This is a genomic window from Pyxidicoccus sp. MSG2 (assembly GCF_026626705.1).
In the GTDB taxonomy this organism is placed as follows: domain Bacteria; phylum Myxococcota; class Myxococcia; order Myxococcales; family Myxococcaceae; genus Myxococcus.
Genome location: NZ_JAPNKC010000001.1, coordinates 6,918,072 through 6,974,858 on the forward strand (window position 1 = coordinate 6,918,072; position 56,787 = coordinate 6,974,858).

49 protein-coding genes (2 of these 49 running past the window's edge) are annotated in these 56,787 nt (G+C 70.8%); 27 read left to right on the plus strand and 22 right to left on the minus strand.

Annotated features, from left to right (window positions below; genetic code table 11):
* The 11 genes from OV427_RS27285 to OV427_RS27335 form a co-directional block, all read right to left on the minus strand.
* Nucleotides 1-784, minus strand: the 5' portion of a protein-coding gene (locus OV427_RS27285; RefSeq protein ID WP_267859109.1) for an ATP-binding protein. 605 nt of this gene lie to the left of the window's left edge; the window shows 784 of its 1,389 coding nt (coding positions 1-784); the start codon lies at nt 782-784; its stop codon lies beyond the left edge, outside the window.
* A 93-nt stretch (nt 785-877) separates the two neighbouring features.
* Nucleotides 878-2,599 carry a DUF6311 domain-containing protein gene (locus OV427_RS27290; protein ID WP_267859110.1) on the minus strand — a complete coding sequence of 574 codons (1,722 nt, stop codon included), beginning with the start codon at nt 2,597-2,599 and terminating at the stop codon, nt 878-880.
* A gap of 73 nt (nt 2,600-2,672) precedes the next feature.
* A complete protein-coding gene (locus OV427_RS27295) occupies nt 2,673-4,703 on the minus strand; it encodes a DUF7151 family protein (RefSeq protein ID WP_267859111.1) in 2,031 nt (676 codons plus the stop codon).
* A 40-nt stretch (nt 4,704-4,743) separates the two neighbouring features.
* Nucleotides 4,744-6,771 (minus strand): DUF7151 family protein, encoded by a 2,028-nt coding sequence (locus OV427_RS27300; protein ID WP_267859112.1) that lies wholly within the window; start codon nt 6,769-6,771, stop codon nt 4,744-4,746.
* Nucleotides 6,772-6,810: 39 nt separating this feature from the next.
* Nucleotides 6,811-8,838 (minus strand): DUF7151 family protein, encoded by a 2,028-nt coding sequence (locus OV427_RS27305; RefSeq protein WP_267859113.1) that lies wholly within the window; start codon nt 8,836-8,838, stop codon nt 6,811-6,813.
* A gap of 57 nt (nt 8,839-8,895) precedes the next feature.
* On the minus strand, nt 8,896-10,923 hold the full coding sequence (locus OV427_RS27310) for a DUF7151 family protein (RefSeq protein WP_267859114.1): 2,028 nt from the start codon (nt 10,921-10,923) through the stop codon (nt 8,896-8,898).
* Nucleotides 10,924-10,957: 34 nt separating this feature from the next.
* A complete protein-coding gene (locus OV427_RS27315) occupies nt 10,958-12,676 on the minus strand; it encodes a caspase family protein (protein WP_267859115.1) in 1,719 nt (572 codons plus the stop codon).
* The gene (locus tag OV427_RS27320; RefSeq protein WP_267859116.1) at nt 12,673-13,425 is read right to left on the minus strand and encodes a hypothetical protein; all 753 of its coding nucleotides are present in this window, start codon (nt 13,423-13,425) and stop codon (nt 12,673-12,675) included. The genes OV427_RS27315 and OV427_RS27320 overlap by 4 nt, the downstream gene beginning before the upstream one ends.
* Nucleotides 13,422-14,087: an RNA polymerase sigma factor gene (locus tag OV427_RS27325; RefSeq protein ID WP_267859117.1), complete on the minus strand. Its 666-nt coding sequence runs from the start codon at nt 14,085-14,087 to the stop codon at nt 13,422-13,424. Before OV427_RS27325 ends, OV427_RS27320 begins: the two co-directional genes overlap by 4 nt.
* A 438-nt stretch (nt 14,088-14,525) precedes the next feature.
* Entirely contained in the window at nt 14,526-15,143 is a 618-nt protein-coding gene (locus tag OV427_RS27330) for a hypothetical protein (RefSeq protein WP_267859118.1), read from the minus strand.
* Between the two features lie 114 nt (nt 15,144-15,257).
* Nucleotides 15,258-17,552, minus strand: coding sequence for a lamin tail domain-containing protein (locus tag OV427_RS27335; RefSeq protein WP_267859119.1), 2,295 nt, complete (start codon nt 17,550-17,552; stop codon nt 15,258-15,260).
* A gap of 242 nt (nt 17,553-17,794) precedes the next feature.
* Between OV427_RS27335 and OV427_RS27340 the strand changes: the two genes are divergently transcribed.
* From OV427_RS27340 to OV427_RS27360, 5 genes are all read left to right on the plus strand, one after another.
* Nucleotides 17,795-18,295 (plus strand): transcriptional regulator, encoded by a 501-nt coding sequence (locus OV427_RS27340; protein ID WP_267859120.1) that lies wholly within the window; start codon nt 17,795-17,797, stop codon nt 18,293-18,295.
* A 95-nt stretch (nt 18,296-18,390) separates the two neighbouring features.
* Nucleotides 18,391-19,257 carry a nucleotide exchange factor GrpE gene (gene grpE / locus OV427_RS27345; RefSeq protein ID WP_267859121.1) on the plus strand — a complete coding sequence of 289 codons (867 nt, stop codon included), beginning with the start codon at nt 18,391-18,393 and terminating at the stop codon, nt 19,255-19,257.
* A gap of 5 nt (nt 19,258-19,262) precedes the next feature.
* Nucleotides 19,263-21,086, plus strand: a complete 1,824-nt coding sequence (dnaK, locus tag OV427_RS27350; protein ID WP_267859122.1) for a molecular chaperone DnaK — start codon at nt 19,263-19,265, stop codon at nt 21,084-21,086.
* 86 nt (nt 21,087-21,172) lie between these two features.
* Nucleotides 21,173-21,469 (plus strand): hypothetical protein, encoded by a 297-nt coding sequence (locus OV427_RS27355; RefSeq protein WP_267859123.1) that lies wholly within the window; start codon nt 21,173-21,175, stop codon nt 21,467-21,469.
* A gap of 115 nt (nt 21,470-21,584) precedes the next feature.
* Nucleotides 21,585-23,030 carry a serine/threonine-protein kinase gene (locus OV427_RS27360; RefSeq protein ID WP_324290069.1) on the plus strand — a complete coding sequence of 482 codons (1,446 nt, stop codon included), beginning with the start codon at nt 21,585-21,587 and terminating at the stop codon, nt 23,028-23,030.
* A gap of 100 nt (nt 23,031-23,130) precedes the next feature.
* Here OV427_RS27360 and OV427_RS27365 read toward each other — a convergent pair whose 3' ends face one another.
* Complete coding sequence (locus OV427_RS27365) at nt 23,131-23,865, minus strand: YsnF/AvaK domain-containing protein (RefSeq protein WP_267859125.1); 735 nt, start codon at nt 23,863-23,865, stop codon at nt 23,131-23,133.
* A 343-nt stretch (nt 23,866-24,208) separates the two neighbouring features.
* On the opposite strand from OV427_RS27365, the gene OV427_RS27370 reads away from it, so the two are divergent.
* The 10 genes from OV427_RS27370 to OV427_RS27415 all read left to right on the plus strand — a co-directional run bounded on the left by OV427_RS27370 (nt 24,209) and on the right by OV427_RS27415 (nt 34,777).
* Nucleotides 24,209-24,676: a hypothetical protein gene (locus OV427_RS27370; RefSeq protein ID WP_267859126.1), complete on the plus strand. Its 468-nt coding sequence runs from the start codon at nt 24,209-24,211 to the stop codon at nt 24,674-24,676.
* A 36-nt stretch (nt 24,677-24,712) separates the two neighbouring features.
* Nucleotides 24,713-25,423 (plus strand): YsnF/AvaK domain-containing protein, encoded by a 711-nt coding sequence (locus tag OV427_RS27375; RefSeq protein ID WP_267859127.1) that lies wholly within the window; start codon nt 24,713-24,715, stop codon nt 25,421-25,423.
* Between the two features lie 120 nt (nt 25,424-25,543).
* A complete protein-coding gene (locus OV427_RS27380) occupies nt 25,544-26,752 on the plus strand; it encodes an ABC transporter substrate-binding protein (RefSeq protein WP_267859128.1) in 1,209 nt (402 codons plus the stop codon).
* The gene (locus OV427_RS27385; RefSeq protein WP_267859129.1) at nt 26,752-27,672 is read left to right on the plus strand and encodes a branched-chain amino acid ABC transporter permease; all 921 of its coding nucleotides are present in this window, start codon (nt 26,752-26,754) and stop codon (nt 27,670-27,672) included. The genes OV427_RS27380 and OV427_RS27385 overlap by 1 nt, the downstream gene beginning before the upstream one ends.
* Nucleotides 27,672-28,736, plus strand: a complete 1,065-nt coding sequence (locus tag OV427_RS27390) for a branched-chain amino acid ABC transporter permease (protein WP_267859130.1) — start codon at nt 27,672-27,674, stop codon at nt 28,734-28,736. The genes OV427_RS27385 and OV427_RS27390 overlap by 1 nt, the downstream gene beginning before the upstream one ends.
* Nucleotides 28,733-29,614 carry an ABC transporter ATP-binding protein gene (locus OV427_RS27395; RefSeq protein ID WP_267859131.1) on the plus strand — a complete coding sequence of 294 codons (882 nt, stop codon included), beginning with the start codon at nt 28,733-28,735 and terminating at the stop codon, nt 29,612-29,614. The genes OV427_RS27390 and OV427_RS27395 overlap by 4 nt, the downstream gene beginning before the upstream one ends.
* Entirely contained in the window at nt 29,611-30,366 is a 756-nt protein-coding gene (locus OV427_RS27400) for an ABC transporter ATP-binding protein (protein WP_267859132.1), read from the plus strand. Before OV427_RS27395 ends, OV427_RS27400 begins: the two co-directional genes overlap by 4 nt.
* Before the next feature lie 163 nt (nt 30,367-30,529).
* The gene (locus tag OV427_RS27405) at nt 30,530-31,297 is read left to right on the plus strand and encodes a hypothetical protein (protein ID WP_267859133.1); all 768 of its coding nucleotides are present in this window, start codon (nt 30,530-30,532) and stop codon (nt 31,295-31,297) included.
* 192 nt (nt 31,298-31,489) lie between these two features.
* Complete coding sequence (locus tag OV427_RS27410; protein ID WP_267859134.1) at nt 31,490-33,946, plus strand: WD40/YVTN/BNR-like repeat-containing protein; 2,457 nt, start codon at nt 31,490-31,492, stop codon at nt 33,944-33,946.
* A gap of 63 nt (nt 33,947-34,009) precedes the next feature.
* Nucleotides 34,010-34,777: a methyltransferase domain-containing protein gene (locus OV427_RS27415; RefSeq protein ID WP_267859135.1), complete on the plus strand. Its 768-nt coding sequence runs from the start codon at nt 34,010-34,012 to the stop codon at nt 34,775-34,777.
* 6 nt (nt 34,778-34,783) lie between these two features.
* On the opposite strand, the gene OV427_RS27420 is transcribed toward OV427_RS27415, so the two are convergent.
* The 4 genes from OV427_RS27420 to OV427_RS27435 form a co-directional block, all read right to left on the minus strand.
* Nucleotides 34,784-36,868, minus strand: coding sequence for a putative metal-binding motif-containing protein (locus OV427_RS27420; protein ID WP_267859136.1), 2,085 nt, complete (start codon nt 36,866-36,868; stop codon nt 34,784-34,786).
* 98 nt (nt 36,869-36,966) lie between these two features.
* Nucleotides 36,967-37,581, minus strand: a complete 615-nt coding sequence (locus tag OV427_RS27425; protein ID WP_267859137.1) for a YiiX family permuted papain-like enzyme — start codon at nt 37,579-37,581, stop codon at nt 36,967-36,969.
* 137 nt (nt 37,582-37,718) lie between these two features.
* Nucleotides 37,719-38,273, minus strand: coding sequence for an RNA 2',3'-cyclic phosphodiesterase (thpR, locus tag OV427_RS27430; protein ID WP_267859138.1), 555 nt, complete (start codon nt 38,271-38,273; stop codon nt 37,719-37,721).
* Nucleotides 38,274-38,276: 3 nt separating this feature from the next.
* Entirely contained in the window at nt 38,277-38,801 is a 525-nt protein-coding gene (locus OV427_RS27435) for a metal-dependent hydrolase (protein WP_267859139.1), read from the minus strand.
* Nucleotides 38,802-38,880: 79 nt separating this feature from the next.
* Here OV427_RS27435 and OV427_RS27440 point away from each other — a divergent pair, with 79 nt between their 5' ends.
* On the plus strand, nt 38,881-40,113 hold the full coding sequence (locus tag OV427_RS27440; protein WP_267859140.1) for an adenylate/guanylate cyclase domain-containing protein: 1,233 nt from the start codon (nt 38,881-38,883) through the stop codon (nt 40,111-40,113).
* A gap of 96 nt (nt 40,114-40,209) precedes the next feature.
* On the plus strand, nt 40,210-41,070 hold the full coding sequence (locus OV427_RS27445; protein WP_267859141.1) for a caspase family protein: 861 nt from the start codon (nt 40,210-40,212) through the stop codon (nt 41,068-41,070).
* Between the two features lie 70 nt (nt 41,071-41,140).
* Here the strand turns inward: OV427_RS27445 and proS are convergent, their stop codons facing one another.
* On the minus strand, nt 41,141-42,574 hold the full coding sequence (gene proS / locus OV427_RS27450; protein ID WP_267859142.1) for a proline--tRNA ligase: 1,434 nt from the start codon (nt 42,572-42,574) through the stop codon (nt 41,141-41,143).
* Between the two features lie 179 nt (nt 42,575-42,753).
* Between proS and OV427_RS27455 the strand changes: the two genes are divergently transcribed.
* The 4 genes from OV427_RS27455 to OV427_RS27470 all read left to right on the plus strand — a co-directional run bounded on the left by OV427_RS27455 (nt 42,754) and on the right by OV427_RS27470 (nt 45,793).
* On the plus strand, nt 42,754-43,428 hold the full coding sequence (locus tag OV427_RS27455; protein WP_267859143.1) for a DUF4336 domain-containing protein: 675 nt from the start codon (nt 42,754-42,756) through the stop codon (nt 43,426-43,428).
* Nucleotides 43,429-43,453: 25 nt separating this feature from the next.
* On the plus strand, nt 43,454-44,128 hold the full coding sequence (locus OV427_RS27460) for a TetR/AcrR family transcriptional regulator (RefSeq protein WP_267859144.1): 675 nt from the start codon (nt 43,454-43,456) through the stop codon (nt 44,126-44,128).
* A gap of 73 nt (nt 44,129-44,201) precedes the next feature.
* Entirely contained in the window at nt 44,202-44,813 is a 612-nt protein-coding gene (locus OV427_RS27465) for an MXAN_6652 family MXYO-CTERM-anchored protein (RefSeq protein WP_267859145.1), read from the plus strand.
* A gap of 203 nt (nt 44,814-45,016) precedes the next feature.
* Nucleotides 45,017-45,793, plus strand: a complete 777-nt coding sequence (locus tag OV427_RS27470) for an endonuclease/exonuclease/phosphatase family protein (RefSeq protein WP_267859146.1) — start codon at nt 45,017-45,019, stop codon at nt 45,791-45,793.
* Between the two features lie 43 nt (nt 45,794-45,836).
* On the opposite strand, the gene OV427_RS27475 is transcribed toward OV427_RS27470, so the two are convergent.
* Both OV427_RS27475 and OV427_RS27480 read right to left on the minus strand, forming a co-directional pair.
* On the minus strand, nt 45,837-46,388 hold the full coding sequence (locus tag OV427_RS27475; RefSeq protein WP_267859147.1) for a hypothetical protein: 552 nt from the start codon (nt 46,386-46,388) through the stop codon (nt 45,837-45,839).
* A gap of 131 nt (nt 46,389-46,519) precedes the next feature.
* Nucleotides 46,520-46,909: a hypothetical protein gene (locus OV427_RS27480; RefSeq protein WP_267859148.1), complete on the minus strand. Its 390-nt coding sequence runs from the start codon at nt 46,907-46,909 to the stop codon at nt 46,520-46,522.
* 235 nt (nt 46,910-47,144) lie between these two features.
* On the opposite strand from OV427_RS27480, the gene OV427_RS27485 reads away from it, so the two are divergent.
* Both OV427_RS27485 and OV427_RS27490 read left to right on the plus strand, forming a co-directional pair.
* Nucleotides 47,145-48,524 carry a hypothetical protein gene (locus OV427_RS27485; RefSeq protein ID WP_267859149.1) on the plus strand — a complete coding sequence of 460 codons (1,380 nt, stop codon included), beginning with the start codon at nt 47,145-47,147 and terminating at the stop codon, nt 48,522-48,524.
* Nucleotides 48,525-48,732: 208 nt separating this feature from the next.
* The gene (locus tag OV427_RS27490) at nt 48,733-49,386 is read left to right on the plus strand and encodes a YdcF family protein (protein ID WP_267859150.1); all 654 of its coding nucleotides are present in this window, start codon (nt 48,733-48,735) and stop codon (nt 49,384-49,386) included.
* Here the strand turns inward: OV427_RS27490 and OV427_RS27495 are convergent.
* Together OV427_RS27495 and OV427_RS27500 are read right to left on the minus strand one after the other, a co-directional pair.
* The gene (locus tag OV427_RS27495) at nt 49,367-50,920 is read right to left on the minus strand and encodes a Do family serine endopeptidase (RefSeq protein ID WP_267859151.1); all 1,554 of its coding nucleotides are present in this window, start codon (nt 50,918-50,920) and stop codon (nt 49,367-49,369) included. The genes OV427_RS27490 and OV427_RS27495 overlap by 20 nt on opposite strands.
* 189 nt (nt 50,921-51,109) lie before the next feature.
* Nucleotides 51,110-51,613, minus strand: coding sequence for a MarR family winged helix-turn-helix transcriptional regulator (locus OV427_RS27500; RefSeq protein ID WP_267859152.1), 504 nt, complete (start codon nt 51,611-51,613; stop codon nt 51,110-51,112).
* Nucleotides 51,614-51,723: 110 nt separating this feature from the next.
* Here OV427_RS27500 and modA point away from each other — a divergent pair, with 110 nt between their 5' ends.
* The 4 genes from modA (at nt 51,724) to OV427_RS27520 (ending at nt 55,442) form a co-directional block, all read left to right on the plus strand.
* On the plus strand, nt 51,724-52,491 hold the full coding sequence (gene modA / locus OV427_RS27505; protein WP_267859153.1) for a molybdate ABC transporter substrate-binding protein: 768 nt from the start codon (nt 51,724-51,726) through the stop codon (nt 52,489-52,491).
* Nucleotides 52,491-53,165: a molybdate ABC transporter permease subunit gene (gene modB, locus OV427_RS27510; protein ID WP_267863484.1), complete on the plus strand. Its 675-nt coding sequence runs from the start codon at nt 52,491-52,493 to the stop codon at nt 53,163-53,165. Before modA ends, modB begins: the two co-directional genes overlap by 1 nt.
* Nucleotides 53,162-54,232, plus strand: a complete 1,071-nt coding sequence (gene modC / locus OV427_RS27515; protein ID WP_267859154.1) for a molybdenum ABC transporter ATP-binding protein — start codon at nt 53,162-53,164, stop codon at nt 54,230-54,232. The genes modB and modC overlap by 4 nt, the downstream gene beginning before the upstream one ends.
* Before the next feature lie 91 nt (nt 54,233-54,323).
* Complete coding sequence (locus tag OV427_RS27520) at nt 54,324-55,442, plus strand: serine hydrolase domain-containing protein (protein WP_267859155.1); 1,119 nt, start codon at nt 54,324-54,326, stop codon at nt 55,440-55,442.
* Nucleotides 55,443-55,449: 7 nt separating this feature from the next.
* Here OV427_RS27520 and OV427_RS27525 read toward each other — a convergent pair whose 3' ends face one another.
* Nucleotides 55,450-56,787, minus strand: the 3' portion of a protein-coding gene (locus tag OV427_RS27525) for a TIGR02996 domain-containing protein (RefSeq protein WP_267859156.1). The gene runs 273 nt beyond the window's last position; the window shows 1,338 of its 1,611 coding nt (coding positions 274-1,611); its start codon lies off the right edge, out of view — the gene reads right to left on this strand; it ends in the stop codon at nt 55,450-55,452.

Sequence of the window (56,787 nt, forward strand, 5' to 3'; positions counted from 1 at the left end):
CCAGCCACGCCACGTCCAGCCCGGAGGCCACCAGCACGGGCGCCGCCTCCCACGCCTCCGCCACGCCGCGTGCCTCCAGCCAGCTGCCCAGCGCCTCCTCGCGCTCCGCCCGAGCCACGGGCTCCAGCAGCGGGGACGTCCTGCCGCGCTCGGCTGCCTCGCGGGGCAGGGCGAGCAGGGCCCCGCGCTGCGCCGGGGACAGCCCGTGCTCCCCGAGCGCCATGGCCCGCGTCGACACCGCCCGCAGCGTCTCGCGCAGGCGCGCCGCGCTCCGCCGCGACGACGCAGCGGGGTTGTCCAGCTCTCCCGCCACCCCCGCCGCCAGCTGTCCGGCGGACAGCAGCTCCGGTTGCTGCCTGGAGCCCGTCTCGTGGGGCTGCGAGCGCTGCGAGGCCAGTTCCATCAGCCCGCGCATCAGCACCGGCGCCACGCGCAGCAATTCCCAGAAGGTGGCGGTCTCCAGGCGGAACAGGCGCACGTCCGTCACCGCGCGGCCGGTGGTGGGGTGGGGCGAGTTCAGGAAGAGGATGAGCTCGCCGAAGATGTCGCCCGCCTCCAGCGTCGCGGCGTGCACCTCCTGCGCGCCCACACGGCGTGTCCACTCCGTGCGGCCCTCCAGGATGACGGACAGCCCGTCGGCCGGGTCTCCCTGCGCGGCGATGCGCACGCCCGCCGCGAAGTGGAGCTGCCGGCCGTGGTCGGCAATCCACCGGAGCTGCTCGTCGCTGAGCCGGGAGAACAGCGACACCCGGCGCAACGCTGTGACGATGTCCTCGCTTCCCATACGTCCCCGATGCTGCCTTTCCCTGAGAGGGTGTCCATCTCCTGACCACCGGCCGTGTCCGGGCGGCGGGAGGAGCGCCCGGCCGCCCGGTGACTATCGCAGCGGCTGGCGCTCCAGCGCCCGTGCGAAGGCGTCCGTCCGCTGCCCCGCCACGCACACCGGCAGTCCCTCCAGCACGCCGCAGCGGGCACCCTGCTGGAGGAAGGACCCGAGCGCCTCGGCCGAGACCACATAGGCCGTGTCCGCGTCCACGCCGCCTGGAGGCAGCGTTGCGTGGCACTCCCGGGCCAGCTCCGGCGGCGTACGTGACGCGTAGCCGCTGTTGAAGGTGAGTCCCAGTCGATAGGCCGTGTAGCCGAGTGCGTTCACCACCGGCTCGTCATAGCGGCATACCCACTGGATGTGGGGTGGAAAGAGGGCGAGGTGCTGGTAGGCACCGCGCAATTCCGCCCACTCGGGAGCCTGGAGGCGACGGAAGCTCCCGGGCCGGTGCAGCGGGCTGCGCTCCGCGCGCCAGTCATACGCCTGCACCGCGACGGCCAGCACCAGCGCCGCGGTGCCCACCCAGGGACGCGCCCGCCACAGCCGCAGCCACAGCAGCACCGCGCAGGCCACCAGCAGGTAGCTCAGCGGCCACACGAAGCGCCCCGACGAGCGGAACGCCGACGTCAGCCGCGAGAGCGGCGCGTACAGCGCGCCCAGGTCCACCACCTGCCGCCCCATCCACGTCACGCGCCACGACAGCGCGTAGGCGGCCATCAGCAGCACCGTCACCGCCACCGGCACGCCGCGGCGCCAGGGCACGCCGCGCAGCGTGGAGAAGCGGAACACGGTGGCGAGCAGGGACAGGGCGAGCAGCAGCAGCGCGCCGGCCCCGAGGTAGCCGAAGCCCTCGCCCTGCCTCGGCGCCGCGTTCAGCGAGGGCAGGAGCCGCGACCAGCCCATGGGGTTGAACAGCGTGGCCAGGTCCGCGGAGAAGTCACCGAAGCCCTCCGCGCCCAGCCCGCTGCCGCCGAAGTAGCCGAAGAGGGCGAAGACGCCCACGTCCAGCAGGAGGAAGCCCACCGCGGCCGCCACCGCCGCGCCCCACCCGAGCACCCGGCCGAGCGCGAGCCGCACCGTCAGCGCCACCGCGAGCGGCGCGAGCATGGCCACGAGGTACGGGTGCGTGCCCGCGCCCACGGCGTTGAACAGCGCGGCCAGGGCCAGGGCCTTCCCCGCGGCGTGGGCATCCGGAGTGTCGCGCAGGTGCAGCCACAGCATGGCCACCAGCAGCCAGTGCGCGCACAGGGTGGGGTGGCCGAAGCGCGCCGCCATGGGCGGGGCCAGGGCCAGCAGCACGCCGCCCAGCACCTGGTGCGCGGGGCGCGGCGACACCACCGCCACCAGCCGCGCGCCGAAGTACCCCATCAGCACGAAGCACAGCCCCAGCCACGCGCCGGTGTACTGGAAGTCCGCGGGCAGGAGCGCGCTGAAGGGCTTGAGCAGCACCGCCACCAGCGGGTTGCCGTCCGTGAGCGCCACGGAGGTGCCGTAGGGGTAGAGCTGGTTGGGCGAGGACGACAGCGGCAGGCCCCACGGGGCGTTGCGGTAGAAGAGCCAGCCGAAGATGTGGCCCGCCCAGTCCTCGCGCATCATCCAGTCGATGCGCGTGGGCGGCAGCACGTTGCCCCCGCCCAGCCACAGGAACCAGCCCAGCCCGCCGAGGGCGGCCACCCAGGGCGCCCACCGGCTCGCACGGGTGGGGACGGGTGAAGGCGGCGCGAGCGCGGGCGGGGAGGGCTCCATCAACGCCGGCGGACTCGGGTTCGACATGGCGGCCTTGGCACGGGCGGCACTGTAGGGCCGTGCTTCCGGCACGGGCAAGCGCCGTGCGGGCGCGCTGCGCCTACAGGCCGCAGGGCGTGTCGGCGTTGCGCTCGATGATGCGCTCTTCGGACGGGCCGGTGTACACGGCCGTCGCGAGCGACGTGGCCAGGCACCCGGGAAGCTTCGGGTTGTCCACGACTTGAAAGCTCTGGGTCACCCGGACGAGCCCGTCCAGGTCCAGCCGGACGAGTTGGCGATTGTCCTGCACGGTCAGCCTTCCCAGCTCGCGCAGGCCGTTCAGCTGCGCCAGGCTCGTCAGGGCGTTGTTGCTGGACACCCCGAGCTGCTGCAAGCGCAGCAGCTGGCTGAAGCCGGAGAGGTCCTCCAGCAGCGCGTTTCCAGAGAGGCCGAGTCCCCCGCCCAGATGGACGAGACGGGGCATGCCCGTTACGCCCACCAGCTTGTCGTTGCTGTTGATGCTGAAGATGCCGTCCACCGCCTCCAGGGAGGGCATGGGCCCCACCGTCTCCAGCTGGTAGTTCCAGTGGAGCTCGATGTTGCCGGCGTGCACGAGCGCGGGCAGCTCCAGCGTGAGCATGCTGTTGTTGTCGCTCGCCTCGAACCTGCCGCCGATGCGCTCCAGGGCCGACAGCGCCGCGACGCTCAGCAGGGCATCGTTGTCGTTGATGACGACATCCGAGGCAACGGTCTTCAGCTTCTCCAACCCCGCGAGCGAGGTGAGCGCGGCGTTGTTGAAGAGCAGCACACGGCCCCCCACCTTCTCGAGCTCGCCGAAGGCGCCCAGCGACTCCAGGCGAGGGTTTTCCACGATGTCCAGGTCGCCTGACAGCTCCACGAGGTACCGCGGCCCGTCCCCGCCAACGAGCAGCGCATTGCGCGCCACCTTGACGCTCTGGCGCGGGAGCGCGGCCGACAAGCCGAACAGCGTCGTCAGCCGGGCATTGGTGTCCAGCGTCAGGTCCGTGCCAATCCGCAGCACGTGCGCCGGAATGGGACCGGACGGGCCGAGGCCAAGCACCTCGAGGTTGTCGTTATTGGCGATGACGACGGCCTCGCTCACGGAGCGCAGGCCCAGCAGGTTCAGCACGGTGAGTGACGGGTTCCGGGCGATGTTCAGCGAACCCTCCACCGAGACGAGCCCGGGCAGCTCCACCTGCGCGAGGTCCGAGTCGGTGATGTCGAGCCCGCCCTTGATGTGGGAGATGGCCTGGAGCGCCGCGAGGTCCGCCGCGTTCCGCACCTGATAGGTCCCCTCGTAGGTGGCCGTGGGCTGGCACACGTACGCGGTGACGAGCACCTCGTTGGGAGACAGCTTCGCGTCCTCGTTCAGGTCCAGGCCGGCCCCCACCGCGGTGCCTCCCGTGGGGCACCGCACGCCCGCGGGCTCGGGCCGCTGGAGCAGGAACACCGCTTCGGGCGCCAGGCACATGCGCAGGGAGGCCCTCGCCTCCGCGTCGTCGAGCACCCCATCTTCGTCCTCGTCCACGCCAGCCTCGAGGAGCGAGCTGGTCTTCCTGCACCCGGGAGGGGGCACCGCCAGGGGGAGCACCCGCGCGAGCACCGGCGCCGGCTCCATGCAGCCGTACACCTCGCGGGAAATCTCCCCGTCGTCCAGCAGCCCATTGCCGTCCACGTCGCGTCCGGCGTGGGAGACCTGGCCTCCATTCGGGCACTTCTCCCCGGGCGGCAGCTGCCGCGTGCGCACCAGCACGTCCGGGATGGCCGTGGCGCAGACGTATTCGGTGGCCGTCACCTCGCCGTCGTCGAGCTGCCCGTCCGCGTCCGTGTCCGGGCCGGTGTGCACCGCCCTCCCGCCGTGCTCGCAGTGGGGGCCCTCCGGCTCCGGCTGGCTGTAGACGAGCACCGTGGTGCAGGCGTACTCGGTGGTCGTCACCTCGCCGTCGTCGAGCACGCCGTCGTCATCGAGGTCCAGGCCGGAGAGCACCGCCTGCCCGCCGTGCGGGCAGTGCGCGCCCGGAGGCTCCGGGGCGATGCGCGTGCGTGCCGCGTGCGAGGGGACGAGCTCCCCCAGGTCGATGCCGTCACAGCCCGCCACCAGCGCGAGCACCACCAGCCATGTCGAGCGCATCGTCCAGGTCCTTCCCCAGGGCGCGCGGCCCTTCCCACCGTCAGTTGTCGCAGGTGGCCGTGTCGTCGTTGTTGGTGATGCTCCGCTGAGCGGGATTGCCCGTGTACACCGCATCCGCGAGCGCGGTGACCCGGCACGTGGGCAGCTTCGGGTTGTAGGTGACGGAGAACTCCCGCGACACCTTCTGCAGCGCGCCCAGGTCGAACCGGGTCAGGTTCGGGTTCTCCATCAGGTTGAGCTCGGTCACCTCGCGCAGGTCCGCCAGGGCCCCCAGGCTCGTCAGCGCGGCGTTGCGCTGCACCTTCAGGCTCTCCAGGCGCGTCATCCGCGCGAGCGGCGACAGCTCATCTAGCAGCGGGTTGTCGGTGAGGGTCAGCTGCGAGATGTACAGCAGTTGGTCCAGGTTGCGCAGGCCCCGCAGCTTCGGGTTCATGCTGAGCTCGAACTGGAAGTCGACGGAGCGCAGTGCGGGCATGTCGCCCACCCACTCCAGCTGGGGGTTGCGGATGATGACGAACCCGCCCACCCAGGCGAGCCCCGACAGGCCCGCGGTGGTGCGCAGCGCGTCGTTGCCACTGACGCTGAGGCGGCCGGTGAGGGCCTGCAGCGAGGGCATCCCCGACAGGTCCTCGAGCAGGTCATTGTCGCCCACCCACAGCTCCGCGCCGATGGAGGTCAGGTTCGTGCCCGACAGGTTCCGCAGGGAGCTGTTGCCGTAGATCTGCACGCTGCCGCCCACGTGCCGCAGGTTGGGAAAGGGGAGCGCATGCAGCGAGGCATTGTTCGAGACGACGAGGTAGCCCGTGAGCCACTCGACGCTGCCGAAGCCCTCCTGGTCCTGCACGAAGTCCAGCGCGTCGTTCTCCTGCAGGCCCAGGCCCACGCGCGGGATGACATTGCTCAGCCCGGCCAGGCTCGCCAGTCGCGGGTTGGCGCGGATGCTCAGGAATCCCTCCACCCGCAGCTTCGCGCCCCAGGCGCCGCCGAGTACCAAGGTCTCCAGCAGCGGGTGTGAGGACACCTGCGCGTCATGCTCGACGAAGCGCAGGCCCGGCAGCTCCAGGCGCGTCAGGAGGCTGTTGCCATCGACGAGCACCCGGCCCTCGACCACCGACAGTCCCGGGAGCACCACCTCGGTCAGCTGCGTGTCCTGGATGACGAGGTGGCCCTCGATATGGGAGATGCCCTGGAGCGCCGCGAGGTCCGCCGCGGTCTTCACCTCGTAGTTCCCGGCATACCTGCCCAGCGGCTGGCACACGAAGGTCTCCGAGGAGACCTCCAGGCCGACCAGCTCGCCGTCGTGATTCACGTCCTCACCGGCCTGCACCCGCGTGCCGCCGGCGGGGCACCGCGCGCCCGGGCCTTCCTCGAGCAGCTTCACCGCCACCCGGGAGACGTCCAGGCAGAGCGTCATCCGGGCCCGGCTCTCTCCATCGTCCAGCTCGCCATCCTGGTCCGAGTCCAACCCTGCTTCGACCGACGTCATCTTCCCTGCGCAGAGGAAGGGCGGCGGCTCGAAGTCGCGGACGCGGGCGAGCACCATCTCCGGAGACATGCAGCCGTACACCTCGCGGGTGACCTCGCCGTCCTCCAGCTCGCCGTTGCCGTTGGTGTCGTGCCCGGCGCGCGACAGCTGGCCGCCATTCGGGCACTTCTCGCCGGGCTGGACCACCCGCGTGCGCACCAGCACGTCCGGGATGGCCGTGGCGCAGAGGTACTCGGTGGCCGTCACCTCGCCGTCGTCGAGCTGCCCGTCCGTGTCCGTGTCCGGGCCGGTGCGCACCGCCCGCCCGCCGTGCTCGCAGTGGGGGCCCGCCGGCTCCGGCTGGCTGTAGACGAGCACCGTGGCGCAGGCGTACTCGGTGGTCGTCACCTCGCCGTCGTCGAGCACGCCGTCGTCATCGAGGTCCAGGCCGGAGAGCACCGCCTGACCGCCATGCGGGCAGTGCGCGCCCGGAGGCTCCGGGGTGATGCGCGTGCGTGCCGCGTGCGAGGGGACGGGCTCTCGCAGGATGATGCCGTCACAGCCCGCCACCAGCGCGAGCACTACCAGCCACGTCGAGCGCATCGTCCAGGTACTCCCCAGGGCGCGCGGCCCTTCCCACCGTCAGTTGCCACAGGTGGCCGTGTCGTCGTTGTTGGTGATGCGCCGCAGGGATGGGTTGCCCGTGTACACCGCATCCGCGAGCGAGGTGACCCGGCACGTGGGCAGCTTCGGGTTGTGGGTGACGAAGAACTGCTTCGACACCTTCTGCAGCGCGCCCAGGTCGAACCGGGTCAGGTTGTCGTTCTCCATCAGGTTGAGCTCGGCCACCTCGCGCAGGCCCGCCAGCACGCCCAGGCTCGTCAGCCCGGGGCAGCGCTGCACCTTCAGGCTCTCCAGGTACGTGGCCCGCGAGAGCGGCGACAGCTCGGTCAGCAGCGGGTTGTCGACGAGGGTCAGCTGCGAGAAGTACCGCAGGCCATCCAGGTTGCGCAGGCCCCGCAGCTTCGGGTTGAAGCTGAGGTCGAGCTGGAATTCGATGGAGCGCAGGGCGGGCATGTCGCCCACCCACTCCAGCTGGGAGTTCCCGCTGAAGCTGAGCCCACCCACCCGGGCGAGTCCCGGCAGGCCCTCGGTGGTGCGCAGCGAATCGTTGCCGGAGACGATGAGCCGGACGTTGATGGCCTGCAGGTAGTTCATCCCCGACAGGTCCTGGAGCAGGTCATTGTCGGAGATCCACAGGTCCGAGCCGACGAAGTACAGGTGCGTTCCCGACAGGGACCGAAGGGCCTGGTTGCCGACAATCTCCACGGTGCCGCCCACCTGCTGCAGGTTGGGGAAGGGGAGCGCGTGCAGCGAATCGTTGCCGGAGACGCGGAGGGTGTCCGCGAGCGACTGGATGGCGGAGAAGCCCTGCTGGCCGTCGACGAAGTCCAGCGCGTCGTTCTCCTGCAGCTCCAGCCCCAGGCGCGGGGTGACCTGGTCCAGACCGCCCAGGGTCGCCAGTCGCGGATTGGAGCGGATGCGCAGGTACTGCTCCACCCACAGCTGGCCGCTCAAGGCGCTGCCCAGCACCAGCGTCTCCATCAGCGGCTGCGAGGAGACCTCCAGGTCCTGCCCCACGAACCGCAGGCCCGGCAGCTCCAGGCGCGTCAGGAGGCTGTTGCCGGTGACGAGCACCTGCCCCTCCACCACGGACAGTCCCGGGAGCACCACCTCGGTCAGCTGTGTGCCCGAAATGAAGAGGTGGCCCTGGAGATGGGAGATGCCCTGGAGCGCCGCGAGGTCCGCCGCGGTCGTCACCCAATAGTCCCCGACGTACGTGTGCAGCGGCTGGCATACGAGGCGCGCCGCGACGACTTCCAGCTCGTCCAGCTTGCCGTCCCTGTCGGTGTCCTCGCCCGCCACCACCCACGTGCCCCCGGCGGGGCACTGCGCGCCCGCCGGCTCCGTGAACAGCGCCACGACCACCCGGGCGGCGTCCGCGCACAGGTTCATCCCGGTCCGCCGCTCCGCGTCGTCCAGCTCGCCATCCCGGTCCGAGTCCAGCCCTGCTTCCACCGACGTCATCTGCCCGGCGCAATTGAAGGGAGGGGGCTCGGAGTTGCGGACGCGGGCGACCACCGTTGCCGGGGTCATGCAGCCGTACACCTCGCGGGTGACTTCGCCATCCTCCAGCTCGCCGTTGCCGTTGGCGTCGTGCCCGGCGCGCGACAGCTGGCCGCCATGCGGGCACGCGTCTCCGGGCCGCACCTCCTGCGTGCGCACCAGCACGTCCGGGACGGCGGTGGCGCAGAGGTAGTCGGTGGCCGTGACTTCGGCGTCCTCGAGCGCGCCGCTGCCGTCCACGTCCACACCCGTCTGGATTGCCTGCCCGCCCAGCGCGCAGTGGGGCCCCGCCGGCTCGGCCGTCATGCGCGTCAGCGCCGTGGCGCAGACGTACTCGGTGCGCGTCACCTCGCCGTCGTCGAGCACGTCGTTGTCGTTCAGGTCCAGGCCGGACAGCACCGCGCTGCCGCCGTGCGCGCAGTGGACGCCGGGAGGCTCCGCGGCCACCCGGGTGCGCGCCCCGTGCTGCTTCACGACGTCGTCCAGCTGGATGCCGTTGCAGCCGGCCACCAACGCGAGCACCGCCGTCCAGGTCCATCGCATCGGTGCTTCTCCTTGGTGCCCCCGGAACGGCGCCGCCGCCGTGTCCGGAGACGGCGCTCAGTCGCAGGTGGCCGTGGAGTCGTTGCCGCTGATTTGCGGCGCGCCCCCGCCGCCCTTGTACGCAAGCGTCGCGAGCGAGGTGGCCAGGCACGTGGGCAGCTTCGGGTTGTCCACGATGGTGAAGAAGTTGTCCACGCGCTGCAGGGCAGTCAGGTCCAGTCGGGTGAGGTTGAGGTTGTCGACGAGGGTCAGTTGCTCCAGCGAGCGCACGTGTCCCAGGTCCGCCAGGGTCGTCAGGCCGTTGCTGAACTCCACGCCCAGCACGCGCAACGACTCCAGCCGCTCCAGGCCCTTGAGGTGCGTCAGCAGCGGGTTGAAATTGACGAACAGGCTGTCCAGGCTGCGCAGCTGGAAGGTGCCCAGGGAGGTGAGCTTCGCGTTCTCACTGACGCTGAGGGAGCCCACGGACCTCAGCATGGGGAACGCGGCCACCGTCTCCAGCAGGGGGTTGCGGGCCACATGGAGCGACCCCACCCGGTTCAGCGAATCCATCCCCGCCGTGGACAGCATGCCGTCGTTCTCCGACACCGCCAGGCTGCCGGCGACGGACTCGAGGGCGGGCATGCCGCTCAGGTCGGTCAGCGCGGCGTTCCGGGAGATTTCGAGACGGTCGCCGACGTACGTCAGCGTCGCGCACGTCAGGTTCGGCAGCACCTTGTTGGAGGTGATGGTGAAGCTGCCACCCACCCGGAACAGGCTGGCAAAGGGCAGGCCCAGCAGCGCGTCGTTGTCACTGACGACGATGGAGCCCTTGAGCTCACGGACATCATCGAAGGTCCCCGACGTCACCATCGCATCGTTGTCAGAGAGGGTGATGTTGCGACCGGGAACCGCGCTCCTCAGCCCGAACAGCGTGGGGAGGCTGGCATTGGTCTCCACGTTCAGGTCGCCCGCAATCCAGAGCCGGCTGCCCGAACCCAGCTGGTTTCCGAGCTTGAGCGTCCCCATCGCCGAGTTGTTGATGACGAGCACGTCCTCCGCCACGAAGCGCAGGCCGGTCAGCTCCACGCGGGTCAGCGAGCCGTTGTTGGTGATGAGGAGCTGGCCCTCCACGGACTGGAGGCCGGGGAGCACCACCTCGTTGACGACAGAGCTGCTGATGTGGAGGGAGCCCCGGACGCGGCCGATGCCCTGGAGCGCCGCGACGTCCGCCGCGCTCTTCACCTCGAAGGTGCCGTCGAACGTGCGCGCGGGATGGCACACGGTGGTGTTGGCGCCCACCTCCTGGTCCTCGAACGTCCCGTCGCCGTCGTCGTCCGCGCCGACCTCCACGCGAATACCCCCGGCGGCGCACGCGGCGCCGATGGGCTCCGGGCGCTGCCGGACGCGGAGCTGCGGGAGCTCCGTACAGGCGATGACCGAGGCCCGGCGCTCGTCGTCGTCGAGCACGCCGTCGCGGTCCAGGTCCACGCCCGCCTCCACCAACGAGCCCTCGGGGACGCAGGGGGACAGCTGCGAGGGCGCCGGGCTCGCGCGGGTGACGACGGTGTCCGGCTCCGTGCAGCCATACACCTCGCGGGTGACCTCGCCGTCCTCCAGCTCGCTGTTGTCATTGACGTCGTAGCCGGCGCGCGACACCTGGCCGCCCAGGGCGCACCGCTGCCCGGGAGGCACGGCCTGGGCGCGCATCAGCACGCGCGGAATGGCCGTGGCGCAGAGGTACTCGGTGGCCGTGACTTCCGCATCCTCGAGCGTGCCGCTGGCGTCCACGTCCAGGCCCGTCTCCACCGCCCGGCCGCCATTCAGGCAGTGCGTGCCCGCCGGCTCCTCGCGCGTGCGCGTCAGCGCGCTCGGGGGAGCGTCATCACAGTCGTACGTGGTGGTCTTCACCTCGTCGTCGGCCAGCACGTCGTCGTCGTCCAGGTCCAGGCCCGTGAGCACCGCGCTGCCGCCGTGCTCGCAGTGGGGGCCCGCCGGCTCCTCGATGATGAGGGTGAGCGGCTCGTGCTGCCGCACGAGCTGCCCCAGGTCGATGCCGTCACAACCCGCCGACAGTGCGAGCACCACCATCCAGGTCCATCTCATGGCTACGTCTCTCATGGGCCGCCTCGCGCTGCCTTCAGCGCCGCAGCGCCAGCTCCAGGCCGTAGGAGGGGTCCCAGCGGTCATCCCCGTCGAGCGTGACGCGGTCCGAGGACAGCGTGGCCGCCAGCCGCAGCCGCAGCCCCGCCACCTTCGCCGTCACCCCCGCGGCCGCGTGCGTGGTGAGCACCGCCAGGTCGCCCATGCGCACCGAGCCCTTCGTCACGCCCAGCACGCCCCAGCCAGCCCCTGCCTCCAGGAACAGCGGCGTGCGGTACAGCCCCTCGGTGCCCACCAGCCCCTGCACCGTGGCGCGGTGCAGGCGCCAGCCGTCGCGCGCCACCGGCGTCAGCGCGTAGGTGCCGCGCACGCCGTAGTAGAGGAAGGGTGCGAACTCGTTGCGCCACCCCACGCTGGGGCCCATGGCGAAGGTGCTCAACCCCAGCGGGGCCCGCATTGCCGTCAGGCCGAAGTCCCACCCGGTGGTCTTCGGGGAGCGCAGCAGCAGGTGCGGCAGCGAGCCCCCTTCCGCGGGCGGGAAGGCGCGGCCCAGGTCCACCGGCACCAGGCCGGAGGCGGCCACGTATTGCTCGTAGAAGCCCTTGTCCAGGGGCACCGCGAACAGGCCGCGCCGCAGCGCCTCCTCGGCGGGACCACGCTCCTGCAGCTCGCGCGAGGACATGTTCACCACCCCGGTGGACAGCTCCGCCAGGGTGATGCGCGCCTCCGCGTTGGGGGTGCGCACCCAGTACACGTCGCGCTCGGGCAGCCGCAGCAGCACGTACTGGTCTTCCGCGCGGCGCACGTCCGCCAGGCGCCGCCCGTCCGCGTCCTCCACGGAGATGCGCGAGTGCTCGAAGCCGGAGGGCAGGGTGAGGCTCGGGCCCTTCGGGGCCGGGCCCACCAGCGGGCGCCGGGGCTCGGCGATGGGCGCGAAGGCGTGGATGGTGAGCCGTGCCGGCAGGCCCTTCACCGCCTGCAGTGACGCGGAGACGAAGGCGCCCAGCTCGCTGTACTCCACCCGCCCGTCGCCGTTGATGTCCGCCGCGCCCATGAGGCCGGAGCGCGCCACGTGGCTGAAGACGCCGGCGCGGATGCGGGACCACTCGTGCGTCTCGCCGTCGTCGCTCTCCGCGAAGAGGGCGCCCACGGTGGGCCGGGTGGCCAGTTGCTCGCGAGCGAGCATGCCGCGCAATTCCGCCAGCACGGCCGCGTCGGTGCCGCCGCCGCGGCTGCCCACCACGCCCGAGGCGCGGCACGCGTCCACGATGACGTGCACGTAGTCCGCGCCGAGCGGGTCCACCACGTCGGAGTAGAGGCTCGCCTTGTCCAGCCGCCCGCCCGCGAGGGTGAAGTAGGCGCGGCCCGCCTCGTCGGTGTTGCCGTGGCCCACATAGATGACGAGCACGTCCGTCTGTCGTCCCAGCTCGTCGTCGGCCAGGCTGGCCGCGCGCAGCCGGGCCACCTCGCGCTTCACCTCGTCCGGCGTGGGCGGACGGGCTCCGGCCAGCACGGGCCTGCCGCCCGCGCGCGTCGCGGCGTCCGCGTCCACCAACAGCGTCGTCTCCACACCCAGCCGCTGGAGCGTCTCCGCCCACAGCACGCCGTCGTCATCCGCGAAGCGCAGGTCCGGCAGCGACGGGTCATCGCTTCCGTTGTGGGCGATGACCAGCGCTCGGCGCACCACCCCTTCCGCCGAGGCGCCGCGGGCGAGCAGCAGCGCGACAGCCCCGAGGAGCAGTCCCAACTTTCTCATGGACCGTCCTCTACCCTGACCTCCTGCTTGAGCACCACGGACCCTTCGTGCTCCTCCCCACGGAGGGCCGCCAGGGCCGCGGCCGGGCGGTCCGCGAAGGCCGCCGTGACTTCCATCGCGCCCGCCAGCTGGGGCATGGGTACGGTCAGCTCCAGAGGGCCTTCCCTGCCGGGCGTGCCGGACAGCGAGAAGGGGCCCGCCACGACTTCGGCCTTCTTCGGGCCGCGCACCTGCACGGCCACGTGGGTGTAGGGCGCGTTGCCACCGGCGGCGAAGGCCAGCATGGCGCCTGCCCGGCAGCTGTCGCCCGCGTGCAGCTCGCGCATGGGCTGGCCGGCCGTCGCGCAGAAGATGCGAATCGCCACGCCCGGCGGAGGCGTGCCTTCACCGCGCGAGGTGAATTCGCGGGTGTTCGTGGCGGGCGGCGTCAGCACCACCGCCAGGAAGACGGCGGCCAGCGCGCCGCCGAGCACCGCCAGCGAGGGCCAGCGCGACGGAGCCTCCTGGGGCACCGCCGCGGCCAGGGCCGCCGCGAGGCCGGCGTCACCCAGCGCCTGCCGCTCCACGGAGGAGGGCAGGTCCACGTCGCCCTCGAGCGCGCGGTGGGCCCGGGCCCACTGCTCGTACCGGGGACCGCAGCGTGCGCAACCATGAGCATGGCGCAGCAGGCGGGCGGACTCGTGGGAGGACAGCGCTCCCAGCGACCAGCGCGTCAGACTGGCGTCGATGTGTCTTTCGTACCACCTCATGAGGGCATGCTCCCTATCGCGCACAGGGCGAGCGAGGCCAGGAGGACTCCCAGCTCCATCCGCCCGGGCTCGGCCGACGCGTCCAGCCAGCCCGAGGCCTTCAGATGCTCCGTGAACTGCGTCCGCAGCCGCTTCTCGCGCACCCGGACCTCTCCCCGGGTGAGCTGGAGTTGCTCAGCGGCGGATTCCTGCGACAGCCCTTCCACGAAGCGCAATTGCGCCAGCGCGCGCGCCTCTTCCGGCAGTGCGTCCAGGAAGCGGCGCACCAGCGCGCGCACCTCGGTGCCCAGCGCCTCCTCCTCCGGGCTGCGGCTCTCGGTGGGCAGGTGGGTCAGCTCCGGCGCGTCGTCCATGGGGACGGCCTCACGTGCCACGCGCCCCGACGCCCGCATCAGGTCGATGGCCGTCGAGCGCGCCACCGTCAGCAGGAAGCCCAGGTAGGGGCGCACCCCGTCGTAGGCCTGCCGCATGTTGGGGCGGAAGGCGCGCACGAAGGTCTCCTGGTGTGCCGCGTCCAGGTCCAGCGCGGACAGGGCCACCGTCCGCGTCCCCGCCTCCCCCCCCACCGCGAACTTGCGCGAGAGGTAGCGCAGCACCTCCGGCGAGTACGTCCGATAGACCTGGGTGAGCACGGACGCGTCCCCTCGACGGAACGCGTCCAAGACGGACCTGTCGTTTCCTGGCAGCACGGAGTCTCCGTCCCAGGCGAGCCGGCGCGGGCTCCGTGCCCGCGCCGTCCGTCACCCTCACGAAAAGGGATACGGAGCGTGCTCGAAATCTGGGTCGTGCCAGGAACGATAGACGGCCGATTCCTTGAGCCAGAAGACCGAAATCGTTGCGCGGACGCGGTTTTCAGGGCTCAAACGACCCGCCGGTGGGGCCTCACTTCCGCACGTGCGGAAGTAGGGGGGGCTGCCGGTGGGGTCTCACTTCCGCACGTGCGGAAGCAGGGGGGGCCGGAGGGGCCTCACTTCCGCACGTGCGGAAGTAGGGGGGCTGCCGGTGGGGGCCTCACTTCCGCACGTGCGGAAGTAGGGGGGGGCCGGAGGGGCCTCACTTCCGCACGTGCGGAAGTAGGGGGAGCTGCCGATGGGGTCCGTTCATGTGGGAATCAGCGGCCACCCAGGAAATGCCGCCGCCCACGCCGCGCGCACCCGGGCGAGCAGGCCGTCCCGGACGCCGTCCTCCATCCCCTGCACCCGCGCGGGGGTGGCCTCCCACCAGCCGGCGTTGAAGAGGACCACTGCCGGACAGGCACCCAGCAGCTCCTGGAGCCGGGCCTCGGACGTGCCCGCGCGCTCGTGCAGGGTCCGGAGCTGAGACGCCAGCGGCCCCAGTGGCGAGCCCGGTCCCTGGTAGGCCGGGCCATACCAGGCCTCGGTGAAGCGCACCGGGCCTACGAGGTGGGCATTGAAGTCCGCCAGCTCCTCCGCCGGCACCCACAGCTCCTGGTGTCCCCGGCTGCCCACCGTGCGCACGGGGAAGCGGGCGGCGTACGCCGCGTCCACGTCGAAGGCGGTGACGAAGCCCACGTGCCCCGAGCCCGCGTCCGGCGCGTTCCAGTCGCGGGCAATCTGCCGCGCGTAGGCCGCGTTCATGACGGGGTAGAAGATGGGCTGGTCCGGCAGCCGGGGCGGGAAGCCCGCGCAGTCGCTGGCCAGCACGAGCTCCGCCTCCTTCAGCCCCACCGGGCGGTACAGCGTGAGCGTCTCCACCATGGCCTTCCCCTCCTTTATATGCGGGGTGGGCCCGGCCACTCTGGAAGGCGTCGCTGTCGCCGGGCTGGCCCGGGCAGACGGGGGCGGGGCGCGCCCCCTGACCGTGGTGCCGCCCTAGAACGCCGAGCCGTTGGCGCGCTTGCCGGGCGAGGTGGCGCTGGAGCTGAGCGTGTTGTGCAGCACCCAGGTGCCGCTGAGGCTGGCGTCCGGGCTCCGGTTGTAGGAGACGCCCTGGTAGGTGTCACGGTAGCTGGAGCTGTCCTGCACGGTGCCGTTCGGCAGGACGAGGTACACCACGTCTCCGCTGCTGCCCACGTTGACGCCCCGGTTGAAGCGCAGCCCGTCACCGCCGCTCGCATAGGCGACGTTGCTCGTGCCCGAGGGCACCGCGGAGGCGCCTCCATAGACGACATACGCCTTGCCCGGCTGCAGCACCGTGCCGGCGGGGAAGACGTGCCGGGTGGGCTCCGCGCCGCTGTACGACTTGTCGTCGTGAAGCTTCCAGCCGCTGATGTCCACCGCCGTGGTGCCGGTGTTGAGCAGCTCCACGAACATCTGGTCGTAGTCCGGGGTGCTCGTCCCAGGCACGTTGTTCGGGATGGGCAGGTACTCGTTGATGAAGACCTGCTGCGCGGCGTGGTTCAGCACGAAGGTGTTGTCGCTGACGTCGAACACGGTGGAGTCCTGCGTGTCGCTCACCCGCACGCGGCCACCGCCGGACGCATCCGCGGGCACCGTCCACGTGTAGCTCCCGGAAGCGGCGGACACGGACGCGGCCAGGTCGCGCCAGGTGCCCCCATTGTCCACCGAGTACTGAATCTTCACCGTGTCCACGCCGCTCGCCGTCCAGGTGATGGCGTACTGGGTGCCGGCCAGGAGCGTCTCCCCTCCGTTGGGCGCGGTGACCTTCAGCATGCGCCCGCCCTGCCCGAAGTCGAAGCGGCTGATGATGGGGTAGTGGTCGGACGTGGACGTGCTGTAGTTGGTGATGAGTGGCTTCAGCACCCGGGTGGAGTTGGCGACGTAGTTGGCGGCCAGCTCGTTGGTGACGAGCTGATGGTCGATGAACGTGCTGCGGCCCGCCGTGCTGCCCACGTTGGCCAGCGACAGGGCCTGGGTGACGTAGGTGTAGCGCTGCGTGTCGTTGACGAAGTTGCGGAAGGGGGTGTCGTACTTCTGCTGGGTGTCCGGGTTCGTCGTCGTGGAGGTGTCCACGTCGTCATTCCAGTCACCCACCACCATGGCCCGCTGCGTGGGCAGCGTGGTGTCCAGGTAGCCCTTGAGCCAGCCGGACGAGGCCAGGCGCCGCGCGTACTCCTCCGCGCCCGCGAGCGCCTTCAGGTGCACGACGAGGGCGGTGACGTCCACGGTGGAGCTGCCCCGGGTGACCCGCAGGTCCACCCGCAGCGGGGGCCGCCCGGCGAAGTCGAAGTCCTTGTCCGTCAGGACGACCTCCGCCCGCAGCACCCGCACCACGTCCGACTTGAAGAGCACGCCGAGCTTCTGCTCGCTGGCCGTATAGGAGCCCGAGCCGGCCGACACGCGCGTGCTGTCGTCCGAGAGGAAGCCGTCGTACCCGGGCAGCTGCTTCTTCAGTTCGTTGAACTGCGCCGTGCTGACGATTTCGCCCACGCCCCAGAAGTCCACGCCCGCGTCGGCGAGCACGGCCTGGACATTGGCCAGCTGCAGCGGGTCGTCCTCCGGGCCGTAGGTGGCGTCGCCGAACCACTCGATGTTCCAGTTGCCCACCGACAGCGGGAAGGTGGAGGTGGGCTGCTGAGGTCCGCCGTCGGTCTGCTCTCCGGGCGCGAGCACCGGCAGGCCGCGCCGCGCCTCGGACGTCGCCCCGCTGGCGTCCTGCACGCGCAGGGTGAAGGAGTAGGAGCCGCTGCCCAGGGGCGTGCCGCTGACCACGCCTTCCGGGCTGAGCGACAGGCCCGCCGGCAGCTGCCCGTCCACCACGGACCAGCGCAGCGGCGGCCGGCCGCCCGTGCAGGCGAAGGTGTGCTCGTAGCTGCTGCCCACGGTTCCGTTCGGCGCGGTTTCCTCGCCCAGGTAGGGCGCCGGCCACACCTTCAGCGACCACGTGCGGGTGTCCTCGCTGCCTGCCGCGTCCCGGACGCTCAAGGTGATGCTGAACTCGCCGGACTCGCTGGCCGTGCCCGACAGCTTCGCGTCCGTCGAAGAGAAGGAGAGGCCCGGGGGCGGCTGGCCCCCCGTCAACGCATAGCTCAGCGGCGCCGCGCCCCCGGTGGCGGAGAGCATGACCTCGTAGGCCACGCCCACCGTGGTGGGGGACGGCTCGATGGCGGGAAGCCGTGGACCGTCCGTAGGGTCTCCACGGCCCTCGGAACAGGCGCACAGCAGGACGAGGACGGCGAGCGTCCCAGCCAATCGGGCAGACGACATGTCAGCGGGCTCCGGGGTGGGCTCCGGGCAGGGGACCCGAAACGCGCGAAACACTCTAGCGCCACCTCGCTCCCGCTTGCACGAAGCGCGTGACACCTGTCCGCGCACCCCTGCCCGCACGGAGGCAATCGACGGGGCCCTCGTGCGTGATTCCAGAAAGCCCGGGAAGGTTTTGCGCCCCCACCGGTCGTGGAGTGCCATGATTCACAGGGGGGCCCCGCTGCCCCACGGAGGACACAGCAATGGCCGAGAAGTGGGACAAGCAGCTGATGGACTTCCTCAAGCGCACCGGTGACGAGCTCAAGCGCACCACCGATGACCTGCGCGGCGAGGCCCAGCGCCTCCTCAAGGAGGTGAAGGACCCGCAGAACCAGACGAAGGTGAAGGAGGGGCTGGAGCAGCTGCGCACCTGGGCCACCACCACCAGCAAGGTGGCGACGGAGAAGATTGAAGGCGCCGTGCGCCAGGTCGAGGGCGCCGTGGAGCGCGCCTTCAAGCCCGAGGAGGGCGGGACGCAAGCCCCGGCCCCGAAGGCCCGCCCGGCCTCCAGCGCAGCCCCCGCCGCCACGCCCGCCGCTGCTCCGAAGAGCGAAGGCCGCGCCGCGAAGAAGGCCGCTCCCAAGTCCATCGGCCGCAAGAAGGCCGCCGCCAAGGGCGCGGGCAAGGGCACCACCGCCCGGAAGACTGCTTCAACCTCCAAGAAGACGCTGGGCCGGTCGAAGAAGCCCACCGCCGGAGCGTGAAGTTCCGCTGCGCGTGAAGCCGGCCCGCTTGGACCCCGGGGCTGGGTTCTGCCAGTCGTTTCCCTGAGTTGGAACGGCCCCGGGCGCGTGACATAGTGCGCGCCGTGGCCGGCTCGAACGAGAAGGGCAGCATCCAGACGGACATCGGGCAGGACGTCATCGACGCGGCGGTCCGCAGCGTCGAGCGTCACATGGACGATGATGACGAGGTGACGGTCATCGAGGTGGAGGCCTCCGGGTCTTCCTCCGAGGACGTCGCCGAGACCCCCCCTGCCGAGGAGAGCGCCCCCGTCGCGGTGGCGTCGCCCGAGGAGGTGGCGGCCCTGCGCCAGGAGGTGGAATCCCTCAAGGCGCAGCTCGAGTTCAGCCAGGCCAAGGGCCGCGAGACGATGGAGCGCCTGCGCGAGACGCACGAGCGCACCAAGGAGGCGCAGGAGCGCACCCTGCGCGCCGCCGCGGACCTGGAGAACTACCGCAAGCGCGCGCAGAAGGAGAAGGAGGAGGTCCAGCGCTTCGGCTCGGAGAAGCTGCTCAAGGACCTGCTCCCCGTCCTGGACAACCTGGACCGCGCGCTGGACGCGGCGGCGAAGTCCCCGGACATCGACAGCTTCCAGAAGGGCGTGGCCATGACGCGCAAGTCCTTCGAGGACGCGCTCGGCCGCCACGGCGTGAAGGCCTTCAGCGCGAAGGGTCAGCCGTTCGACCCGCGCATGCACGAGGCGATTCAGCAGGTGGAGACGGCGGACGTGCCCGCGGGCCATGTGGCCCACGAGGTGGTGCGCGGCTTCTTCCTGAACGAGCGGCTGGTGCGTCCGGCCATGGTCGTCGTCGCTCGCGCGCCCGTCGCCGAGCCTGCCGCCGCGCCCGCCACAGTTGAGTCCAGGGAGGCCGAGCCGGCCTCCGCGTCCGAGGGGACCACCGTGCCCCCGCAGCCCGAAGATTCTTCCGGGGGGAGTCAGTAACCGTCATGGGCAAGGTGATTGGAATCGACCTCGGGACGACCAACTCGTGCGTCTCCGTCATGGAGGGCGGCGAGCCGGTGGTCATCCCCAACAGTGAGGGCAGTCGCACCACGCCTTCCATGGTGGGCTTCACCGACTCCGGCGAGCGCCTCGTGGGGCAGATTGCCAAGCGGCAGGCCATCACCAACCCGGAGAACACCGTCTTCGCGGTGAAGCGCCTCATCGGCCGCAAGTTCGACTCGCCCGAGGCGAAGAAGGCCATCAGCGTCAGCTCCTTCCGGGTGGCTCCCAGCCCCAACGGCGACGCGTGGGTGGAGATTCGCCAGAAGGGCTACAGCCCGCCGGAAATCTCCGCCATCGTCCTGATGAAGATGAAGCAGACGGCGGAGGACTACCTCGGCGAGCCCGTCACCGAGGCCGTGATTACGGTCCCCGCGTACTTCAACGACAGTCAGCGCCAGGCCACCAAGGACGCGGGCCGCATCGCCGGCCTCAACGTCCTGCGCATCATCAACGAGCCCACAGCCGCGGCCCTGGCCTACGGCCTGGACAAGGTGAAGGACGGCGGCACCGAGCGCATCGCCGTCTACGACCTCGGCGGCGGCACGTTCGATATCTCCATCCTGGAGCTCAACGCCGGCGTGTTCGAGGTGAAGAGCACCAACGGCGACACGTTCCTCGGCGGCGAGGACTTCGACCAGCGCCTCATCGACTACCTCGCCAAGCGCTTTGCCGAGCAGAACAACGGGTTGGACCTGCGCAGAGACCGCATGGCCCTGCAGCGCCTCAAGGAGGCCGCCGAGCGCGCCAAGCACGAGCTGTCCAGCGCGCCGGAGACGGAGGTCAACCTCCCCTTCATCACCGCCGACGCCAGTGGCCCCAAGCACCTCACCGAGACGGTGGACCGCGCCACCTTCGAGGCGTTGGTGGCGGACCTCATCGACCGCACGATTGATCCGTGCCGCATCGCCCTCAAGGACGCGGGCGTGACGGCGCAGCACATCAACCAGGTGCTGCTGGTGGGCGGCATGACGCGCATGCCGCGCGTGCAGCAGAAGGTGAAGGAGTTCTTCGGCAAGGAGCCGCACAAGGGCATCAACCCGGATGAGGTCGTGGCCGTGGGCGCGGCCATCCAGGGCGGTGTGCTCAAGGGCGAAGTGAAGGACGTCCTCCTGCTGGACGTGACGCCCCTGTCGCTGGGCGTCGAGACGGCGGGTGGCGTCTTCACGAAAATCATCGACAAGAACACCACCATCCCCTGCAAGAAGAGCCAGGTGTTCTCCACCGCGGTGGACAACCAGCCGCTGGTGAGCGTGCACGTGCTCCAGGGCGAGCGCGAGATGGCGGCGGACAACAAGACGCTGGCCCGCTTCGAGCTCGTGGGCATCCCCCCGGCGCCGCGCGGCGTGCCGCAGATTGAAGTGTCCTTCGACATCGACGCGAACGGCATCGTCCACGTCGGCGCGAAGGACCTCGGCACCGGCAAGGTCCAGCAGGTGCGCGTGGTGAGCAACTCCGGCCTGTCCGAGGCGGAAATCCAGGGGATGATCACCGACGCCCAGTCGCACGCGGCGGACGACAAGAAGAAGAAGGAACTGGCCGAGCTGCGCAACAACGCGGACGGGCTCATCTACACGACGGAGAAGAGCCTGGAGGAGTACGCCAGCCTCCTGTCGGAGAAGGACCGCGACGAAATCAAGGCGGACCTGGAGCGGCTCAAGGGCCTGCTCAACACCTCCGACCCGGTTGCGCTGAAGGACGCCTTCCAGCGGCTGGAGGGCAGCGCCTACCGCATCGCCGACGCCATCTACACGGGTCAGGCGAGCTGAAGCCGGCGCCTCCACCGGGCGCGTGCAATCGTTCGCGCGCCCGGGCGTAGACTGCGACAACCCCGCGGTCCGCCCGAGGCACCTTCATGGAAATCACCGAAGCCGTCGTCACCGTCCTCATCGTGGCCATGGTGCTGGGAATTCCCTTCGCGGGGCTCACCCTGCGCTTCTCCCTCAAGCCGCTGGTGGAGGCCTTCATCCGCCTGCGCGAGGCGCAGCTCGGCGTCTCCGACACCACGCTGCTCCGTGAGCGCATTGCCTACCTGGAGCGCGTGCTGGAGGCGCATGGCCTCATGGACGAGCGCAACCTGCTGCCCCCGCGGCAGGGCGCACCCGAGCGCCTGTCTTCCGTCGTCCCCGTGAAGGACCGCGAGCGGGTGTAGTCCGGGGTTACCCGTCTTCCACGGGTGGCGCCCGCGGGTGTTGAATGCACCCGTGGAATTTCCCTCTCTGCAGACGGAAGTCGCCTTCCTGCGCGGCCTGGTGGCCGTGCACCGGATGGCGGACGACATCCTCGAGGACTGCCTGGAGCGGGGCCTGGACCTGGACGCCGGGCTGGACGTGTTCCTCACGCAGTGCGCGCGGATGGTGCACGCGCCCGCGGGCTTCGTGTCCCTGCGGGGCACGCGGGGCCCGGTGCTGACGCGCGTGCTGGGGGATTTGGGCGTGGACGTCTTCGAGGCGGCGCACTGGACGGGGCCGCGCCGGCTGAAGGACGGGCGGATGCTCTTCTGCACCCGGCTGAAGCTGGGGAAGCTGGAGCTGGGGGGCCTGGGGCTGGCGGTGGAGGGAGGCTTCGAGGACGGCGGCGGGCTGGTGATGAAGCTGGTGGAGGCCATCGGCGAGCAGCTCGACACGGCGGTGCTGGGCTTCCTGGCGCTCACCGACGGGCGCAACGCGCTGGAGCGGCTGGACGAGCTGTCCCTGGACGAGACGCCCGCGCCGCGCGGCCGCATTGGCAAGTATGAAGTGGTGACGCCGCTGGGCACCGGCGGCATGGCGCAGGTGCTGGTGGCGCGGGCGCGGGGGCCGGAGGGGCTGGGCCGGCTGGTGGCGCTCAAGCGCATCCTCCCGCACCTCACCGCGGACCCCTCCATCATCCAGCAGTTCCTGGACGAGGCGCGCATCGGCCTGCGGCTGTCGCACCCCAACCTCGTCCACGTCTACGACTTCGGCGAGGCGCAGGGCGCCTACTACATCGCCATGGAGCTGGTGCGGGGCGTGGACCTGGACCGGCTCATCCGCGCGCTCAAGGGCCCGCTGGAGCCGGCGCACGCGGTGGCGGTGGTGGTGCAGGCGCTGCAAGGCCTGCAGGCGGCGCACGGCTTGAGGGGCGAGGACGGCGCGCCGCTGCAGCTCGTGCACCGGGACTTGTCCCCGCACAACCTGATGGTGGGGTTCGACGGGCGGGTGAAGGTGCTGGACTTCGGCGTGGCGAAGGCGCGCGCCCAGCGCACGGTGACGCTGCCGGGAATCGTCAAGGGCAAGCCGCTCTACATGTCGCCGGAGCAGGCGCGGGGCCAGCGGCTGGACGCGCGCAGCGACTTGTTCGCCATGGGCCTCATCCTCTACGAGGCGCTCACCGGGCGCCGCGCGTTCGACCGCGGGGACGAGCTGGCCTCCATGCAGGCCATCTGCGACGAGCGGCTGCCCCGGCCGGACTCGCTCCCGCGCGCCCTGTGGGACGTGCTGGAGGTGGCGCTGGCCAAGCGGCCCGAGGCGCGCTTCGGCAGCGCGCAGGAGATGGCGGACCGGCTGTCGGACGTGTGCCGCCCGGCGAAGGACGTGGAGCTGTCGCGGCTCACCTCGAAGCACTTCCCGGACCGGCTGCGCGAGTTCAACCGCATGGACCGGACGGAGGCGGCCGGAAGGCCCGGCGTGCCGGTGGCCGACGGGAGCGAGGAGACACACGTGCGTCCTCCGCCCCGCAGGCCCGAGCGCTGAAAGCGCCGGCGTCTTCCGGACATGGAAGGCCCCCGCCTCCCTTCGCGGGGAGGGGCGGGGGCTGCTTCACGACTCGACGTCGGAACCCGTGGCGCTGAGCTCAGTAGCCGCGCTTCAGCGGGTCGTCGCTGGGCGACTCCAGGGTGCGCGAGCCCTCCACGTCCCCGTCGGTGCGGATGCTGACGTCCTCGCGGCGGACGCTCTCCGCGACGCGGCGCTCCTCCTCGATGTCGTCCTTGTGGATGACGACCTCCTCATCCACCACGGCGCGCTTCCGGACCTCGACCTCCTCGGCGCGCAGGGGGACGACGACTGTCTCTTCCTGGAAGGAGGCGCTCATCGCCGGGCGCTCCGGCTTCACGTCGCGGCGCTCCACGCGCACGCGCTCGCGGCGCACCGGCACGTCCATCACCTTCTCCTCCTCGATGACGTCCTTCTTCACGCGTACCTCGCCGGCCTGCGTCTCGCGCTTGATGACGTCCAGCTCCTCCTTCTGCACGGGGATGGTGACGTCCTCCGTGCGGCCCGTCACGGTGCGCTCGGCCGGCATGCCCATGGCGCCGGGGCCCACGCCCGCGCCACCGCCCAGGCCCGCAGTGGCGTAGCGGTTGTCGTCACGCGACAGGCTGTGCAGGGCCTCCTTGCCGTGGTTGAGGACGATTTCCTCGGCCCGGATGTCGCTGATTTCGGAGTACCGGACGAGATAGTCCTTCGGGAAGAAGAGGCCCTTCTCGATGTGGAACTCGCCGTCGCCCACGGCGAACACCTTGCCGAGCCTCTCGCCGTCGATGCTGCGGACGACCATTCCTTCTCTCACATCCGTACGCTGGAACATGGCTGGCTCCTTGTAACCAGGGGGGCCGGGGCGGGACATCCCCTCGGCCCTGGTGATTGCCTCCTCGTGCGCCCGCACGAGGCCTCGGGTGTCCTGGGCCCCGGGCTTCATCGGGAAGGTGGGAGCGGGTAGGCCAAACGACAGTGGACAGGCAGTGCGGCGAGAGGGCCTGGTCACGTGCCTGCCCACCCGAACGCGGGCATGCCTCCTCGCTCGCTCCCAGGGCGAGGAGCGCGACGGCAGGCAGGCCTTCGTCCGCGAGGGGTTTCCTCCCGGAGCTGGCCCACCCCACCTTCGTACGCGCGCCCTGAAGGCGCCATGAGTGCCCATGCGGGAGGCCATGATGAGCACCAGGCAGGAGAGCACGCGGCAGGGGCGTTGGAGCGGGCTGCTGTGGGGCGGCGCGGCGGCGGGCCTGGGGGCGCCCCTCGTGCTGCGCGGCCTGCGCCGCTTCCTCCACCCGGACAGGGGAGACTCCCGCGCCAGCATGGGCTGGACGGCGGGACTGCTGGGCGCGCTGGTGGCTGGAGGGCTCGCGCGCCGCCGGCTCCACTCCGGCTCCCACTCCGGCTCCGGGGAACCGGCTTCCGAGGCTGGCGCGGCGCTGGAAGGGGAGGACGCGGACGGGCTGATGGCGGACCGGCGCAGGGAGGCGCGCCGTCGGCGCCTGGCGGCGCTGGAGCTTCACGCCGCGGCCCAGTCAGAGGCGTCCGGACACGAGGTGCGCCGGGCCGTGGAGCGCGGGCCCCGTCGCGGGCCCAGCGGCAGGGAACAACCCTGGCACGAGGCCCTGGCGTCCACCTCCGGGTGAGAGTGCCTGGCGTTGCCGGACTCGAGAGGAGCGGGGATGCGCACGGACGTAAAGGAAGGCATGCGGGTCTTCACGGCGGACGGCGTGAAGCTGGGCAGCGTGGTGGGCTGCGGCGAGGACACCTTCGTCATCGAGGGCGGGTTGCTCCGCGCGCGGGACTACGTGGCCCGCTACGGCGACGTGGTGGCGGTGCGCGACGGGGAGGCGCACCTGGGCCTCACGCGGGACGAGCTGTCGCCCGGGCCCGGCAGCCGCGCCGAGCTGGAGGCTCATCGTCCGGAGTCCCGGGTCACCGACAGGCTCGGGGAGACGACGGACCTCGTCATCCCGCTGGCCCACGAGGAGGCCCTCCCTCGCGCCGTGGCGCACGAGGTGGGGCACCTGCGCGTCCACAAGGTGGTGCGCACGGAGGTGAAGCACTTCTCCATCCCCGTGCGGCGCGAGGAATTGGTGGTGGAGCGGGTACAGGCCGGGGACGTGGAGGGCGGCGCGAGCCCCGGGGCGGCGGAGCGGGGGACGGTGCCGGGGGGGCTGGCGCCCTTCGAGGAGGCCACCCTCGTCATCCCCCTGCACGAGGAGCAGGTGGAGTTCACCAGGACGGCCCGCGTCTGGCAGGAGGTCACCATCGCCAGGACGACCCGGGAGGAGCTGCGCCAGGTGCACACCACCGTACGCCGGGAGACAGCCCGGGTGGATGAGCAGGGGGAGGTGCTCCACGACGGCCCCCTGGACGGGCTGCACTCCTGACTGACGCACCGCACGCAGCGTGTGGGAGCGGGCCGGCTCGGCTGCGAGCTTGACCCATGGAGAGGGCTCCCCTAGAAAACCGGGGCTTTGCCGTCATCCCCCCTTGGAGGGAAGCCCCGCATGCGACGCCTTGCCCCGATGCTGCTCGCCGCGCTCGCCGTCCTGGCGGCCGCCTGCGAGAAGAAGACGCAGCCCGCCCCGTCCGGTGAGGGCGGCGCGCAGACCGCGCAGCAGGCACAGCCCGCCCCTGGTGGTGAGACACCCGCGGGCTCCGACGTCATCCTCCTGGGCCAGGTGGGCGCGCTCACCGGCGGCCAGGCCACCTTCGGCATCTCCACGCGCAACGGCATCGAGATGGCCATCAAGGAGGCCAACGCCGCGGGCGGCGTGAAGGGCAAGAAGCTGGCCATCCGCGTCTACGACAACCAGAGCAAGCCGGAGGAGGCCGCGCAGGCCGCCACCCGCCTGATTACGCAGGACAAGGTGGTGCTCATCCTCGGTGACGTGGCCTCGTCCAACTCGCTGGCCATGGCGGAGAAGGCGCAGGCCGCGGGCGTGCCGATGATTACGCCCTCGTCCACCAACACCACCGTCACGCAGAAGGGCGACTTCATCTTTCGCGTCTGCTTCATCGACCCGTTCCAGGGCTACGTCATGGCGAAGTTCGCCCGGGAGAACCTGAAGCTGGGCAAGGTGGCGGTGCTCCAGGACAACAAGAGCGCCTACTCCATCGACCTGTCGGACGTCTTCACGCGCAAGTTCACGGAGATGGGCGGCAAGGTCGCCACCACGGAGAGCTACAGCCAGGGCGACACGGACTACCGCGCGCAGCTCACCGCCATCCGCAAGACGCAGCCGGACGGCATCTACGTGCCGGGCTACTACAGCGAGGTGGGCATCATCGCCCGCCAGGCGCGCGAGGTGGGCCTCAAGGTTCCGCTGATGGGCGGCGACGGCTGGGACTCCGAGAAGCTCTTCGAGCTGGGCGGCAGCGCCATCCAGGGCAGCTACTTCTCCAACCACTACTCGCCGGACAACCCGGACCCGCGCGTGCAGAAGTTCATCTCCGACTACAAGGCCGCCTACGGCGGCGTGCCGGACGCGCTGGCGGCGCTGGGCTACGACGCGGCCCGCGTGGCGATTGAAGCCCTCCGGCGCGCCAAGGATTTGAGCGGCCCGGCCGTGCGCGACGCCATCGCCCAGACGAAGGACTTCCCCGGGGTGGCGGGCACCATCACCCTGGACGACAAGCGCAACGCCGTGAAGTCCGCCGTCGTCCTCAAGGTCGGGGACGGCAAGACCGAGTACGTCACCACCGTCAATCCCTAATGGCGCAGCTCCTCCAGCATCTCATCAACGGTCTGGCCGCCGGCACCATCTACGCGCTCGTCGCGCTCGGCTACACGATGGTGTACGGCGTCCTCAAGCTCATCAACTTCGCCCACGGCGACGTCATGATGGTCGGCGTCTACATGGGCTATGCCACCGCGTTCGCGCTCGGGCGCGAGGTGCGCAACTCCCTGCTGGGCGTGGCGGTCATCTTCGCCGTGGCCATGCTGGGCTGCGCGCTGCTCGGCTTCCTCATCGAGCGGTTCGCGTACCGGCCGCTGCGCGAGAAGCCCCGGCTGACGGCGCTCATCACCGCCATCGGCATCTCCTTCGCGCTCTCCTACGGCTTCCAGCTCGACATCGGCTTCCTGCCCGGCGCGTCCCCGCGCGCCTTCCCGGAGGTCATCGAGCCCAGGGAGTGGATTGTCATCGGCGACCGCGACGTCGTCGTCTGGAACTGGCAGATCATCAGCTTCCTCATCGCCGTGACGCTGATGGTGGGCTTGCAGTACCTCGTGTTCCGCACGCGCTTCGGCCGGGCGATGCGCGCGGTGTCCTGGGACCACCGCGTGGCGGCGCTGATGGGCATCCCCACCGACCGCGTGATTGCGCTGACGTTCATGCTCAGCAGCGCGCTGGCGGCGGGCGCGGGCCTGCTCTACGCAATCAAGGACACGTCGGTGAGTCCGCTGATGGGGCTGTACGTGGGCCTCAAGGCCTTCGTGGCGGCGGTGATTGGCGGCATCGGCCACGTGCCGGGCGCGGTGGTGGGCGCCCTGGTGCTGGGCCTGGTGGAGGAGTTCGTCGTGGGCTACGCGGCCAGCACCTGGCGTGACGCGGTGGCCTTCGGCTTCCTCATCCTGGTGCTGCTCGTGAAGCCGGGTGGCCTGTTCGGTCGCGTCGCGGCGGAGAAGGTCTGATGGAGACCCCCGCGCTTCCCGTTCCCGAGGCCCGCTCCGCCATTCCGCCCTCGCTGCGCGGCATCCTCCCCGTGTTGGTGGCGCTGCCCGTGCTGGCGCTGTTCCAGTGGGTGACCAACGAGTCCCCCTTCGCCGTGTACCTCCTGTCGGTGATGGGGGTGAACATCATCCTCGCGGTGAGCCTCAACATCGTGAACGGCATGACGGGCCAGTTCTCCATCGGCCATGCGGGCTTCATGGCGGTGGGGGCCTACATCTCCGGCGTGCTGTCGCTGAACCTCAAGGAGGTGGCGCTGTCCTTCCTCCCGGTGGTGGCCAGCGACCAGGTGCTCTTCACGGTGGCGCTGCTGGCGGGCGGGCTCGCCGCGGCGGCCTGCGGCTTCCTGGTGGGCCTGCCTTCGCTGCGGCTGCGCGGCGACTACCTGGCGATTGTCACGCTGGGCTTCGGCGAAATCATCCGCGTGGTGGTGCAGAACACGAACGCGTTCGGCCGCGCGCTGGGCCTGTCCGGCATCCCCCAGTACTCCAGCCCGTACATGATCTACTTCTGGGTCTTCCTCACGGTGCTGGTGGCGCGGCGCATCGCCGGCTCCAGCCATGGCCGCAGCCTGTGGGCCATCCGCGAGGACGAAGTCGCCGCCGAGGCGATGGGCGTGGACACCACGGGCTACAAGGTCCGCTCGTTCGTCATCTCCTCGTTCTTCGCGGGCATCGCTGGCGGGCTGTTCGCGCACTTCGTGCCCATCATCAACCCCGGCTCCTTCACCTTCGTGAAGTCGATGGAAATCGTCGTCATGGTGGTGCTGGGCGGCCTGGGCTCCACCACGGGCGCCATCGTCGCGGCCATCTTCCTCACGCTGCTGCCGGAGGGCCTGCGCTCGGCGTTCAACCTGCTGGGCACGGAGAGCACGCTGGCGCAGAAGGTGGACCAGATTCGCATGCCCATCTACGGCCTGCTGCTGGTGGTGCTGATGCTGTCGCGGCCGCAAGGCCTGTTCGGTACCCGGGAACTCTGGGACGTGCTGCCGCGGTGGATTCCGCGCCGGCGCAGGGGGCTGTCGTGAGCACGGCGGTGCAGGCGAATCGAGACTCCCGGCCCCCGCTGCTCCAGGCGGACGGGGTGAGCATCCAGTTCGGCGGCCTCAAGGCGCTGACGGACTTCTCCCTCACCGTCCGCCAGGGAGATTTGCTGGGCCTCATCGGTCCCAACGGCGCAGGCAAGTCCACCGCGTTCAACGTGCTCACCGGCGTGTACCAGCCCTCCCAGGGCGAGGTGCGCGTGGCCGGGCAGCGGGTGAACGGGCGCAAGCCGCATCAAATCAACCACCTGGGCCTGGCGCGCACCTTCCAGAACATCCGTCTGTTCCGCGCGCTCACCGCGCTGGACAACGTGAAGGTGGCGTGCCGGGCGCAGGGCGCGCTGCACCCGACGGGGATGGGCGCGTCCGCGAAGCTGCGCAACGCGCTCGTCAACTACCGCGACTGGTGGCGGGCGCTGATGCTCACCCCGCACTTCCAGGCGGAGGAGCGGGAATTGACGCGGCAGGCGGAGCACCTGCTGGAGGTCATGGGCCTGTCGCACCGCCGCGACGAGGAGGCGCGCAACCTGCCCTACGGCGAGCAGCGCCGGCTGGAGATTGCGCGCGCGCTGGGCACGAAGCCCCGCGTGCTGCTCCTGGACGAGCCCGCCGCGGGCATGAACACCCGCGAGAAGGCGGACCTGATGGTGCTCATCCGCAAGCTGCGCGACGACTTCAAGCTCGGCGTGCTGGTCATCGAGCACGACATGAAGCTGGTCATGGGCATCTGCGAGCACATCACCGTGCTGGACCACGGCGAGACGATTTCCCGGGGCGCTCCGGCGGAGGTTCGCGGCGACCGGAAGGTCATCGAGGCGTACCTGGGTGACAGCTACCTGGAGAGCCACGGAGGGGCGGCGTGAGCGAGGCTCAGGTGAAGACGCTGGGCGAGCGCCGGGCCTTCCCGCCGCTCCTGGCGGTGGACGGCATCAAGGTGCACTACGGCGCCATCCAGGCGCTCAAGGGCGTGTCGCTGACGGTGGGCAAGGGCGAGGTGGTGGCCCTCATCGGCGCCAACGGCGCGGGCAAGACGAGCACCCTGCGCGCGGTGAGCGGCATGCTCAAGCCCAGCGCGGGCCGGATTACGCTCGAGGGCAAGGACACCACGTCCCTCAAGGCGCACCAGCTGGTGCCGCGCGGCATGGCGCACGCGCCGGAGGGCCGGGGCGTGTTCCCCAACCTCACCGTGCTGGAGAACCTGGAGCTGGGCGCGTACCTGCGCAAGGACGCAGCCGGCATCCAGCAGGATTTGGAGAAGGGCTTCACGCTCTTCCCGGTGCTCAAGGAGCGCCGCAAGCAGCTGGCGGGCACGCTGTCCGGCGGCGAGCAGCAGATGCTCGCCATCGCCCGTGCGCTCCTGAGCCGGCCCCAGTTGCTGCTCCTGGACGAGCCCTCGCTGGGCCTGGCGCCGCAGGTGACGGAGACCATCTTCCGCACCCTGCGCGAGGTGAACGCCACCGGGGTGAGCGTGCTGCTGGTGGAGCAGAACGCCCACCTCGCGCTCAACTGCGCCCACTACGGCTACGTGCTGGAGACGGGCGAGGTGGCGATGGCGGGCCCCGGCAAGGCGCTGCTGGACAGCCCCGAGGTCCGTCGCGCCTACCTGGGCGAGTAGACCGGGAGGACGGGTCAGCCGTTACGTCCTCTCGCTGACGCTCCCTGGCCGTTGAAGTCGCATTGAAACTGGCAAGCCCCCGAATCTCGGGTAGTCAGCAGGCAAGCAGTTCGTCTAGCGTCCTAAGACGCACCGCGTTCAACCACAATTAGGAAGCGTGCCCATGCCTTCGTTGTCCCGCCTCCTCGCCGCCGTTGCCACCATCGCGCTGATTGCCGCCGCGTGCGCCGGTCAGCAGAAGACCGACAACCAGCAAGCCTCCTCCACCATCGAGGAGATTCCCAACGAGGGCGGCGACAACTCGGCCCCCCCGGTAGACACCGGCCCGCAGCTGGCCACCGTGAATGCGGAGGAGGGCTTCTCCGTGAAGATGCCCGGCCAGCCGCAGGTGCAGCGGCAGAAGGTCACCATTCCGGCGGGCGACGTGGCCACGGCCGCGTACTCGCTCCAGACTCCGGAAGGCGTCATCTTCTCCGTCAGCATCGCGGACTACCCGGAGAAGGTCGTCGCCGCGCGTCCCGCGGAGGCCTTCCTCAACGAGGGCCGTGACGGCCTCACCAACCAGCTCAAGGGCACCGTCAGCAACGAGCAGGAAGTCACCATCGACGGCTACCCCGGCAAGTCCTACACGGTGTCCTCGCCCAACGGCGAGGTGAAGGCGCGCAACTACCTGGTGGGCCCGCGCCTCTACACCATGCTCGTCCTCTACAACCCGAGCATCGGCGCGCCGGGCTCGGACGACTTCCTCGGCTCGCTGGCGCTCGTCAACCCGCCGCCGCCGGTGCAGCGCGCCGGCGCGGCTGGCGCGGATGCCGGCACGGCCGACGCTGGCCTGACGGCCGCCGACAGCGGCGCGGTCATCGAGCCGGTGGCCGACGCGGGCACCGCCGCTCCGGACGCGGGCGCCACCCGCCGCCGCCGCACGAAGTAGTCCGTTGCTCCGCGCACGCTCCCTCGCGAGGGAGCGTGCGCCAGGTCCGCTCCCACGAGGGAGCGTGAGCCGGGCGGCAGGCAGCCTGGCGGGCTCGCCGTATGGGGCCATGTGGTTGTATTGAGCCGGTTTCCTTCCCTGTACCCCAGCCCTAGCTTCCCCTCCGGGGCGTAGACGAGGAGGGGGACAGGAATGACGGGGCTGGCTGGTGCCCTGCTCGCCGCGGTGCTCGCGGCAGGCGGGACGTCGCTGGTACCGGTGAGCGGGGGCAATGCCCTCACGCTCCCGGCACAGCGCCACATTGTTCGAATCGAGACAGGCTCAGGACGTCCTCCCACGTGGCTGGTGGCCATCCAGCACGGGGGCCGGGAGGGCAAGGGGCTGGTGCTGTACCGCTCCGAGGATGGGCTTCGCTCGCTGCGGCGCGTGGCGGACGTCCAGTCGGACCCGACGCACGCGGACCGGGCGGAGTTGCTCGCGGTGGGGCGGGACGTGGCCCTCGTGTATTCGTACGAGGACCCCACGCTGGCGCCCTCGCGGTGGCATGACGTGTACTTCCAGTGGTGGCGCTACCAGTCCGGCTCGGACACGTGGACGCCGCAGCCGGCGGTGCGCGTGCTGGACACGCCGGACGACAACACGGGCTTCTCCCGGGCGCTGCTGGCGAGGGACTCGCAAGGGCGGTTCTGGGTGCAGGCCTTCCGGCTGGAGCGCGACGGCACCTCCACGGCGGTGGTGTCGGTGTCCACGGACGGCGGCGCCACCTTCACGCGGCAGCCGGACCTGGGGAAGGTGAAGCACCGGGGCGGCGGGCGGCTGTTGAGCGTGGGCTCGCGGCTCGTCTTCTTCTACGCCATGCACGACGGCTTCGAGCCCACGCGCATGCGCATCCGCGACGACTCGGACCCGCTGGACACGTGGGGCCCGGTGCGCGACGCGTTCTCCGACGGCATCTACCACGGCGCCGCGCTGAGCGCGGTGGCGGACGGGAAGGGCGGCATCGACCTCGTCTACAAGGACGAGACGGAGAAGCTCTACTACCGGCACTTCGACGGCACGTCCTTCGGGCCGCGCATCCTGGTGGAGGGCACGTCGGACTGGGCCATGCAGGCGGCCACCACGCGCATCGGTGACACGCTGTATGTCTTCTACAACCGCATGCGCGTGCTGAACGAGCACTACGAGCTGCGCGTGCGCGTGCTGAAGGACGGGAGCTTCGGCAGCGCGGTGACGCTCGACGGGGACGAGACGTTCAAGGGCTACCTCAACGCGGTGGACGTGCTGCCCGCGGACAGCACCGAGGTGCCGTGCCTCTTCGGCGAGGCGCCCGATGCCAGCAATTGGGGCACCGTGTCCCGCGTGGCGCTCTCCGTCACGCCGCAGCCGGTGCCGGATGGCGGGACGGACGGTGGCACTCCGCCGCCGGATGGTGGCACCGGGACGGATGGAGGCACTGGCACGGATGGTGGCACCGGGACGGATGGAGGCGCTCCGGGCACGGACGGCGGTACGAGCACGGACGGTGGCACGCCAGGCGACGACGGTGGCACGACCACCGACGGAGGCACGCCGGGCACCGACGGTGGCACGAGCACGGACGGCGGCACGCCGCTGCCGGACGGTGGCACGTCGGGGCCCATCACGCTGGAGCCCGTGTACACGAACACCACGCACGAGGTGCTCGCGGTGGACGGCGCGGGCACGGTGTATGCGCTGGCGCTCGACGGGAGCCGCTCGAACCTGGTGGCGAGCACGGACGGCGGGCGCACCTTCGCGGCGCGTGGGCAGAACGGCGGCAACCTCTGGGTGATGACCGCGATGAAGAACGGCACGCTGCTCGCGGTGGCGAGCCGCAGCGGCGCCTACCAGCTCCAGCGCTCGACGGATGGCGGGCGCAACTGGGGCAACGCGGTGAGCCTGGGGAACTACCGCGCCTACGGTCCGCGCAGCTTCGCGGAGCTGGGGAGCACCTGGTTCTTCCTCGAGTACCAGACCTTCACCTCGTCCAACACGCCGATACGGCTGTGGGCCAGCAGCGACGGCGGGGCCACGTGGGCGGTGCGTTCCACGCTCACCGCGCACCGGCATGGCTACTCGCTCTTCGTGGACGCGACGACGGGCGCGCTGTGGGCGACGATGGGGAGCAGCAGTGCGCAGTCGGCGGTGCTCCGCTCCACGGACGGCGGGCGGAACTGGACGGGCATCTTCAGCGGCTACGCGGCCAACGGAGTCGCGGGTGCGGTGCAGGCGGATGGCTCGCTGTTGCTGGGCCAGTCCACGCTGTACGAGCCCGAGCACCCGAAGCTGCTGCGCCTCTTCCCGAGCGGCCGCGTGGACGCGCTGCTGCAACTGCCCGGCCCCGCGTACTCCTTCATGGCCGTGCCCGGTGGCGGCCAGGCCATGGGCACGGGCTGGGCGAGCGCGGGAGACGTCCAGGCGCCAGGTGACCTCTACGCCCGTCTCTTCACGAGCGGAGACGGGGTGACCTGGCGCGAGGCGCTGCGCTACGAGCGGCTGAGCAGCAGTGCCTTCGCCCAGGCGGATGTGTGGGGCGTGCTGCCCTCGGGGGACCTGGTGGTGCGGATGGACAACGTGCGCGGCTTCGGCCCGTCCGGCCGCGGCTTCCAGGTGCTGAGAGTGAAGCGCTGAGCAGCCCCTTGGGTTACACCTCCTGGTGCGCGGTGCCCGCCGCACCGCCGGGAGGTGGTCGCCATGTGGGACCCGTCGCAGTACTCGCACTTCCGTGACGAGAGGAAGCGTCCCTTCTTCGAATTGCTGATGCGCGTGGACGTGGATGCGCCCGCGCAGGTGGCGGACCTGGGCTGCGGCACCGGAGATTTGACGCGCGTGCTCGCCGGACGGTGGAAGGACGCGCGGGTGTACGGCGTGGACTCGTCGGATGCGATGGTGGAGGAAGCACGCCGCCGTCCGCCGCCGGAGTCCCTGCGCTTCGAGGTGGCGGACCTCGCGGGCTGGGAGCCTCCCGCGCCGCTGGACGTGCTCGTCTCCAACGCGGCGCTGCACTGGGTGCCGGACCACGGTGCGCTGTTGAAGCAACTGGTGGCGAAGCTGGCACTGCACGGGGTGCTGGCCTTCCAGGTGCCGGCCAACTTCGAGGCGCCCTCGCACCGGCACATCGACGAGGTACGGGCCCTGCCGCGCTTCGCTCCGAAGCTGGAGTCGGTGCGCCGGGGGCACGCGGAGTCGCTCGCGACGTATGAGGCGTGGCTGTCCGACCTGGGAACGACGGTGGACGCTTGGGAGACGGCGTACCTGCACGTGCTGCCGGGCGAGGACGCGGTGCTCCAGTGGCTGCTGGGCACCACGCTGCGGCCCGTGCTGGCGGCGCTGGGGCCGGAGGAGGGCAGGGACTTCCTCGACACGCTGAAGCCCCTGCTGCGCCAGTCCTACCCGAAGCACGCGCGAGGCACGCCGTACCTCTTCAGCCGCCGCTTCGTGGTGGCGCGGCGGATGCGCTGAGCCGCGTCACTGAGGCCAGTGGAGGATGTTTCCTTTATTGCCAACGACCCAGAGGTCCGCGGGGCTCGTGCCGGCAATGTCGCTGAACTGGACGTTCCCGATTTCGTGGATCTTCGTCCACTCGGTGCCGTTGTACCGGTAGATGCGGCCCTTGGTGCCGCTGAGGGCGGTGGCATAGACCGAGTTCGCGCCGAAGGCGACGACGGAGGTGAGGTCGTCGCTGTTGGGGAAGGTCACCTTGCTCCATGCGGTGCCGTTCCATTTCAGGGCGGACCCCTTATCGCCCACGGCGAATGCGAGCTTGTCGCTCACCACCCAGATGCCATTGAGACGCCCCAGCCCGGAGATGCTCTGCACGTTTTGCGTCTGCCACGTCCCGTCACCAGGGACGAAGCGGTAGATGCGAGGCCCGACCGTGCCACTGGCATAGCCGCCGACCGCGAAGATCGTGTTCCGGGTCGTTCCGTGGATGTCGAGCACCGGGTCGATGTCATTGGTGGGGGTGTTGAAGTTCACCGTGGTGGTGGCACCGTCCCAGCTGAAGGCCGCACCGTCGTTCGCGCTGGAGCTCGCGCTCACCCCGTAGAGTTCGAGCACGGAGTTGTTCCGAACGCCCGTAATCCCGTAGGTCGCCAGGTCCGTGACGGTGACCTGGGTGCAGGCCGTGTTGGTGGCATCCTGGTTGGCCAGCCGACCACCGGCGGACGTGAAATAGGCGCGGCCGTTGTTGTTCGGGTCAGCCCATACGGCATACCAGGCGGTCGTCAGAGCGTCCCCACACGCGCCCGCCGTTGATGCGGTCACGGTGAAGTTGGTGTCTCCCGGTCTCAGCACGGCGCGGCGGTTGTTATCGCCCACTGCCCACACGCCACCGGGCGTCCACGTGGAGACCGAGTACCATATCTGCGTCGTCGAACCTTCGGTTCGAACACCCCACGCGGAGCCACTGGCCGGGCAGGTCGCGGTGGTGGCTTCGGGCTGGCTGTTGCAGTCGTTATCGAGGCTGTCGCACAGCTCGTCGGCATTGGGATGGGTGAAGGGGTTGCCGTCGTCGCAGTCATTGCCCTGGCTCACCGAGGCTGCGGGAGGCATGCAGGTCTGTTGCGCGCCACTGTTCCGGCCATACCCGTCGCCGTCATCATCCGGGTACCAGGTGGAGGCCTGCTGGGTAATCACGCACGTCGTAGCGGTGCCACTCGGTGTGCACTGCTGCGTACCGCCGCACTGTGTGATCGAATCGGAGCACGCTTGATTGAGCAGAGGGAAGTCCTCGTCACTCGGCCCGTCGCAATCATTGTCCTTGCCGTCGCAGAGATCCTGGGCGCCGGGGAACACATTGGCGCCGATGCCGGCGCGGTCGTCGCAGTCGTCGTTCGGGCTGGTGACGAAGCCCACCGGCACGCCATCGCAGAAGGCCGTGGCGGTCGCGTTCTTGTCGCCATGTCCATCCCGGTCCACGTCCGGGTACGCCATGGTGGCGCTCGGCGCGTTGCAGCCGACCTTGCCGTTGTCGCCACAGGCGCGCGTGCCCGCACAGCCAGCGCCCTCGGTGCACGCCTGTCCCAGCTGCAGCTCCACCGTGTCCGACTGGTCATTGCAGTTGTCGTCCACGCCGTTGCACAGCTCTTCCGTCACGCCCGGGTTGATGTCGGGCCTGCCGTCATTGCAGTCCGTGCCGCCCGAGAGCCTGGCCACATAGCCGTCCCCATCCGTGTCCTTCGCTTGCAGCGACAGCGTCGTGGCCGACGTCTGGCCCCGCGTCATCGTGACCCGCTGCGAGTTCTTCACCACCGGTTCGCCGTCGCAGGCGCGCTCGAAGGCCTGCGCCTCCACCTCCACCTCGCTGCCCCAGTTGTCGGGAGGGAGCACGCCAACGACGATGCTGCCGCCAGCGGCCTCGCCCTTGACCTTCTCGGCCGCCACTTCATCGGAGAGCGGCTCGTGGCCACCTTCCATGTCGCGCGCAATCACCCGCACGCAGCGGGGCTTGAAGCCGTCGTAGCTCACGGTGACCTTCACGCCACCCTGGGGGACCTCTTCCTTGCAGCCAGCAAGCGCGAGGAGGGGGAGGAGCAGCAGAACGCGTCGCATGTCGCGCATCCTAGCCGTGCCCTCCCGCAATCCACAGCCTGGGTCCTCTCTCGCCTGCCCACCCCGAGGCCCGGGTGTCCGGGCGGGAACAGGCGTGCCTATCGCACCGCCGGGAAGTCCGAGTGCACCACCTCCAGCTTCTCATCGACAGCCAGGCTGGCAGGCGTCACCAGCTCCAGGTCCAGAGGGACCCTCACGCCGTAGCGCTCGCGCATGGCCTTCTCCAGGCCCTGCACCTTGAGCGAGCCCAGGCGCTCCATCTTCCCGTACTCCACGCCCGCGCCCTGGGCGTACGCCTTGCGCACCAGCTCCGAGCAGTACATCGCCTCGTCACCCCAGCCGAACTGCCAGTCGTACGGCTTGCCCAGGTGCTTCTTCGCCACGTCCACCGCCTGTTGCCGCTGTGCGTCGCTCAGCTCCTTCGGCCGCAGCACCAGGATCTGCCCCTTCACCCCGCGCGCCTTCCACTTCGCGAAGGGTACGCGCTGCACGGGCTGGACGGCCTCCACCACCCAGGCGCCCTGGGGCGTCACCTCCACCATTCCGACATGGGACAGCGGGCTCTCCGTCGCCGCCCGGATGGCCTCCGACTGACGTGAGCGCGAGGTGTGCAGGACGATGTCTCCCGTCCGCAGCGACGACGCCTCCAGTCGTGGTGCCGCGACCGCACCGTGCGCTCCGAGCCACACCGCCACGAGGACACTCCACCGCATCGTTCAGTCCTTTCCGGCGCTTGCACGCGCCTGTCCTGGAACAGTGCAGCCCCGGTGCCAGCCGACCAGGACAGCGCTCGCACCTCCACCCCCGCGGAGGCGACTCCTCCTGGACTCGACTCTGCTGCGTGCGCACTTCACTCCGCGCGCGTGAGCGGCACCTCCAACCGGGAGTGGTAGTGCCCGCCCCGGCTCTCGAAGAGGACGAGCCGGTCCACGCGTCCCTCGCCGAGGTCCGACTCCGCCAACGTCTGCGAGCACCGCGCGAGGGCCGGGTCTCCGCGAGGGTCCTTCGAGCGCGCGAGGGTGAGGTGCGCGGTGTACTCGCGGTGCTCGGGCTCGAAGCCCAGCGGTTGCAGTGCCGCCGCGGTGTCCGCCTGCAGGGCCTTCAGCGCCTCCGTCGCCCCGCGCACGTCCGCCCAGAGCACGCGCGGGTGGGACGGCGAACCAAAACTCCCCCCGCCTCCCACGGACAACACGAAGGGGGAATGTCTCGGGCCCACGGGCTCCAGCGCCTCGCGCAGGGACGGCAGCCGCGCCTCGTCCACGTCGCCCAGGAACACCAGCGTGAGGTGGACACCCTCCGCCTTCACCCAGCGGGCATGCGGGGCCAGTGCGCGCAGTCGCTCCAGCGTGGCGAGGGTGCGCGACTCAATCGTGCTTCCCAGCGTGACGGCGGTGAACAGACGCATGGCTCAGGACTCCTGGCGGCGCCCACGCGGCCAGAGCGCGTAGGCCCAGAAGGGGATGAAGGCGAGCAACTCCACGCCAACGACATACATGCCGCGCGCGGACAGCATCCTCGCGCCGATGGGCGACACCGGCAGCGGATGCACCGGTGCGAAGTAGCGCCCCTCCGAGAAGGGCCACAGCAGCGCCGCGCCCAGGCCGCCATCGGTGAGCGAGTCCAGCAGCCCGTGGCTCGCCACCGCGAGGAACGTGAGCGCCCCCCACCGCACGGCCGGAGCGCGCAGCGCCCGCGCCAGCATCATCGCGACGAGCGACACACCCGCGGCGAACACCAGGGAGTGCGACGCGCCCCGGTGCCCCCACGGCGCGGCGTAGGCGATGCCGAACTTGAAGCCCACCACGTCCGCGTCGGGCAGCAGCGCGAGCAGGGAGAGCAGCGCCATGGCCCCTGCCTGCCTGCGCATGGAGGCGCTGCCCGCCTCGTACCTCCCCAGGGCCATGCCCACCGCCACGTGACCGATGCTCGCCATATGCCGGAAAGATAGCCCACCTGGACGCGGTGGCCCGCGACTGGAGGGGGCGCTGCGTGTGGGCTAGCGTCCGGGCTCCATGTGGAATCACTCCCATGTCGAGGACACACTCCAGCGGCGCCTGAGGGGCTGGCGCTCGCAGGTGGGCGAGTGGCTCAACCGGTTCCGGTTCGCGGGCGTGGCGTGCTGGCTGCTCGTGGCTCAGTCGTACGATTGGCGGGTGCCCCTGGACAGGTTGGCCCTCTATCTGGGCGTGGCCTTCCTGCTGTGGCTCGCCGCGCGGCACTTCCCCGCGCTCCTGCGCCGGTCGGCCCTGCTGCTCGCCTTCGTGGACATGCCCGCCGTCTTCATCCTCCAGCGGATGGCCGTCCTCGGCGCGGAGGCCCCGGGCCCCGTAGCGCTGATGTCGCTGGGCGTCTACATCACCCTGGTGGTCATCGTGGCGCTGGTGACGCTGTCGCGCGCGAGCGTGGTGGCGGCCACGGCGGTGGCCATCGTCCTGCAGACGCTCCTGGCGGACGCCGCCGGCCTGCCGACGGGGTCCTTCCTCTCCGGCGTGGTGCTGGTGCTGTCGCTGGCCGCGCTGGCGGCCGTCTTCATCGGCCGGCAGGTGCTGGGCCTGGTGACACAGGTGGCGCAGGAAGAAGTGCAGCGCGAGCGGCTGGGCCGCTACTTCTCCCCGGAGGTGGCCCGCCATCTCGCCGAGCGCGGCGCCGAGGCGGGTGGTGGTGAGCACCGCGAGGTGACGCTCCTCTTCTCCGACATCCGCGGCTTCACCTCCATGTCCGAGCGCTTGGACAGCCCGCAGGTGGTGGCGCTGCTCAACGAGTACCTCTCGCGCATGGTGGACGTGGTGTTCCGCCACGGAGGCACGCTCGACAAGTTCATCGGTGACGGCATCCTCGCGTACTTCGGCGCGCCGTTGGACCTACCCGGCCACCCCCAGGCCGCCGTCGCCTGTGGCCTCGCCATGCTGGAGGCGCTGGAGGGGCTCAACGCCGAGCGTGCCGCGCGGGGCGAGGAGCCGCTGCGCATCGGCATCGGCATCCACACCGGGCGCGTCGTCGTGGGCGACGTGGGCAGCGAGCAGCGGCGCGAGTACACGGTGATTGGCGACGCGGTGAACCTGGCCAGCCGGATTGAAGGGCTCACCAAGAAGGTGGGCGTCCCCATGCTCGTCTCCGCGGCGACGATGCGGCGGTGTCAGGAAGGCTTCGACTTCGAGCCGGCCGCCCCCCTGCCCGTGGCCGGCAAGGCCGAGCCCGTGGCCACCTTCGCCCCCCGGAAGCCGGGCCTGCTCGCCGCGAACTGAGCTCCCGGCGCCCGAGCGGGCGGCCCGCCTGCCGCTTCCCCGCGTCACACCGTCACGGGCCGCGCTCCACCCGGACAACACGGAGGAGTGTGACTCATGGCGCAGGGATATTCGTTGAACATCGGCTTGAACTCGGTGGACCCGGCCCACTACGCGGGCTGGGACGGGGCGCTCCAGGCCTGCGAGGCGGACGCAGACGACATGGAGGCCATCGCTCGCGGGCAGAACTACGGGAAGGTGACGAAGCTGCTCACGAAGGAGGCGACGCGCGCTCGCGTTCTGAAGGAATTCGAAGAGGCGGCCCGGGTGCTGCAACCCGGCGACCTGTTCCTGCTGACGTACTCGGGGCACGGCGGCCAGCTTCCGGACATGAACGGCGACGAGGCGGATGGGCGGGACGAGACGTGGGTGCTCTATGACGGCGAGCTCGTCGACGACGAAATCTACGCCGGGCTGTCCAAGCTCCGTCAGGGCGTGCGCGTGTTCATGCTCTCCGACAGCTGTCACAGCGGCTCGGTGAGCAGGACGGCCTACGCGGCGCTGCGCAGCAGCGGCAACCTGTCGATGCTGGCGGACTCGATGCAGGACACGCACGAGGAGGAGCGGCGCTTCCGGAACATGCCGGAGGTCATCGCCCTGCGCACCTACCGGAACAACCGCGCCATGTACGACGCCATCATGAAGGACCTGCCGAAGGAGGACCCGCGCGCGACGATGAAGGCCACGGTGCTGCTCATCTCCGGGTGCCAGGACAACCAGCTCTCCAGCGACGGCACGTTCAACGGCCTGTTCACCGCCAACCTGCTGCGCGTCTACAACGGCGGCAAGTTCCACAGGGGCTACCGCAGCTTCCATCGCGGCATCCTCCGGCGCATGCCGCCGCTCCAGTCGCCGGCCTACTCGGTGGTCGGCATCCCCAGCCGCGAGTTCGAGCGGCAGGTGCCCTTCAAGGCCTGAGCCCTCGAAGAAACGACAAGGGCCGCGGGAGTGACTCCCCGCGGCCCTGCGTCATCCACCCAGGCGTGGCTCAGTACGACTTGGAGAACACGATGCGGCCCGGCGAGGGCTCGCCGGTGACGATGCACTTGCCCGGCTCCTGCTTGAGGCTGAAGGGGCGGCAGCGCGTGGTGAGCCCCGTCTCCTCCTTGATGCGGGCCTCCACCTTCGGGTCCACGTTCCAGTGCGCCAGCAGGAAGCCGTCGTCCGCCTTCGCCTTCATCTCCTCGTAGGAGTTGACCTCGAAGGTGTGCGAGTCGCGGAAGGACTTCGCCTTGTTGAACAAGTCTTTCTGCATGGCGTCCATCATGGACACGGCCTTGGAGACGGCCTCGCCCAGCGGGATGAACTCCTTCTGCTTCAAGTCACGGCGCACCATGACGCACGAGTCCTTGGCCAGGTCCTTGGGGCCAATCTCGATGCGCATGCACGTGCCGGTGAGCTCGTGCTCGTTGTACTTGTAGCCCGGGGTCCTCGAGTCGTCGTCGTCCACCACCACGTTCAGGCCCGCCTTGCGCAGGTCCGCGCCCAGCGCGTGGCTCTTCTCCAGCACCTGCGCCTTCTCCGCGTCGGACGCCTTGCCGAAGATGGGGATGATGACCACGTGCGTGGACGCCAGCTTCGGCGGGACGATGAGGCCCGCGTCATCCGAGTGCGTCATGATGAGGCCGCCGATGAGGCGCGTGGACGAGCCCCAGGACGTCTGCCAGACGTAGTGCTGCTTGCCGTCGCGGCCCTGGAACTGGGTGTCGAAGGCCTTGGCGAAGTTCTGCCCCAGGTTGTGGCTGGTGCCCGCCTGCAGCGCCTTCTTGTCCTGCATCATCGCCTCGATGCTGTACGTGCGCAGCGCGCCGGCGAACCGCTCCGACTCCGACTTGCGCCCCGGCAGCACCGGCATCGCCATGTAGTCCTCGGCGAACGTCCGGTAGACCTCCAGCATCTGGAGCGTCTCCTTCTCCGCGTCCTCCTCCGTCTCGTGACAGGTGTGGCCTTCCTGCCAGAGGAACTCGGTGGTGCGCAGGAACAGGCGCGTGCGCATCTCCCAGCGCATCACGTTCGCCCACTGGTTCAGGAGCAGCGGGAGGTCCCGGTAGCTCTGAATCCACTTGGAGAACGAGCGGTTGATGATGGTCTCACTGGTGGGCCGGATGACGAGCGGCTCCTCCAGCTTGGCGCCGCCCGCGTGGGTGACGACGGCCAGCTGCGGGTTGAAGCCCTCGACGTGCTCGGCCTCCTTCTTCAGGTAGCTCTCGGGGATGAGCAGCGGGAAGTAGGCGTTCTTGTGCCCCAGGTCCTTGAACATCTTGTCCAGGACGCGCTGCATGTTCTCCCAGATGGCGTAGCCGTTGGGCCGGATGACCATGCAGCCCTTCACGTCCGAGTAGTCGGCGAGCTTCGCCTTCTGGACCAGGTCGACGTACCACTCGGAAAAGCCCTTCTCGCGGGTCGTGAGCTTCTCGGCCATGTGCGGAGCACCCTTCTTGAAGTCGTTGAAAGAGGACGGTTGCCTACGACGGGCCCCCCCGGAAATCAACGGCCCCGTCGCCCCTTGCGTTCCCTGCCCCATGGAATGGGTTGCAGGATTTTCGACCAGCGGTCAAAATACGGAACAAGGGTTGGAGTACCTTGCCTCCGGAGGCACCCGTGCTTCGTTCTGTCGCCGACGACGTCCATGTCCTGACGGTCCCCTTCCGCATGGGCGGCCTGGAGGTGGGAGGCCGCATGACTGTCGTCCGCCTGCCGGACGGTGGGCTGTGGGTCCACTCGCCCGTCCGCTTCACCCCCGAGGTGCGCGCCTGGGTGGACGCGCTCGGCCCGGTGCGCTTCCTGGTGGCGCCCAACCTGATGCACCACCTGGCCGTGCCGGACTGGGCGGCGGCGTACCCGGACGCGAAGGTGGCGGCGCCCGCGCGCCTCAAGCGCAAGCGGCCCGAGCTGCGCATCGACCTGGAGCTGGGCGACGCGGCGGACGCGGGCTGGGCGGGCGTCATCGACCAGGTCTTCGTGCGGGGCATGCCGAAGCTGGACGAGGTCCTCTTCTTCCACCGCCCCAGCCGCACGGTGCTCGTCACGGACCTGGCCTTCAACGTCCAGCGCACGGACTCGTGGCTGCTGCGCGCCTACCTGAAGCTCAGCGGCGCGTGGCAGCGGCTGGCGTCCACGCTCACCGCCCGGGTCCTCATCAAGGACAAGGCCGCGGTGCACGCGGCGCTGGAGAAGGTGCGGGCGTGGGACGCGGAGCGGGTGGTGGTGTGCCACGGCGACGTGGTGGAGCACGACGGAAGGAAGGCGCTGGCGGATGGCTTCGCCCGGCTCTAGCGGGGGCGGGCGGAAGTCTCCGGCCGTGCGCCGCCGCGCCTCGCCGAAGACCGGGGCCGCCGCCTCGGGCGCGCAGGAGCGCGAGGCCCGCAAGGCGCGGCGGCAGGAGGGCCGGCGCACGGCCATCCTCACCGCCGCGCGCGCGGTGCTGGTGCGCGAGGGCCTCTCCGGGCTGACGCTGGACGCGGTGGCGGCGGAGGCGGACCTGAGCAAGCCGTCGCTCTTCTACTACTTCCGCTCCAAGGAGGACCTCGTCGGGGAGCTGGCGGTGGAGGGCCTCGCCCGCGAGGTGGAGGTGCTGGAGGTGGCGGTGGCCTCCGCGGACAGCGGGGTGGAGGCGCTCGCCGCGCTGGTGCGCGCCCGGGTGGACCTGTACGCGGAGGATTTGGACGCCTTCCGCGTCGTGTACCTCTGGCCCCAGCTCCTGGGCCGTCAGTCCGACGCGCAGCGCGAGCGCGTGTATGCGCTGAGCGCGCGGCTCAACGACGCGCTCGAGGCGCGGCTCCAGGCGGACGCGCGCGCGGGGCGGCTGGCCCCGGGCTTCCAGCCGCGCCGGCTGGCCAACGTCGCGTGGACGGTGGCGCACGGCCTGCTGTCGCTGGTGGCGGGGCTGGAAAATGCCGGTGGAAACACGCGGTACACGTTGTCGCAACTGCGTGACGAAGCCTGTGTGCTGCTGCTGCGGGCCGGTGTCCGCTGAGTGTTGCTGTGAACGCTTGCCGCGTCGCGCTATGAAGGGCCTTCATCCCAGTCGTTCGCCTTCAGGAGGCTTCATGCGGTCATCTCGTTCGTCTCTCTGGGTTGCCGGCACCATGGCGGCGTGCCTCGTCTCTGGCTCCGCCTTCGCCTACGCCACCGGTCAGACCGGCTTCAGCGGCAAGCAGGCCGGCAACACGTGCATGAACTCGACCTGCCACAGCGGCGGCACGACGCCCACGGTGACGCTGGAGGGCCCGGACACGCTGGAGGCGGGCGCCACCGGCAACTACACGCTCGTCATCACCGGCGGCGCGGGCGTGCGCGGCGGCTTCAACGTGGCGGTGGACCGCGGCTCGGTGGAGGCCGGCTCCGACTCGCGGAAGAGCAGCGGCGAGGTGACGCACAAGCAGCCCAAGGCCTTCTCCAACGGCACGCTCCGCTTCGACTTCACGCTGGTGGCGCCGGCCAGCGGCGGCTCCGTGAAGCTCTTCGGCGCGGGCAACTCCACCAACTTCAACAACGAGCCCGAGGGCGACGCCTCCGCGCAGGCCTCGAAGACCATCACCGTGACGGGTGGCACCGGCGAGGAGGAGGGTGACGGGGGTGGCTGCTCGGCCGCCGCGGGCGCGCCGCTGCTGGGCGCGGTGTTGATGCTGCTCGGCGCCCGCTCGCGCCGCCGCAAGTAGCCCGCGCCGCCGCATTGCGTAGTCGGCCGCCTGCTCCGAGAGCGGGCGCGGCGGGGTGGGGCGACAGCCTCCGGGGGCGCGGCCTAACATCCGCGCCCTTGTCCATGCACCTCCGCCGACTCCTTCCCATCCTGTTCCTGATGGGGCCGCTCGCGTGTGTGAGTGGCCCCGGCCTCCGTCCGCCGGAGGCCCCTGCTGCCTCCGTGCAACGCAAGACGGGGGAGCTCCGGGTGATGACCTTCAACATCCAGTCCGGCCTCCACGGGCTGGAGGGCGTGGCGGGCGTCATCCGCGCCTCGGTGCCGGACGTCGTCGCGCTGCAGGAGGTGGACGTCGGCTCCACGCGCGCGGGCGGGGTGGACCAGGTGGCGGAACTGTCCCGCCTCACCGGCCTGCCGTACCGCGCCCACTTCCGCACCACGGATTTGTATGGCGGCGCCTATGGCATCGCCCTGCTGTCGCGCTTCCCGCTGGAGGCGCTGGCGCAGTACCCGCTGCCGGTGCCTCGCGGCGCGGAGCCCCGCACGCTGGCCCACGCGGTGGTGCTCATGGACGGGCGCGAGGTGAGCATCTACCTCACGCACCTCATCCGCCGTCCCTTCAACGGCGACGCGCGCGTGCGCCAGAGCGCCCTGGTGGCCCGGCTGATGGCGGCCGACTCGCGGCCCAAGCTGCTGATGGGGGACCTCAACGACGACCCGGACTCGCGCCCCGTCCGCCTGCTGCGGCGGGACATGCGCGACGTGGTCGCCGCCACCGGTGGGGCGCGCGGCACGTACCCGATGCCGTTCATCCTCCCCACGCTGCGCATCGACTACGTGCTGGCGTGTGATGCCTTCACCCCGGTGTCCAGCCGCGTGCTGCACGTGGCCGTGTCGGACCACTACCCGGTGGTGGCGGACCTGCGGCTGAAGCCGGAATCGATTCCCGCGGTGGCCGAGCGCCCCGCCGAAGCGGGCGCCGTCGGCTCCGCGCCCTGACGCCTGAGGCCGCCCCGGCAACGCGAGGGGCGGCCGGGGTGCGTCAGCTCACGTTGAAGCGGTACAGCACTTCCTTGTCGCCCTTGCTGTAGCCCTTGAGCACCTGGTGCTGGAGATTCTTGGCGCCCAGCTGCGTCAGGCCGCCGAAGGCGAAGCCCATCACCGACAGCTCGAAGTACACGTGGGGCTTGGGCACGTGGGTGATGCTCAGGTCCGTGTGGCCCTGGCCGGGGTGGACGTTCAGGTCGCCCTCGGTGAAGTAGCCCTTCCAGATGCCGGGGGTGAACAGGAGGAAGCGGCGCAAATCGCCCGGGCTGAACATCGTCTTGAGCTGGCCCTGGACCAGCGCGTACTCGGCGGACTTGATGCCGAACTGCCACCAGGCGCTCTTGTTGCCGCCGTAGAAGCGGGCCAGCAGGTCCTCATTCAGGTGGAGGAAGGCATCCACCGGCATGCGCGTCACGGGCATCACCGGGTTGGCGAAGAACGGCTCCTTCTTCGCGAACTCCGTGAGGAAGCCCTTCCAGGCCGCCTCGCCGAAGGTCTGCACCATCATCTGCTGTCGCGCCAGGAACGCGACGCCTTTGACTTCCATGCGTGTCCTCCACCACGGCCCCGAGTGCGCCCGTGCCCGTGCTCCCAGTGTGCTCCGGGCGCGGCCATTGTGCGCCGGACCCCGGAGGTGAGGAAAGGAGCAATGGTGGAAAATTGCAGTCTGCCTGCTTGCTACTCGAGCTGGAGACCGCAGTCGGCGCAGGCCCCGGCGACCAGGGGGGCGGCGGTGCCGCAGGCGGGGCAGGGCGGCTCGCCCTCCGCGTCCTGGGCAGGCAGGGGCTGCATGACGTGGCCCTCGGAACCCAGCCCTTCGGCCTGGATGCTGTCCAGCCAGCGCTGCTGGAGGAGCGCGGCCACGCGGGGGCCGTCCTCGGGGCGCACCAGCACCTGGAACTTCGGGGTGCAGCCGACCTTGGCGCACGCCTCGCGGTGGACGAGCGCCGGGACGTCCGCGCCCAGGCAGGCGTCCACCAGTCGCCGCGCATCCATCAACGCCATTTCCGCGCAGGGCACCAGCTCCGCGTCGGACAGCACCTTCGCCGCGTCTTGCTCGGTCATCATGCGGCGGATTGGAGCGCAGCCGGGGCGGGCCCGTCCACTGTGCTCGTACGTTCGTCTGCTCTCCCGGCATGTGGGCTTGGGCGTGTGCCAGTGGACTGTCAGACCTGCCCCCGGAGAGGTGGCGCTGGGACGGCTGAATCCCCACCGTGCATGCGGTGTGACGCCCGCTGCCCGTGGGCCCGGGCGCCGCGGTGGGGGAAGCAACATGCGTCGTGGATGGGGATGGAGTGCCTGCGTGGCACTGGTGCTGGCGGCGTGCGGTGGGCCGGTGGAGCAGGGGGACGAAGGTGACTGGGAGGGCCCCTCGGAGACGGCGCCGCTGACTCCCGTCGAGCCGATGCGAGCCCAGGCACAGGCGACCACGGCGGGCGGCGCATCTCGCTGGCTCCAGTCGATGAAGGGCGTGGGCAAGGAGTTCATGGCCGGCGTGGGGCTCGACTCGGAGGGCAACGCCGTGGTGGCCCTGAACGTGGCGGAGGGCGCCCCCAGCGACAGCCTCACGGACGGCGAGGGGGCGCTGGCCTCGTACCTGCCGGACACCTTCGTGGTGTCGAAGTACGGCGCGAGCGGCGAGCGGCTGTGGTCGCTCCACCTGCCGGGCTTCGCGGAGGCGCTGACGGTGGACTCGCAGAGCCGCGTGCTCATCGCGGGCCGCAACCCGGCGGGCGTGGACTACGGCGGAGGGCCGCTGCCCGCGGGGCGCTTCATCCTCAAGCTGGACAGGGACGGTGGCTTCCTGTGGGCGTCCGGCCTGGAGGCGCTGGGCGTGTCCTCCGGCTTCGTCATCCAGCGGATGGACGCGGACCGCTGGGGCAACGTGGCGGTGGCGGGCACGCTGCCGGACCTGGTGCTGCGCGACGTGCCCGCGCTGCTGAAGCTGGGCCCGGACGGGGACTTCCTGTGGCTGCACGTGGACAACCGGGAAGGCCGAGGGCGGAGCGTGGCGGCGGACAACGAGGGCAACTTCTACCTGACGGGCTTCCACTTCGTGAGGGTGCGCTCGGACCTCCACTTCCTGCCGTACCTCCTCCGGCTGGACGCGGCGGGCAACACGGTGTGGGAGCGGACGCTCGACACGGACTACGGCAATGCGAGCGGCGTCGCGGTGCACGGCAACCGCGTGCTGATGACGGGGGACTTCCTCAAGCCGCTCACCTTCAAGGGGCAGCGGTACACGGCGAAGGGCAGTTGGAGCGATGCGTACGTGGCGGCGTTCGACCGCGATGGCAACGAGCGCTGGGTGCGGGTGCTCGGCTTCTCCGGGCTGGATGTGTCCATGGACTATGACGACGGCGCCGTCGTCGTCGGCCGGTACGAGGATGGGGATGACCTGGGCACGGGCCCCATGGCGGGCGTGCCGGGCGTGCAGTCCAACCTCTTCGTCGTGAAGCTGGACCGCGTGGACGGCGCGCTGCGGTGGGTGCGTGGCTTCGCCATGAACCACCCGGCCGGCACCGACGTGTCGGGGGACCGCTACTTCGTCTCGTCACATGCCACCACCGGCATGTGCGCCGTGGCGGGCTCGCGAATCGCGGCGGCGGACCTCGGCATGGGCATGATGCCGTCTCCGATGGGCGGCCGGCGCGACGCGTTCCTCGAGGGTTTCGACCCCTGAGGCGGGAACGCGCATTCCGGCAGGGCACGTGGCGCTCGCGGGCAGGTACAAGCGGAATGAACGTTCCTTCCGGGCACGCCGCGCTCGCGACCCGGCCGGAATGAACGTTCCTTCCATGCACGCCGCGCTCGCGACCCGGCCGGAATGAACGTTCCTTCCAGGCACGCCGCGCTCGCGACCCGGCCGGCGCGGCGCTACCGTGCCGCCGGTGCCGCCTTCCTCGCTGTCACCCAGACCGGGCCTCCTCCGCCGCCGCCTCATCGTCGCGGTGGGCGCGCTGACGTGTGGCGTGTTCGGCCTGGCGTGGGTGGTGGACCGCTTCGGTCAGCGCGAGCGGGCGGAGTCCGCGGACGCGGTGGTGGTGCTGGGCGCTCGCGTACTTCCCGGCGGCGTGCCCTCCGGAGCGCTGCGCGCTCGCACCGAGAAGGCCGTGGAGCTGTACCAGCGCGGCGTCGCGCCCCGGCTCGTCTTCTCCGGAGGCGTGGGCGTGAATCCCCCGTCGGAGGCGCGGGTGATGCTGGCGCTCGCGACGCGGCTGGGCGTGCCGGCGGAGGCCTGCATCCTGGAGGAGGAGAGCCACTCCACGGAGGAGAACGCGCGCCTCGCCGCGAAGGTGCTGCGCACGCTGGGCGCGCGGCGCGTGGTGGTGGTCTCGGACCCGTACCACCTGCTGCGGGCGCGGCAGTACTTCCGCCTCAACGGCCTGGACGTGGCCACCAGCCCCGCGCTGGAGACCGAGCGCAACCTCAACGCGGTGGACCGCTTCTACTGGACGGTGCGCGAAGCCATCGCCCTGCTGCTGCACCCGCGCGTGCTCCTGGCCCGCGCGCCCGAGGACGCGGCTACTCCGCCGGCACCGTGAGCGCGCGCAGTTCGCGCACGCCACCCGGAAGCACCCCGCGCAGCAGCACGGACTGGCCGGGCTGTGCCTCTCGCAACAGTCGCATCAAGTCCGTGGCGCGGCGCACCGGCTTGCCGCCGGCCTCCACCACCACCATGCCCGGCACCAGGTCCGAAGCCCCGGCCGCCGAGGCGTCGTCCACGTCCGTCACCAACGCCCCCGTCGCCGGCAGCCCCTGGGCCCGCGCGAGCCGTGCGTCCATGTCCGCCAGGCCCAGCCCCAGGCGCTGGTGCACCGGCTGCTCCCGCTCGGAGGGACGGCTCCGTGACGTCACGCCCTCCAAGTCCGGCCGCGTGCCCAGCGTCGCCTTCACCTCCGCCTTCTTCCCGTCCCGGTAGACGGAGAAGGTGAGCGCCGTGCCGGGAGGCGTCAGCGCCACCATGCGAGTGAGCGTCCTGCCCGAGTCGATGGGCTTGCCGTCCACGGCGAGGATGACGTCATCCCGCTGGAGCCCGGCCTCGGCGGCGGGCGTTTTCTCGGAGACGTCGGTGACGATGGCGCCTTCGCGGGTCGGCAGGCCGAGCGCCTCGCCCAGGTCCGCCGTCAAATCCTGCACGGCCACACCCAGCCAGCCGCGCGTGACGGCGCCGTCCTTCTCGAGCTGTGGCACCAGCGCGCGGACGAGGTTGCTGGGCACCGCGAAGCCGATGCCAGCGCCCTCGCCGATGATGGCGGTGTTGATGCCCACCACCTCGCCGCGGAGGTTGAAGAGCGGGCCGCCGGAGTTGCCGGGGTTGATGGCGGCATCCGTCTGGAGGAAGTCGTCGAAGGGGCCCGCCTCGATGTCGCGCGCCTTGGCGGAGACGATGCCCAGGCTGACGCTGGAGCCCAGGCCGAAGGGGTTGCCGATGGCCACCACCCAGTCGCCCACGCGCAGCGCCTCCGAGTCACCCAGCCGCACCACCGGCAGCGCCTTCGCGTCGGCCGGGAGCTGGAGCCGCAGCACCGCCACATCCGTGAGCGGGTCCGTCCCCAGCACCTTCGCGCGCAGCTTGCGCCCGTCGGGCAGCTGCACGTGAATCTCCGTCGCGTCCTGCACGACGTGGTTGTTGGTGAGCACCAGCCCCCGGCCGTCGATGATGAAGCCCGAGCCGAGCCCCTCGCGCGGTGTCTCCCGGGGCGCGGGGGCCCGGCGGCCAAAAGGCGTGAAGGGCCCCCAGGGAGTGTCGCCGAAGGGAGACTCGCCCTCTTCGCCCCAGGGCGAGTCCTCCGGTCCTCGGCGCGACGACGTGGCCTCGCGGACCTCGACGTTGACGACCGCGGCCTTCACGGACTCCACCAGCGGGGCGACGGACGCGAGCGCGGAGCGCATGTCCGGAGGCATCGGCTGCCCGGCGGGAGTGCGGCCCCCGGTGGGGTCCGAGGCGCTCGCGGAGGTCTCCTCCCGGGCCGGGGGCGGCGGAGCGGAGGAGGGCTCCTCGCTGCTCCGGCGGCAGCCCGCCAGCATGAGGACCAGTCCCAGCCCCGCGGTGAGCGTGCGTGTGCTGCGCTTCATGGCTGCCTCCCTCCATTCAACGCCCGGCCCCGCGCGGGGCCCGCCTGGCCCGCTCCTCCAGCGGAGCCCCGTCCGGGGACTCGCCCCGGCGCCGAGGCACTCCTCCAGGGAGTGCCTACGCGCTGAACCCTGATTCACCCTGCATACAAAAAGGGGCGGGCGTGCCCGGAGCACTGGAAGCCGGGAGCTTCAGGCCGAGCGCTCGCGAGAGCTGGGTGCGGCCCCCGCCTGCGAGTCGATGCGGCGCAGGAGCTTCTCGAGGATGCGGAAGAGCGCCTTGCGGTCGCTGGTGTCGAGGATGCTGAGCAGCTGCCCCATGCCCTGGAGCGTGAAGCGCTCGAGCTTCTGCCAGGTCGCCTGCCCGTCAGGCGTGAGGCGGCAGCGGACGACGCGGCGGTCCGCGGCGCTGCGCTCGCGCATGAGGTGGCCCTCGCGCTCCAGGCGGTCCACGACACCGGTGACGGTCTTCTCCGTGACGCCCAGCCGCCGGGCCAGCTCGCCCATGGTGAGCGCGCCGTCCTGGCCCAGCCACAGCAGGGCATGCACCTGCGGCGGGGTGAACTGGAGCTGTTCGCACGTGGCGGCGATGGGATCACGGAGCGAGCGACGCCGGCCCAGCGCGAGCAGCAACTGCTGCAGCTTGTGCACGTCGGTCGAGACGTCTTCTTCCTCTTTATGGATATTCCGTGACACGGAGTATGCCTTAGCGGCCTGGGGGTTGCGGGTCAACCCGTTGTCGCGGCGGGGGCGCTCATGTGGACAATGAGCCCTCGCCTGCCCTGGAAAGTGAGTAACACCCCATCATGCGTCCCTTCTCACTCCTCTGCTCTCTTCTTCTCGCTCTGGCCGCCGTTCCCGCCCTCGCGGAGAAGGCGCTGGTGTTCGCCGCGGCGAGCACCACCAACGCGCTCCAGGAGCTGGCGCCGGCCTTCACGAAGGCCACCGGCCACGAGGTGGAGTTCGCCTTCGGTGCGTCCAGCGACCTGGCCCGGCAGGCGGTCGCGGGGGCTCCGGCGGATGCCTTCCTCTCGGCGGATGCGGTCCGGATGGACACCCTGGACAAGGCGGGGCTGGTGCAGCCCGGCACCCGGGTGGACCTGTTGTCCAACCGGCTGGTGGTGGTGGTGCCGTCCGACGTGAAAGGTCGGCTGGCGGGGCCGGAGGGCTTGAAGGGGGTGAAGCGGCTGGCGCTGGCGGACCCGGCGGCGGTGCCCGCGGGGGTGTACGCGAAGGCGTGGCTGGAGAAGGCGGGGCTGTGGAAGGCGCTGGAGCCGAAGGTGGTGCCGGCGCTGGACGTGCGCGCGGCGCTGGCGGCGGTGGAGTCGGGGCGGGTGGACGCGGGCGTGGTGTACGCGACGGACGCGGCGCAGTCGAAGAAGGTGAAGGTGGCCTTCGCGGTGCCGGACGCGGACGCGCCGCGCATCACCTACCCGGTGGCGGCGCTGACGAAGGGGAAGTCGCCGGAGGCCGGGCGGGCCTTCGTGCGCTTCCTCCAGACGGACGAGGCGCGGAAGGTCTTCGCGCGGCAGGGCTTCATCGTGCTCGGTGGGAAGGAGCCGCGCGCTCCGTGATGGAAGGCACGGCGGGGCTCGTCTTCTTCACGGTGGCGGTGGCGTCGGTGGCCACGCTGCTCATCCTCCCCCTCGGGGTGGCGGTGGCGTACGCGCTGGCGCGGTGGGACGGGCCGGGCAAGGGCCTGGTGGAGACGGTGCTGGCGCTGCCCATGGTGCTGCCGCCCACGGCGGTGGGCCTGGTGCTGCTGGAGTTGCTGGCGCGCAACGGGCCGGTGGGACGGGTGCTGGATGCGTGGGGTGTGGAGGTGGTCTTCACCCCGAAGGCGGTGGTGCTGGCGAGCGCGGTGATGGCCTTCCCGCTGCTCGTGCGCTCGGCACGCTCGGGGTTCGAGGAGGTGGACCCGAGGCTGGTGGCGGTGGCGCGCACGCTGGGGGACTCGCGAGTGCGCGCGTTCTTCCGCGTGACGCTGCCGCTGGCGTGGCGCGGGGTGCTGGTGGGGGCGCTGCTGGCGTTCTCCCGCGCGCTGGGCGAGTTCGGCGCGACGGTGCTGGTGGCGGGCAACATCCCCGGGCGCACGCAGACGCTGTCGCTGGCCATCTTCCACCGCACGCAATTGGGCGAGGACGCGGAGGCACTGCGGCTGGCGGGCGTGGCGGCGCTGCTCGCCTTCGTGGCGGTGTACGCGACGGAGGTGGTGACACGGCGGCGGGGACAGCGGAGCCGCGCGTGAGCCTGGTCCTGTCCCTTCGGCTTCCGCTGGCGCGCTTCACGCTGGAGGTGGAGACGCGCCTCGCGGGCGCTTCCGTGGCGGTGCTGGGGCGCTCGGGCTCGGGGAAGACCTCGCTGCTGGAGGTGCTCGCGGGGCTGCGACGCGGGGCGCGGGGACGCGTGGAAGTGGGAGGGCGGGTGCTGTTGGACAGCGATGCGGGCGTGGACGTGCCGCCGGAAGCACGGCGCATGGGCTACGTGCCGCAGGACGCGCTGCTCTTCCCGCACCTCACCGCCGGGCAGAACGTGCGCTTCGGTGAGCGCAAGGGCCGGGCTTCGCGGGCGGAGGAGGCCATCGCCCTCCTGGAGCTGACGCCGTTGCTGCATCGCTATCCCGCGACGCTCTCCGGTGGCGAGAAGCAGCGCGTGGCCCTGGCGCGGGCGCTGGCCACCGACCCGGCACTGCTGCTGCTGGACGAACCCCTGGCCGCGTTGGACGTGGCGCTGAAGGAGCGGGTGCTGCCATACCTGCTACGGGTGCGCGACGAGGCGAAGGTGCCGCTGCTGTACGTGACGCACCAGCTCGGTGAGGCGCGAGTGCTCGCCCATGAAGCCCTGTTGCTCGACGAAGGCCGGGTCCGCGCGGTGGGTCTCGCGTCCGAGGTGCTGGGCACGACGGCGCGAGGGCTGCTCGCGTCGGAGGGGGAGGGCGAGGAGAACATCCTGGAGGGCACGCTGGAGCGCCCGGAGGGCGGCGGCCTGCGGCTGCGAGTCGCGGAAGGACTGGCGCTCTGGGTGCCGGATGCGCTGGAGCTGCCAGCGGGTACGCGCGCGGCGTACGCGGTGCCGTCCGAGGACGTGCTGCTCTCCATGGGGGCGCTGTCCGGTGTCTCCGCGCGCAACGTGCTCATGGGGACGGTGGCGAAGGTGGAGCCCGCGGCGTCGGGCGAGGACGCGGCCACGGTGGACGTCGCCGGAGTGAGCTGGGTGGTGCGGCTCACCGCGACCTCCGTGCGCGAGCTGGGTGTGGTGCCGGGAGCTCGCGTGTACCTCGCGGTGAAGACCGCCGCGTGCCGACGGCTGCGCTGAGCGGTGCTCCAGACTTTCGCTACCGGGTAACAGAAACGCGGTCCTCCGGTGCTCGGGTGCATGCACCACGTCACTCACTGGAGGACATGAGATGGGCAGGTATCGTTCCGGTCGGCTCGCGCTCGGCGCATCGCTGTGGTTGTTGCTCGCGGGATGCGGCAAGGACGAGCCCGAGGGCACCCGCTGCGAGCAGCTCGCGCCCCGGCTGCAGCGCGCGCTCGAAGAGGCGGCCACGGCGGAGGACCTCCCGGGTGTCACCGTCTCGCTCCGTCTCCCCGAGTGCACCTGGCGTGGCGCCACGGGCCTGTCCCAGGTGGAGTCCGCCACCGCGCTGAAGGCCGAGGACCGGCTCCGCGCGGGAAGCATCACCAAGACCTTCGTCGCCGTGGTGGCGCTTCAGCTCCAGTCCGAGGGAAAGCTGTCCCTGGACGCGCCGCTCGCGACGTGGCTCCCGGACTTCCCCCGCGCGAACCTCATCACCGTGCGCCAGCTCCTGAACCACACGGCCGGCACGGCCAACTACACCCAGAACGCGGACTTCCTCACCGAGGCGATGGGCAACCCCGGCAAGGTGTGGGTGCCCGAGGAGCTCATCGCGTACGGCGCGGCCCACTCACCGTTCTTCGAGCCGGGAGCGCGCTGGGAGTACTCCAACACCAACTACATCCTCGTCGGCCACATCATCGAAGCCGTGTCCGGCACCTCGCTGGCACAGCAGCTCCGCACGCGCATCTTCGAGCCCCTGAACCTGACGAGCACGGGCCTGGGTGGAGGCGAGCCGCTGCCGCCCCTCGCCGTGGGCGGGTACACCCGAGAGGTGGAGGGTGGCGCCTGGACGAACCTGGAAGGACTGCTCCACCCGTCCGCGGCGGGTGCGGCCGGCGCGCTGGTGTCGAGCGCGGACGACCTCAGCCGCTTCTTCGCAGGTCTTTTCTCGGGGGAGCTGCTCACGGCGGCACAGCGCGCGGAGATGTCCCAGTGGGTACCGGCGCATGAGGGTACGGAGTCCGGTTACGGACTGGGCCTCGTGCAGTGGGAGGACCCCGTGACGCCGATGCAGGGCCACAACGGCGGCATCCCTGGCTTCTCGTCTCTCGCCGTCTGGCTGCCCCGGCAGAAGGCCTCGCTGGCGGTGATGACCAATCGCGAGGGCGCCGAGCAGCCGGGAGTCACGACGCAGAAGCTGCTGAAGGTGCTCACCACGCTGTGAGTCCGCGTCAGCCCTCCAGCGTGGCTCCCAGCTCGCGTGCTCGCTGCTCGACGGCCCTCCGATGCCCGGTGCGCAGTTGATGGGCCACGACGAGGCTCGCCGGCTCGAGTCTGGAAATCTGGTCCAGGCCCCGCAGCACATCACCCTGCACGAGCGCCTCGTGGGGCTCGTTCATCGACGTGGTGAAGACGCGGACCGAGAGCCTGCCCGAGGCGTCCCGCACGAAGTGGTAGCCGCTGCTCCAGTCCTTGCCATCGTGGCGGACCATGCGGAAGGTGAGCTCGGGGACCTTCAACTTCGGCACGAGCGCGAGGAGGGACATCGACGACTCGGCGCCGGAAGGGTCATGGCCGGAGAGACTCATCCTGACCTGGAGTCGCTCCAGGCGCGCGACGAGGGGCGACGTGAGGAACTCGCGCGCCTGGCGCGGGTAGACCTGGAGGTCCAGCTCGCGAAGCTGCACAAAGGCGCCCTTCGCCCTGGCGAGCTCGAGCCACTCGTCGGAGGCACTGCCTTCCACGAGCGCCTCCAGCTTCGGCATCCCGGCAAGCGCCTCGAGGCCGACGTCGGAATGGGCGAGTGAGCGCAGCGACCTCATGACATCATGCGTGGTGATGTCGTAATCGCCTTTTCCTTCGAGATGCTCGACGGTGGCCCAGAGCGGGTGGCCGGCGGTCTTCTCGATGGCGCTTTCGAGCGCGCGAGAGTTGCCCTGCTTCAGCGCCGCGCGCGTGAGGAAGCCGCGTGAGAAGGTGCAATCCGGCTTCAGCACACCGTCGAGCGGACCGAGCAGTTCCGCGCGGGCCGTCTTGATGAGCTGCCGCTCCCGCTTCACCTCGGCCGGCGTGAGGGGGCGGCGGGTCGCTTCGAGCTGGAGGGCGATGAGCTCACCGCGAGGATGGCCCGCTTCGAGCAACACGTCCGCGAGCACGGCGCGCGCCTCGTCGTCCTCCGGCTTCGCGAGCACCTGCGCGAGGAGCGTCGCGGAGTCCGCCGAGCGCGCGGGCTTCGCGGCCTCTGCGTCCGCGCGGAGGGCCGCATCAATCACCGCGAGCGCCTCGCGGGTGTCGGCGGAGAGCGCCCCGTCTTTGACCGCGTCCAGCCGCGGACGGATGCGGTCGAGGTGCGCCGCGAGGAACTCTTCGTGGGCAATCGAGCGGTCGTAACCGGCGCGCGCCTTCGCGAGGCTCTCCGCGGCCCGGGCGTCCAGGATGCGACGAGCGAGCGGCGCCAGCCGTGTCCAGAAGGGACGGGCGCCAGTGCTCGTGAAGGGAGGGTCGGCATACCGGTCGGCGACCCAGCGGTCGATGCGTGGGTCCGTCGGCCAGTCTTCCAGCGCTTCGAG

Excerpts from the sequence above, each read along its gene's own strand:
- OV427_RS27290 (WP_267859110.1), bottom strand. The coding sequence starts at position 2,599 with ATGTCGAACCCGAGTCCGCCGGCGTTGATGGAGCCCTCCCCGCCCGCG.
- OV427_RS27295 (WP_267859111.1), bottom strand. The coding sequence starts at position 4,703 with ATGCGCTCGACATGGCTGGTGGTGCTCGCGCTGGTGGCGGGCTGTGAC.
- OV427_RS27300 (WP_267859112.1), bottom strand. The coding sequence starts at position 6,771 with ATGCGCTCGACGTGGCTGGTAGTGCTCGCGCTGGTGGCGGGCTGTGAC.
- OV427_RS27305 (WP_267859113.1), bottom strand. The coding sequence starts at position 8,838 with ATGCGATGGACCTGGACGGCGGTGCTCGCGTTGGTGGCCGGCTGCAAC.
- OV427_RS27310 (WP_267859114.1), bottom strand. The coding sequence starts at position 10,923 with ATGAGATGGACCTGGATGGTGGTGCTCGCACTGTCGGCGGGTTGTGAC.
- OV427_RS27315 (WP_267859115.1), bottom strand. The coding sequence starts at position 12,676 with ATGAGAAAGTTGGGACTGCTCCTCGGGGCTGTCGCGCTGCTGCTCGCC.
- OV427_RS27320 (WP_267859116.1), bottom strand. The coding sequence starts at position 13,425 with ATGAGGTGGTACGAAAGACACATCGACGCCAGTCTGACGCGCTGGTCG.
- OV427_RS27330 (WP_267859118.1), bottom strand. The coding sequence starts at position 15,143 with ATGGTGGAGACGCTCACGCTGTACCGCCCGGTGGGGCTGAAGGAGGCG.
- OV427_RS27335 (WP_267859119.1), bottom strand. The coding sequence starts at position 17,552 with ATGTCGTCTGCCCGATTGGCTGGGACGCTCGCCGTCCTCGTCCTGCTG.
- OV427_RS27340 (WP_267859120.1), top strand. The coding sequence starts at position 17,795 with ATGGCCGAGAAGTGGGACAAGCAGCTGATGGACTTCCTCAAGCGCACC.
- dnaK (WP_267859122.1), top strand. The coding sequence starts at position 19,263 with ATGGGCAAGGTGATTGGAATCGACCTCGGGACGACCAACTCGTGCGTC.
- OV427_RS27355 (WP_267859123.1), top strand. The coding sequence starts at position 21,173 with ATGGAAATCACCGAAGCCGTCGTCACCGTCCTCATCGTGGCCATGGTG.
- OV427_RS27360 (WP_324290069.1), top strand. The coding sequence starts at position 21,585 with ATGGCGGACGACATCCTCGAGGACTGCCTGGAGCGGGGCCTGGACCTG.
- OV427_RS27365 (WP_267859125.1), bottom strand. The coding sequence starts at position 23,865 with ATGTTCCAGCGTACGGATGTGAGAGAAGGAATGGTCGTCCGCAGCATC.
- OV427_RS27370 (WP_267859126.1), top strand. The coding sequence starts at position 24,209 with ATGAGCACCAGGCAGGAGAGCACGCGGCAGGGGCGTTGGAGCGGGCTG.
- OV427_RS27375 (WP_267859127.1), top strand. The coding sequence starts at position 24,713 with ATGCGCACGGACGTAAAGGAAGGCATGCGGGTCTTCACGGCGGACGGC.
- OV427_RS27380 (WP_267859128.1), top strand. The coding sequence starts at position 25,544 with ATGCGACGCCTTGCCCCGATGCTGCTCGCCGCGCTCGCCGTCCTGGCG.
- OV427_RS27385 (WP_267859129.1), top strand. The coding sequence starts at position 26,752 with ATGGCGCAGCTCCTCCAGCATCTCATCAACGGTCTGGCCGCCGGCACC.
- OV427_RS27390 (WP_267859130.1), top strand. The coding sequence starts at position 27,672 with ATGGAGACCCCCGCGCTTCCCGTTCCCGAGGCCCGCTCCGCCATTCCG.
- OV427_RS27405 (WP_267859133.1), top strand. The coding sequence starts at position 30,530 with ATGCCTTCGTTGTCCCGCCTCCTCGCCGCCGTTGCCACCATCGCGCTG.
- OV427_RS27410 (WP_267859134.1), top strand. The coding sequence starts at position 31,490 with ATGACGGGGCTGGCTGGTGCCCTGCTCGCCGCGGTGCTCGCGGCAGGC.
- OV427_RS27415 (WP_267859135.1), top strand. The coding sequence starts at position 34,010 with ATGTGGGACCCGTCGCAGTACTCGCACTTCCGTGACGAGAGGAAGCGT.
- OV427_RS27420 (WP_267859136.1), bottom strand. The coding sequence starts at position 36,868 with ATGCGACGCGTTCTGCTGCTCCTCCCCCTCCTCGCGCTTGCTGGCTGC.
- OV427_RS27425 (WP_267859137.1), bottom strand. The coding sequence starts at position 37,581 with ATGCGGTGGAGTGTCCTCGTGGCGGTGTGGCTCGGAGCGCACGGTGCG.
- thpR (WP_267859138.1), bottom strand. The coding sequence starts at position 38,273 with ATGCGTCTGTTCACCGCCGTCACGCTGGGAAGCACGATTGAGTCGCGC.
- OV427_RS27435 (WP_267859139.1), bottom strand. The coding sequence starts at position 38,801 with ATGGCGAGCATCGGTCACGTGGCGGTGGGCATGGCCCTGGGGAGGTAC.
- OV427_RS27440 (WP_267859140.1), top strand. The coding sequence starts at position 38,881 with ATGTGGAATCACTCCCATGTCGAGGACACACTCCAGCGGCGCCTGAGG.
- OV427_RS27445 (WP_267859141.1), top strand. The coding sequence starts at position 40,210 with ATGGCGCAGGGATATTCGTTGAACATCGGCTTGAACTCGGTGGACCCG.
- proS (WP_267859142.1), bottom strand. The coding sequence starts at position 42,574 with ATGGCCGAGAAGCTCACGACCCGCGAGAAGGGCTTTTCCGAGTGGTAC.
- OV427_RS27465 (WP_267859145.1), top strand. The coding sequence starts at position 44,202 with ATGCGGTCATCTCGTTCGTCTCTCTGGGTTGCCGGCACCATGGCGGCG.
- OV427_RS27475 (WP_267859147.1), bottom strand. The coding sequence starts at position 46,388 with ATGGAAGTCAAAGGCGTCGCGTTCCTGGCGCGACAGCAGATGATGGTG.
- OV427_RS27480 (WP_267859148.1), bottom strand. The coding sequence starts at position 46,909 with ATGATGACCGAGCAAGACGCGGCGAAGGTGCTGTCCGACGCGGAGCTG.
- OV427_RS27495 (WP_267859151.1), bottom strand. The coding sequence starts at position 50,920 with ATGAAGCGCAGCACACGCACGCTCACCGCGGGGCTGGGACTGGTCCTC.
- modA (WP_267859153.1), top strand. The coding sequence starts at position 51,724 with ATGCGTCCCTTCTCACTCCTCTGCTCTCTTCTTCTCGCTCTGGCCGCC.
- modB (WP_267863484.1), top strand. The coding sequence starts at position 52,491 with ATGGAAGGCACGGCGGGGCTCGTCTTCTTCACGGTGGCGGTGGCGTCG.
- OV427_RS27520 (WP_267859155.1), top strand. The coding sequence starts at position 54,324 with ATGGGCAGGTATCGTTCCGGTCGGCTCGCGCTCGGCGCATCGCTGTGG.